This is a genomic window from Thauera sp. ZXT1-4 (genome assembly GCF_052598215.2).
In genome coordinates, this window is sequence record NZ_JBQWSN020000004.1 from 1 (window position 1) to 56,986 (window position 56,986).

At 67.8% G+C, this 56,986-nt stretch carries 51 protein-coding genes (1 of these 51 cut by a window edge); 25 read left to right on the plus strand and 26 right to left on the minus strand.

The features are described from left to right. Positions 1–156 precede the first annotated feature (156 nt). From dnaB to rpsF, 5 genes are all read right to left on the minus strand, one after another. The gene (gene dnaB, locus ACUH78_RS04625; RefSeq protein ID WP_418364615.1) at positions 157–1,557 is read right to left on the minus strand and encodes a replicative DNA helicase; all 1,401 of its coding nucleotides are present in this window, start codon (positions 1,555–1,557) and stop codon (positions 157–159) included. Positions 1,558–1,677: 120 nt separating this feature from the next. Then, positions 1,678–2,127: a 50S ribosomal protein L9 gene (gene rplI, locus ACUH78_RS04630; RefSeq protein WP_418364614.1), complete on the minus strand. Its 450-nt coding sequence runs from the start codon at positions 2,125–2,127 to the stop codon at positions 1,678–1,680. Positions 2,128–2,142: 15 nt separating this feature from the next. Continuing rightward, complete coding sequence (gene rpsR / locus ACUH78_RS04635) at positions 2,143–2,418, minus strand: 30S ribosomal protein S18 (protein WP_002933051.1); 276 nt, start codon at positions 2,416–2,418, stop codon at positions 2,143–2,145. 2 nt (positions 2,419–2,420) lie between these two features. Continuing rightward, the gene (priB, locus tag ACUH78_RS04640; RefSeq protein ID WP_418364613.1) at positions 2,421–2,693 is read right to left on the minus strand and encodes a primosomal replication protein N; all 273 of its coding nucleotides are present in this window, start codon (positions 2,691–2,693) and stop codon (positions 2,421–2,423) included. Positions 2,694–2,736: 43 nt separating this feature from the next. After that, positions 2,737–3,123 carry a 30S ribosomal protein S6 gene (rpsF, locus tag ACUH78_RS04645; RefSeq protein ID WP_418364612.1) on the minus strand — a complete coding sequence of 129 codons (387 nt, stop codon included), beginning with the start codon at positions 3,121–3,123 and terminating at the stop codon, positions 2,737–2,739. 260 nt (positions 3,124–3,383) lie between these two features. Here rpsF and ACUH78_RS04650 point away from each other — a divergent pair, with 260 nt between their 5' ends. Continuing rightward, on the plus strand, positions 3,384–3,752 hold the full coding sequence (locus ACUH78_RS04650) for a hypothetical protein (protein ID WP_418364611.1): 369 nt from the start codon (positions 3,384–3,386) through the stop codon (positions 3,750–3,752). A gap of 100 nt (positions 3,753–3,852) precedes the next feature. On the opposite strand, the gene hrpA is transcribed toward ACUH78_RS04650, so the two are convergent. Beyond that, positions 3,853–8,145, minus strand: a complete 4,293-nt coding sequence (gene hrpA / locus ACUH78_RS04655) for an ATP-dependent RNA helicase HrpA (protein WP_445332828.1) — start codon at positions 8,143–8,145, stop codon at positions 3,853–3,855. A 113-nt stretch (positions 8,146–8,258) separates the two neighbouring features. Between hrpA and ACUH78_RS04660 the strand changes: the two genes are divergently transcribed. The 11 genes from ACUH78_RS04660 to mgtE all read left to right on the plus strand — a co-directional run bounded on the left by ACUH78_RS04660 (position 8,259) and on the right by mgtE (position 18,416). Further along, entirely contained in the window at positions 8,259–8,774 is a 516-nt protein-coding gene (locus ACUH78_RS04660; RefSeq protein WP_445332829.1) for a DUF2478 domain-containing protein, read from the plus strand. Between the two features lie 3 nt (positions 8,775–8,777). Beyond that, positions 8,778–9,032, plus strand: coding sequence for a YkgJ family cysteine cluster protein (locus ACUH78_RS04665; RefSeq protein ID WP_445332830.1), 255 nt, complete (start codon positions 8,778–8,780; stop codon positions 9,030–9,032). Positions 9,033–9,136: 104 nt separating this feature from the next. Beyond that, on the plus strand, positions 9,137–9,961 hold the full coding sequence (locus ACUH78_RS04670) for an undecaprenyl-diphosphate phosphatase (RefSeq protein WP_418364607.1): 825 nt from the start codon (positions 9,137–9,139) through the stop codon (positions 9,959–9,961). 14 nt (positions 9,962–9,975) lie between these two features. Then, on the plus strand, positions 9,976–10,548 hold the full coding sequence (locus ACUH78_RS04675; protein ID WP_445332831.1) for a YqiA/YcfP family alpha/beta fold hydrolase: 573 nt from the start codon (positions 9,976–9,978) through the stop codon (positions 10,546–10,548). Between the two features lie 16 nt (positions 10,549–10,564). Further along, positions 10,565–11,464, plus strand: coding sequence for a class I SAM-dependent methyltransferase (locus ACUH78_RS04680; protein ID WP_445332832.1), 900 nt, complete (start codon positions 10,565–10,567; stop codon positions 11,462–11,464). 93 nt (positions 11,465–11,557) lie between these two features. Further along, positions 11,558–12,436, plus strand: coding sequence for an EamA family transporter RarD (rarD, locus tag ACUH78_RS04685; protein WP_445332975.1), 879 nt, complete (start codon positions 11,558–11,560; stop codon positions 12,434–12,436). Between the two features lie 33 nt (positions 12,437–12,469). Next, positions 12,470–14,377, plus strand: coding sequence for a ribonuclease catalytic domain-containing protein (locus ACUH78_RS04690; RefSeq protein WP_445332833.1), 1,908 nt, complete (start codon positions 12,470–12,472; stop codon positions 14,375–14,377). A 7-nt stretch (positions 14,378–14,384) separates the two neighbouring features. After that, positions 14,385–15,302 (plus strand): energy transducer TonB, encoded by a 918-nt coding sequence (locus ACUH78_RS04695; protein ID WP_435751344.1) that lies wholly within the window; start codon positions 14,385–14,387, stop codon positions 15,300–15,302. Positions 15,303–15,312: 10 nt separating this feature from the next. Continuing rightward, positions 15,313–16,146, plus strand: a complete 834-nt coding sequence (gene aroE, locus ACUH78_RS04700; protein WP_445332834.1) for a shikimate dehydrogenase — start codon at positions 15,313–15,315, stop codon at positions 16,144–16,146. A 30-nt stretch (positions 16,147–16,176) separates the two neighbouring features. Further along, positions 16,177–16,869, plus strand: a complete 693-nt coding sequence (gene mtgA / locus ACUH78_RS04705) for a monofunctional biosynthetic peptidoglycan transglycosylase (RefSeq protein ID WP_445332835.1) — start codon at positions 16,177–16,179, stop codon at positions 16,867–16,869. Positions 16,870–16,973: 104 nt separating this feature from the next. Next, a complete protein-coding gene (gene mgtE / locus ACUH78_RS04710; protein WP_418364601.1) occupies positions 16,974–18,416 on the plus strand; it encodes a magnesium transporter in 1,443 nt (480 codons plus the stop codon). 46 nt (positions 18,417–18,462) lie between these two features. On the opposite strand, the gene hemL is transcribed toward mgtE, so the two are convergent. From hemL to thiD, 3 genes are all read right to left on the minus strand, one after another. Next, on the minus strand, positions 18,463–19,746 hold the full coding sequence (gene hemL / locus ACUH78_RS04715; protein WP_418364600.1) for a glutamate-1-semialdehyde 2,1-aminomutase: 1,284 nt from the start codon (positions 19,744–19,746) through the stop codon (positions 18,463–18,465). A gap of 161 nt (positions 19,747–19,907) precedes the next feature. After that, positions 19,908–20,549 (minus strand): thiamine phosphate synthase, encoded by a 642-nt coding sequence (gene thiE / locus ACUH78_RS04720; protein ID WP_418364599.1) that lies wholly within the window; start codon positions 20,547–20,549, stop codon positions 19,908–19,910. Next, the gene (gene thiD / locus ACUH78_RS04725; RefSeq protein WP_418364598.1) at positions 20,542–21,378 is read right to left on the minus strand and encodes a bifunctional hydroxymethylpyrimidine kinase/phosphomethylpyrimidine kinase; all 837 of its coding nucleotides are present in this window, start codon (positions 21,376–21,378) and stop codon (positions 20,542–20,544) included. Before thiD ends, thiE begins: the two co-directional genes overlap by 8 nt. A gap of 149 nt (positions 21,379–21,527) precedes the next feature. Between thiD and ACUH78_RS04730 the strand changes: the two genes are divergently transcribed. From ACUH78_RS04730 to ACUH78_RS04755, 6 genes are read left to right on the plus strand one after another with little or no spacing between them, the layout of a single operon-like run. Further along, on the plus strand, positions 21,528–21,680 hold the full coding sequence (locus tag ACUH78_RS04730) for a rubredoxin (protein ID WP_418364629.1): 153 nt from the start codon (positions 21,528–21,530) through the stop codon (positions 21,678–21,680). A gap of 56 nt (positions 21,681–21,736) precedes the next feature. Continuing rightward, the gene (pilG, locus tag ACUH78_RS04735; protein ID WP_418364597.1) at positions 21,737–22,123 is read left to right on the plus strand and encodes a twitching motility response regulator PilG; all 387 of its coding nucleotides are present in this window, start codon (positions 21,737–21,739) and stop codon (positions 22,121–22,123) included. 19 nt (positions 22,124–22,142) lie between these two features. Continuing rightward, complete coding sequence (locus ACUH78_RS04740; protein WP_418364596.1) at positions 22,143–22,508, plus strand: response regulator; 366 nt, start codon at positions 22,143–22,145, stop codon at positions 22,506–22,508. Positions 22,509–22,513: 5 nt separating this feature from the next. Continuing rightward, positions 22,514–23,020: a chemotaxis protein CheW gene (locus tag ACUH78_RS04745; protein WP_418364595.1), complete on the plus strand. Its 507-nt coding sequence runs from the start codon at positions 22,514–22,516 to the stop codon at positions 23,018–23,020. Positions 23,021–23,067: 47 nt separating this feature from the next. Beyond that, on the plus strand, positions 23,068–25,179 hold the full coding sequence (locus tag ACUH78_RS04750; protein WP_418364594.1) for a methyl-accepting chemotaxis protein: 2,112 nt from the start codon (positions 23,068–23,070) through the stop codon (positions 25,177–25,179). Between the two features lie 23 nt (positions 25,180–25,202). After that, positions 25,203–30,986 carry a hybrid sensor histidine kinase/response regulator gene (locus tag ACUH78_RS04755; RefSeq protein WP_445332836.1) on the plus strand — a complete coding sequence of 1,928 codons (5,784 nt, stop codon included), beginning with the start codon at positions 25,203–25,205 and terminating at the stop codon, positions 30,984–30,986. Positions 30,987–31,069: 83 nt separating this feature from the next. Here ACUH78_RS04755 and ACUH78_RS04760 read toward each other — a convergent pair whose 3' ends face one another. The 10 genes from ACUH78_RS04760 to ACUH78_RS04805 all read right to left on the minus strand — a co-directional run bounded on the left by ACUH78_RS04760 (position 31,070) and on the right by ACUH78_RS04805 (position 41,578). Continuing rightward, entirely contained in the window at positions 31,070–32,233 is a 1,164-nt protein-coding gene (locus ACUH78_RS04760) for a THUMP domain-containing class I SAM-dependent RNA methyltransferase (protein ID WP_445332837.1), read from the minus strand. 218 nt (positions 32,234–32,451) lie between these two features. Next, positions 32,452–33,474 carry a formate dehydrogenase subunit gamma gene (locus tag ACUH78_RS04765; protein WP_445332838.1) on the minus strand — a complete coding sequence of 341 codons (1,023 nt, stop codon included), beginning with the start codon at positions 33,472–33,474 and terminating at the stop codon, positions 32,452–32,454. A 10-nt stretch (positions 33,475–33,484) separates the two neighbouring features. Continuing rightward, positions 33,485–33,721, minus strand: a complete 237-nt coding sequence (locus ACUH78_RS04770; protein WP_435751351.1) for a hypothetical protein — start codon at positions 33,719–33,721, stop codon at positions 33,485–33,487. Then, positions 33,718–34,344: a formate dehydrogenase FDH3 subunit beta gene (gene fdh3B / locus ACUH78_RS04775; RefSeq protein ID WP_445332839.1), complete on the minus strand. Its 627-nt coding sequence runs from the start codon at positions 34,342–34,344 to the stop codon at positions 33,718–33,720. Before fdh3B ends, ACUH78_RS04770 begins: the two co-directional genes overlap by 4 nt. 18 nt (positions 34,345–34,362) lie before the next feature. Beyond that, positions 34,363–37,275 (minus strand): formate dehydrogenase subunit alpha, encoded by a 2,913-nt coding sequence (locus tag ACUH78_RS04780; RefSeq protein WP_445332840.1) that lies wholly within the window; start codon positions 37,273–37,275, stop codon positions 34,363–34,365. Between the two features lie 13 nt (positions 37,276–37,288). Then, complete coding sequence (locus ACUH78_RS04785) at positions 37,289–37,495, minus strand: twin-arginine translocation signal domain-containing protein (RefSeq protein ID WP_445332841.1); 207 nt, start codon at positions 37,493–37,495, stop codon at positions 37,289–37,291. A gap of 68 nt (positions 37,496–37,563) precedes the next feature. After that, positions 37,564–38,211 (minus strand): TorD/DmsD family molecular chaperone, encoded by a 648-nt coding sequence (locus tag ACUH78_RS04790; protein WP_445332842.1) that lies wholly within the window; start codon positions 38,209–38,211, stop codon positions 37,564–37,566. A gap of 10 nt (positions 38,212–38,221) precedes the next feature. Further along, on the minus strand, positions 38,222–40,330 hold the full coding sequence (locus ACUH78_RS04795; protein WP_435751355.1) for a 4Fe-4S binding protein: 2,109 nt from the start codon (positions 40,328–40,330) through the stop codon (positions 38,222–38,224). Between the two features lie 127 nt (positions 40,331–40,457). Next, positions 40,458–41,114, minus strand: a complete 657-nt coding sequence (locus ACUH78_RS04800) for a DUF3306 domain-containing protein (protein ID WP_445332843.1) — start codon at positions 41,112–41,114, stop codon at positions 40,458–40,460. Further along, positions 41,111–41,578 (minus strand): DUF3305 domain-containing protein, encoded by a 468-nt coding sequence (locus ACUH78_RS04805; protein ID WP_445332844.1) that lies wholly within the window; start codon positions 41,576–41,578, stop codon positions 41,111–41,113. The genes ACUH78_RS04800 and ACUH78_RS04805 overlap by 4 nt, the downstream gene beginning before the upstream one ends. A 152-nt stretch (positions 41,579–41,730) precedes the next feature. Here ACUH78_RS04805 and ACUH78_RS04810 point away from each other — a divergent pair, with 152 nt between their 5' ends. From ACUH78_RS04810 to ACUH78_RS04820, 3 genes are all read left to right on the plus strand, one after another. After that, positions 41,731–42,558 (plus strand): formate dehydrogenase accessory sulfurtransferase FdhD, encoded by an 828-nt coding sequence (locus ACUH78_RS04810; protein ID WP_445332845.1) that lies wholly within the window; start codon positions 41,731–41,733, stop codon positions 42,556–42,558. 67 nt (positions 42,559–42,625) lie between these two features. Continuing rightward, positions 42,626–43,267: a molybdenum cofactor guanylyltransferase MobA gene (mobA, locus tag ACUH78_RS04815; protein WP_445332846.1), complete on the plus strand. Its 642-nt coding sequence runs from the start codon at positions 42,626–42,628 to the stop codon at positions 43,265–43,267. Between the two features lie 16 nt (positions 43,268–43,283). Beyond that, positions 43,284–44,216 carry a substrate-binding domain-containing protein gene (locus tag ACUH78_RS04820; protein WP_445332847.1) on the plus strand — a complete coding sequence of 311 codons (933 nt, stop codon included), beginning with the start codon at positions 43,284–43,286 and terminating at the stop codon, positions 44,214–44,216. Here the strand turns inward: ACUH78_RS04820 and mobB are convergent. The 5 genes from mobB to ACUH78_RS04845 are packed head-to-tail and all read right to left on the minus strand — an operon-like array spanning position 44,200 to position 49,643. Then, positions 44,200–44,700, minus strand: a complete 501-nt coding sequence (gene mobB / locus ACUH78_RS04825) for a molybdopterin-guanine dinucleotide biosynthesis protein B (protein WP_435751359.1) — start codon at positions 44,698–44,700, stop codon at positions 44,200–44,202. The two genes, ACUH78_RS04820 and mobB, sit on opposite strands and share 17 nt — an antisense overlap. After that, positions 44,697–46,772 carry a sensor histidine kinase gene (locus ACUH78_RS04830; protein WP_445332848.1) on the minus strand — a complete coding sequence of 692 codons (2,076 nt, stop codon included), beginning with the start codon at positions 46,770–46,772 and terminating at the stop codon, positions 44,697–44,699. The genes mobB and ACUH78_RS04830 overlap by 4 nt, the downstream gene beginning before the upstream one ends. Positions 46,773–46,814: 42 nt before the next feature. Continuing rightward, positions 46,815–48,260, minus strand: a complete 1,446-nt coding sequence (locus ACUH78_RS04835; protein ID WP_445332849.1) for a sigma-54-dependent transcriptional regulator — start codon at positions 48,258–48,260, stop codon at positions 46,815–46,817. A gap of 59 nt (positions 48,261–48,319) precedes the next feature. After that, positions 48,320–48,730: a CopD family protein gene (locus ACUH78_RS04840; protein WP_445332850.1), complete on the minus strand. Its 411-nt coding sequence runs from the start codon at positions 48,728–48,730 to the stop codon at positions 48,320–48,322. A 4-nt stretch (positions 48,731–48,734) separates the two neighbouring features. After that, positions 48,735–49,643: an NAD-dependent epimerase/dehydratase family protein gene (locus ACUH78_RS04845; RefSeq protein WP_445332851.1), complete on the minus strand. Its 909-nt coding sequence runs from the start codon at positions 49,641–49,643 to the stop codon at positions 48,735–48,737. A 21-nt stretch (positions 49,644–49,664) separates the two neighbouring features. Here ACUH78_RS04845 and ACUH78_RS04850 point away from each other — a divergent pair, with 21 nt between their 5' ends. The 4 genes from ACUH78_RS04850 to ACUH78_RS04865 all read left to right on the plus strand — a co-directional run bounded on the left by ACUH78_RS04850 (position 49,665) and on the right by ACUH78_RS04865 (position 56,185). After that, complete coding sequence (locus ACUH78_RS04850; protein ID WP_418364575.1) at positions 49,665–50,675, plus strand: CDP-6-deoxy-delta-3,4-glucoseen reductase; 1,011 nt, start codon at positions 49,665–49,667, stop codon at positions 50,673–50,675. 15 nt (positions 50,676–50,690) lie between these two features. Beyond that, positions 50,691–51,827, plus strand: a complete 1,137-nt coding sequence (locus ACUH78_RS04855; protein ID WP_445332852.1) for an EAL and HDOD domain-containing protein — start codon at positions 50,691–50,693, stop codon at positions 51,825–51,827. A gap of 125 nt (positions 51,828–51,952) precedes the next feature. Further along, positions 51,953–53,914: an ATP-binding protein gene (locus ACUH78_RS04860; protein WP_445332853.1), complete on the plus strand. Its 1,962-nt coding sequence runs from the start codon at positions 51,953–51,955 to the stop codon at positions 53,912–53,914. Positions 53,915–53,965: 51 nt separating this feature from the next. Further along, positions 53,966–56,185 carry an EAL domain-containing response regulator gene (locus tag ACUH78_RS04865; RefSeq protein WP_445332854.1) on the plus strand — a complete coding sequence of 740 codons (2,220 nt, stop codon included), beginning with the start codon at positions 53,966–53,968 and terminating at the stop codon, positions 56,183–56,185. Positions 56,186–56,272: 87 nt separating this feature from the next. Here the strand turns inward: ACUH78_RS04865 and ACUH78_RS04870 are convergent, their stop codons facing one another. Beyond that, the gene (locus ACUH78_RS04870) at positions 56,273–56,581 is read right to left on the minus strand and encodes a c-type cytochrome (RefSeq protein ID WP_445332855.1); all 309 of its coding nucleotides are present in this window, start codon (positions 56,579–56,581) and stop codon (positions 56,273–56,275) included. Between the two features lie 130 nt (positions 56,582–56,711). After that, positions 56,712–56,986: the end of an NADPH-dependent 7-cyano-7-deazaguanine reductase QueF gene (queF, locus tag ACUH78_RS04875; protein WP_445332856.1), read on the minus strand. The gene runs 571 nt beyond the window's last position; the window shows 275 of its 846 coding nt (coding positions 572–846); its start codon lies off the right edge, out of view; the stop codon is at positions 56,712–56,714.

A 56,986-nucleotide genomic window follows, 5' to 3' on the forward strand; every position in this document is an offset into this window, starting at 1 on the left:
AACCGCTGCAGCGCTGAAGAGGTGCGCATTATAGACCCAGCAGAAACAACGTCAACACAAATCCGCAATCTAAAAACTTATGAGCGAATAAGAGAGCCAGCCAACCGAGGGCGGCACATCAAGGCCACGCTCTTAAGCTCCGCTCGCACGGCAGTGTCAGTACATCCCAGGAGCGGCGGCGTAGTTCTCGAAGCGCGTATTCTCGCCGATGAAAGTCAGACGTACCGTCCCGGTCGGACCGTTACGGTGCTTGCCGATGATCAGCTCGGCCGTCCCTTTGTCCGGCGAATCGGGGTTATATACCTCATCGCGATAGATGAACATGATGATGTCGGCATCCTGTTCAATAGCTCCGGATTCGCGCAGATCGGACATCACCGGGCGTTTGTTGGGCCGTTGCTCGAGACTTCTGTTGAGCTGCGAGAGCGCCATGATCGGCACGTTGAGCTCTTTTGCGAGCGACTTCACCGAGCGCGAGATTTCGGAAAGCTCTGATGCGCGGTTGTCACCCTCGCGCGTACCACTCATCAGCTGCAGGTAGTCGATCACGATCAGGCCAAGCTTTCCGCACTGGCGCGCAAGGCGGCGAGCTCGGGCACGCAGGTCGATCGGGTTCAGGCCGGGCGTCTCGTCGATGTAAAGAGGGGCATCGTAGAGCTTTCCCATGGCCATCGTCAGGCGCTGCCAGTCGTCGTCGGTGAGCCGGCCGCTGCGGATCTTCTGCATGTCGATGCGACCGACGGAGGAGATAAAGCGCGTCGCAAGCTGCGTGCCGGGCATTTCCATCGAGAAGATCGCCACCGGCAAGCGTTGCTCGATTGCGATGTGCTCGGCTAGGTTGAGCGCAAAGGTGGTCTTGCCCATTGCGGGCCGGCCGGCAACGATGATCATGTCCGAGGGCTGCAAACCGGAGGTCTTGTCATCCAGATCAACCAAACCGGTCGGCACGCCGGTGACCTCCGAGGGATTGTCCCGATCGTAGAGTTCCTGCACGCGATCGACCACCTGCTTCAGGATAGGCTGGATCGACACAAAACCGCTCGCGTGGCGGGCCCCCGCCTCGGCAATCTCGAACACCTTGGCCTCTGCTTCGTCCAGCAGCGCCTTGGCGTCCTTTCCCGAGGGGCTCAAAGCACTCGCGGCAATCTCGTCCCCGACCGCAACGAGTTTGCGCAGGATCGCGCGCTCGCGGACGATCTCGGCATAGCGGCGAATGTTGGCTGCAGACGGCGTGTTGTTTGCAATCTCGGCCAGATATGCGAGACCGCCAGCCTGCTCCGCCTCGCCATTCTTTTCCAGCGACTCGAACACCGTGACCACATCGGCCGGCCGCCCCTGGTCGATCAGCCGGGTGATGTGGCGATAGATGCGGCGATGGTCGTCGCGATAGAAGTCAGCCTCATTGACCAGATCGGCGATGCGCTCCCACGCCTGATTGTCGAGCAGCACACCACCGATCAGCGACTGTTCGGCCTCAAGCGAATGCGGTGGCAGCTTGATCTGCGCAAGCTGCGGATCGCTCGGAAAATCGGAAAAACGGGAGGGAGCAGAACTCATCTGAAACACCATCTGGGCCGGATCGCCACATTGTAGCGACCGACCGCGCCGCGAACGGCGACCCTGAAAACAAAAAGGGCTGCACATTGCAGCCCTTTCTACATGCTCTCGCGGACGAGATTACTGCTCTGCCACCACCGCGACGGTGATGTTGGCCAGCACGTCGGCGTGCAGCGACACTTCCAACTGGGTCTCGCCAACCTGCTTGAGCGGCCCTTCCGGCATGCGGATGGCGGCACGATCGATGTCGAAACCCTTGGCAGCCAGCGCCTCGGCGACGTCAGCATTGCCGACCGAGCCGAACAGACGGCCGTCCATGCCGGCCTTGCGGGCGACTTCCACACTGACGCCTTCCAGCTTGCCGGCCAATTCCTGGGCAGCCGCGAGCTTTTCGGCCTGCACGCGCTCAAGTTCGGCACGACGCGCCTCGAACTCGGCCAGGTTGGCCTCGTTCGCGCGCTTTGCCTTGCCCTGCGGGATCAGGTAGTTGCGGGCGTAGCCGTCCTTGACCTTGACGACGTCACCTAGAGCACCGAGGTTCACGACCTTCTCGAGAAGAATGATCTGCATGTTTCCGTTCTCCTCTTACTGGTGCAGGTCGGTGTAGGGCATCAGAGCCAGGAAGCGGGCGCGCTTGACGGCAACCGACAGCTGACGCTGGTAACCCGCCTTGGTACCGGTGATGCGTGCCGGCATGATCTTGGCGTTCTCGGTGATGAAGTCCTTGAGGATATCGACGTCCTTGTAGTCGACTTCTTCGATCTTCTCCGCGGTAAAGCGGCAGAACTTGCGACGCTTGAACAGACCACGACCGCCGCGGTCGTCCTTCTTCTTGAACTTGGATTTGGGCTTGAAGGCCATTTTCAGTTTCCTTCGAGAAATTCGATTGTTGTCAGGTGCAGAACCGGGGTTCGGCTGCGCAGGCTCTTTGCGGCGAGGAATCCGGTGATACGCATTGCGCCTCCCGGAGTTGCCGCAGCCAGCACCGCCGCCAGATCGCCCAGCGCCACTGCCTGAAGCTCTACCGAAACTTCACGGGTCAGACCCGCTTCAACTTGTTTCGATTCGTGCGCCAACATACAACTGGCGACCGGCACTCCGGCAGGGGTTCGACGCAGCGGCAGCACTTCGGCCACGCGCGCATCGAGGCGCAGCTCGTTTAGACCCGGTTCAGGCAACTCAGGCGGCAGCGGCTTCGCTGTCGGCCGGCTTGGCGTCGTCGGAGCCGATATTCATCGAGCGCGACTTCTCTTCCTTCATCATCGGCGAAGGCGTGGTGACAGCCTTCTTCATCTTGATGGTGAGGTGACGCAGCACAGCGTCGTTGAACTTGAAGGCGTGCTCGAGCTCGGCCAGCGTCTCGCCGTCGCACTCGATGTTCATCAGCACGTAGTGGGCCTTGTGCACCTTCTGGATCGGGTATGCCATCTGGCGGCGCCCCCAGTCTTCCAGGCGGTGAACCTGACCGTTGCGGCTGGTCACGATGGACTTGTAGCGATCGACCATCGCCGGAACCTGTTCGGACTGGTCCGGGTGGACGATGAATACGATTTCGTAGTGTCGCATGCAGACTCCTTGCGGTTATTGATGCAGCCCCCCGGCATGCGAATCCGGTGGGGCAAGGGAAAGCCCGGCAGTCTAACAAGTTCTTCTTGAAAATCAAAGCGCCGTCGAGTTCAGCCACGGGGGCGCCCCGACCGGCCCGGCGCCGTCCAAGGCACAAGCCTGCTTACACTCTGCTCACGCCGCTGACGCGCCGGCCGGCCTAGCATCTTTGTCGACGGGGCGCCGCCCTGCCACAAGTCAGAACACGAACGAGGCAGAACATGAAGACCACACTCGGCAGCACGCTGCTTGCCTTACTGATCAGCGCCGGCCTGCTCGGCGCGGCCACCGCAGCCGAAGCACGCGATGACCGTCGCGGCGAGCGCCACGTGCGGCATCACACGCATCACCCCATGCACGGCGACAGGCATTACGACAAACGACCGCCACGCCATGCCGCGCGCGCCAGGGACGATCGCCACGGGTATCGCGAGCGGGTGGTGATACATCACGTGCCGCCGCGCGCGCCACGACACACGGTGATTCACCACCACTATTACCAGCCTGCCTACCGCAGTTACGGCTACAGCAACTCGCCCGCACTGGTGATCGGCGTGGACATCCCGCCCCTGGTAATCCCCCTGCGCTGACGGCTGCAGCCCAGAAGGCCCACAGCCCACCCCGGCGAGACTGCTCTGCCCAAACACCACCGGGGTGAGCGCATCGCCTGCGGGCACGGGCAAGAGGCCTTCAGCGTGGCCGGCTGTCCCAGATCTTCTGCAGGCGCTTGACCGACACCGGCATCGGCGTCCTCAGTTCCTGCGCGTACAGTCCCACGCGCAGTTCCTCCAGCAACCAGCGGAATTCCTCCAGCGCGGGATCCTCGACGCCGGCCCGCCGGCGCGCGAGGCGCTCGCGCTCCCAGATCTGGGCGAGTTGCTTCCATTCGGCCATGAGTTGCGCATCGCGCGTCGGATTGTTGCGGAGTTTGTCGAGCCGCACCGAGGCACCCTTGAGGTAGCGCGGGAAGTGCGCCAGCTTGTCCCACGCGAAGGCGACGAGGAAATCCTTCGGCAGCAGCGCACCGAGCTGCCCCTGGAGGTCGGCCACCACCTCAGGGAAGGTCTTCAAGCCGGACAGCCGCTTCTGCAGTGCCGCATGCTCGATCAGCAGTTGGCCAGCCAGGCGCATGAACTCCTGCGCGACCAGGCTCACCCGCGACTTGGCCTCGGCGCAGCGCTTCGCGAACGCATCGGCGCCGGTCGGCAATGGCTCGAGCAGGCAGCAGCGGTTCAGCGTCGCCTCGACCAGACACGCCTTCAGCTCGGCCTCGGTGCCGAAGCTCATGTACTGCAGCGCGAGCTCGCGCAGGCCGGGCAGGCGCTCGACCGCGCGCACCTGGTCCTTGAGGTTGAGCGCGAACAGGCGCGCGAGGCCGCGGCGGTGCACCCGCGTCGCCTCCTCGGGCGTGTCGTAAGGGCGTAGCGAAACGCTGTCGCCATCGTCGTGCAGCGCCGGGAAGCCGATCACCTCGCGGCCGGCGACGCGCACCTCGAGCAGCTCGGGCAGGGCGCCGAAGGTCCAGGCGGTGAAGCCGGACAGCGCCTGCGCCGGCATCTCGGCCGCTGCGGCGCCGCGCCCCGGGGCGTCGCCCGCCGCCTTGCCACTCCCCTTGCGCCCGGGCTGAGCAGCACCCGCGCCACGCCCCGTCCCGCTCGCGACCTCGGCACGGCCCACCCCCCCGACACCCGCCGCCGACAGCGCGCCCGCAAGCGCGCCGCCGATCTTCGCAGCCGAGAAGCGCGCCGCCACCTGCTCGCGGAAGCGTGCGCGCAACTCCATCAGGTTGCGCGACTGACCCATCACTCGGCCGTGCTCGTCGACCACGCGGAAGTTCATGAAGCAATGCGGCTTGAGGTTCTCCGCACGGAAGCTCTCCAGCGGCAGCTTCAACTGCACGCGCTCCTCGACGAAGCGCTGCAGCATCTTCAGCAGCGGCTCGTCCGTGTCGAACTCACCGCCCTCGAACGCCGCCATGAACGCCGCCGCGCTCTCGGCCACAGGCTGCAGACGGTGGCGGTGCTTCTGTGGCACGGTCTTCATCAGCGCCGCGACCTTCTCCTCCAGCAGCCCCGGCACCAGCCACTCGCAACGATTGGCGGGGATCTGGTTGAGCATGGCCAGCGGCACCGCGAGCGTCACGCCATCGTCGGCCTCGCCGGGCTGGTGCAGGTAGGTGAGCTTCAGCTTCTGCCCCAGCACCTCCAGCGCGGGCGGGAAGCGGTCGGTGGTGACACCCTCGGCCTCGTGGCGCATCAACTGCTCGCGCGACAGGTGCAGCAGCTTCGGCTCGGTCTTCTCCGCCGGCTTGCGCCAGACCTCCAGGCCGGCGACGTCACACACGTCCGCGGGGAGCTTGCTGTCGTAGAAGGCCTCGATCAGCACCTCGTCCACCAGCACGTCAGGGCGGCGCGATTTGTGCTCGAGGCGCTCGATCTCCGCCACCAGGCGCTGGTTGTGGGCGAGGAAGGCCATCGCGCGTGCCGGCCCCTCGGCGATCTCGCCCTGCACCAGGCCCTCGCGGATGAAGAGCTCGCGGCACAGCGCGGGGTCAATGTCGCGGTAGGCCACGCCGCGGCGCGGGTAGATCACCAGCCCATACAGCGTCCCGCGCTCCCAGGCGCGCACCGCACCGGAAGACTTCGACCAGTGCGGCTCGAACACCTGACGCTTGATCAGGTGGCCGCCGACCTCCTCCACCCACTCCGGCTCGATGCGCGCAATGCAGCGCCCAAACAGGCGCGAGGTCTCGACCTGCTCCGCGGCCATGATCCACTTGCCGGCCTTCTTCGCCAGCGACGAGCCAGGATGCGGCCAGAACTTGATGCCACGCGCGCCGAGGTAAGAACCGGCCTGCGGGCCCTTGCTTGCGTGCTCTCCATCGTCCGCCTTGCAGCCGATGTTGCCGAGCAGGCCAGCGAGCAGCGCCTTGTGGATCGCCTCGTAGTTCGCCGGCTGCGCGTTCTCCTTCCAGCCGTGCTCGGCGCACAGCGTATGCAGCTGGCTGAACACGTCGCGCCACTCGCGCATGCGCATGTAGTTGAGGAAGTGTTTCTTGCACCAGGCTTTCTGCTTGCTGGACGACTCATGGCGTTGCACCTCGTCCCAGGCCTTCCACAGGTGCCAGTACCACAGGAACTCGGACTTCTGGTCCTGCTCGCCGCCGCGGAACTTCGCGTGCGCTTGGTCGGCCGCGCCCGGGCTGTCCTGCGGCCGCTCGCGCGGGTCCTGCACCGACAGCGCGGCGGCGATCACCAGCAGTTCGGCGAGCGCGCCGCGGTCGCGCGCGGCGAGGATCATGCGGCCGATGCGCGGGTCGAGCGGCAGCTTCGCCAGTTCAATGCCGGTCGGCGTCAGCCTGCGCTCGTCGTCGTCAGTGACGGCGCCGAGCTCGGCGAGCAGCGCGTAGCCATCGCCGATCAGGCGCGAACCGGGCGCGTCGATGAAGGGGAAGTCCTCCACCGCGCCCAGCTTCAGGGCCTTCATGCGCAGGATCACGCCGGCGAGCGACGAGCGCAGGATCTCGGGGTCGGTGTGCGGCTGACGACGGTTGAAGTCGTCCTCGTCGTAGAGGCGGATGCAGATGCCGTCCATGACCCGACCGCAACGCCCGGCGCGCTGTTGCGCGGCCGACTGGGCGATCTTCTCGACCTGCAGCTGCTCGACCTTGTTGCGCGGCGAGTAGCGCTTGATGCGCGCCAGCCCCGTGTCGACCACGTAGCGGATGCCGGGCACGGTCAGCGAGGTCTCGGCGACGTTGGTCGAAAGCACCACCCGGCGCCCGTTGGAGGCCGAGAACACGCGTGCCTGCTCCTGCGCCGACTGGCGCGCGAACAGCGGCAGGATCTCGGTGCCGGGGAGGTGATGGGCCTTCCTCAGCGCCTCGGCGGCCTCGCGGATCTCGCGCTCGCCGGGCAGGAAGACCAGCACGTCGCCCGGGCCGCAGCGCTGCGCCTCGTCAACCGCTTCGACCAGCGCGTCCATGAGATCGCGGCTCCTGTCCCTGCCACCCGCCCTGGATTTGTCGCCCTCCTTCCCGCCTTTCGCGGCCGCGCGCGCCGCGGCCGCCGGGTCGATGTCCTCGCTCTCCACCGGCCGGTAGCGCATCTCGATCGGATACAGGCGGCCGGAGACCTCGATCACCGGCGCCGGCTTGCCCGCGGCGTCGGCGAAATGCTTCGCGAAGCGATCGGCATCGAGCGTCGCCGAGGTCACCACCACCTTCAGGTCTGGCCGGCGCGGCAGCAGGGTCTTGAGGTAGCCGAGCAGGAAGTCGATGTTGAGGCTGCGCTCGTGCGCCTCGTCGATGATCAGGGTGTCGTAGGCGGCGAGCAGCGGGTCGGTCTGGGTCTCGGCGAGCAGGATGCCGTCGGTCATCAGCTTGACGTGGCTACGCTCGCTGGTCTTGTCGGTGAAGCGAATCTTGTAGCCGACGACCTCGCCGAGCGCGCTCTTCAACTCCTGCGCGATGCGGCTCGCGGTGGCGCGCGCGGCCAGCCGGCGCGGCTGGGTGTGGCCGATGAGGCCGGCGACGCCGCGCCCGAGCGTCATCGCGATCTTGGGCAGCTGGGTGGTCTTGCCCGAGCCGGTCTCGCCGCAGACGATGATGACCTGGTGGGCGGCGAGCGCGGCGGCGATCTCGTCGCGCCGCGCCGATACCGGCAGCTCGGGCGGGAAGTCCGGGACGGGCAGCGCCGCGCGACGAGCGAGCAGCGCGGCGCGCGAGCGGGCAAGGAGCGCATCGAAGTCTGCCTGCAGGCGAGCCCCTCGCGCGTCCATCCGACTCCGCCCATGCATCACCTCGTCCCTGGCCGACCGGCTCTCCGGCGTAGCTTCTGCACCGCTGCGCGTTGGGGACGCGGGTTGCGCGACACGTGCCAGATCGCGCGCCATGCGGCGCAGGCGCGGGCGATCGACGCTCAGGCAGTCGTCAAAAATCGGCAATTCGGTCGGACGGCGCGCGCCCTTGTGTTCAGCCCTCATGGATCCACTTCGGGTTCTTCAGGCCGCGCATTATCTCCTGCATCTTCGCCATGTTGGCGTTGCAGTGCGACAATGGCGCCCATTGCCGAACGCCCCGCCCGCAGAGTCCGACCATGCCCGCCCACGCCATCGCTGCCGTCGTCTATAAGCCCACCGACAACATCGAGACCCTGCTGGCCCACGCAGCGCGTGCCCTCGCCAAGCGTGGCGTCCGCCTCGGCGGCGTGCTCCAGCACGACATCGCCACCGTGATCGAGGACCCCTGCGCGATGCAGCTCGAGAACCTCGAGACCGGCGAGAGCATCCCGCTGTCGCAGGAACTCGGCCGCGGCTCGATCTCCTGTCGGGTCGACCCGGACGCGCTCGCACGCGGCTCGATGGCAGTGCGCGGCGCGCTCGCGCGTGGCGTCGATCTGGTGATCATCAACAAGTTCGGCGCCCAGGAGGTGGCCGGCGCCGGCCTGCGCGACGAGATGGCCGAGGCCGTGCTCGCCGGCGTACCCCTGCTCACCGCGGTGGGGGAACGCTTCCTCGCCGAGTGGAAGGACTTCACCGGCGGCGAGGGCATGCTGCTCGACCCCACGCTCGACGCCATCCTGGCCTGGTGGTCAGCGCCACACGCGGGCTGAGCCATGCACTGCCGCCCCGACTGCGCCGCCTGCTGCATCGCCCCCTCGATCTCCTCGCCGATCCCGGGCATGCCGCTGGGCAAGCCGGCCGGCGTACGCTGCATCCAGCTCGACCACCTGGAGCGCTGCAGGATTTTCGACGACCCGCGCCGGCCGGCAGTGTGCGCAAGCCTGCAGCCGTCGGCGGAGATGTGCGGCAACGAACGGAAACACGCGCTGCGCTACCTCACCCGGCTCGAAGCGCTGACCGCGTCCTGACCGTACCCTGAGCGTGACCTGCGCACCCACCCGGCATCGTCCCCGTGGCGCAACATGCCGGGGGCTATAATCCCGCCTCCCTCCGCTTCCCGCTCCCGCGCCGCATGGACCTCTCCCTCCTCCTCGTCGCACTCGTCCTCGGCATCGTCGAAGGCCTGACCGAATTCCTGCCGGTCTCCTCGACCGGCCACCTGATCATCTTGGGCGATCTGCTCGGCTACAACGACGACACCAGCAAGGTGTTCAAGATCGTCATCCAGCTCGCTGCCATCCTGGCGGTGTGCTGGGACTACCGCGAGCGCCTGATCAAGGTCGCCACCGGACTGCCCACCGAGCGCAGTGCGCAGCGCTTCGTGTGGATGCTGTTCATCGGATTCCTGCCTGCGGCCGTGCTCGGGCTGATGTTCCACTCCACGATCAAGGGTCTGCTGTTCAACCCGATCACGGTGGCGACCGCGCTGGTGGTCGGCGGCCTGATCATCCTCTACGTCGAAAAGCGTGCTTATCACCCGCGCATCAACGAGGTCGACGAGATGCGCTGGACCGACGCGCTCAAGGTCGGCTTCGCGCAGGCGCTGGCGATGATTCCAGGCACCTCGCGCTCGGGCGCCACCATCATGGGCGGACTGATCTTCGGCCTGTCGCGCAAGACGGCGGCGGAGTTCTCCTTCTTCCTGGCGATCCCGACCATGTTCGCCGCAACCGCCTACGACCTGTACAAGAATTGGGCACTGCTGCGGATTGAAGACCTGCCGGTGTTCGCGGTCGGCTTCGTCGCCTCCTTCGTCGCCGCAATGTGGGCGGTGAAGAGCTTCATCCAGTTCATCTCCAACCACACCTTCATCGTCTTCGCCTGGTACCGTATCGCCTTCGGTCTCTTCGTGCTCGCGACCTGGTACTTCGGCTGGGTCGAATGGTCCGAGCCTTGATCGAGGCACGCACGATGATCATCTACCTGCACGGCTTCCGCTCCGCGCCCGCGTCAATCAAGGCGCAGGCGCTCAAGGCCCGCATGGCGGCACGTGGCCTCGCCGACCACTTCTGGTGCGAGCAACTGCCAGTGTCGCCGCGCGCCGCGATCGCGCTCGCCGAAAGCGCGATCGCACGCGCGCGTGCCGCCGGGATCGAGCCTGCCGTTGTCGGCAGCTCCCTCGGCGGCTACTACGCCACCTGGCTCGCACAGCAACACGCGCTGCGCGCGGTGCTGGTAAACCCCGCAGTCGTCGCGCCGCTGTCGCTCGACGCCTTCGTCGGCACGCAGACCAACCTGTATACCGGCGAATCCTTCGCGTTCACCCGCACGCACATCGACGAACTGCGCGCCTTCGAAGTCCCCGCAATCACCCACCCCGAGCGCTACTGGCTGCTGGTCGAGACCGGCGACGAAGTGCTCGACTACCGTCACGCAGTGCAGAAATACGCCGATGTGCGGCAAACCGTGCTCGAGGGGGGCGATCACGGCTTCTCGCGCTGGGGCGATTTCCTCGACGACGTAATCGACTTCACCTGCCCCTGACGCGACAATATCCACGATGAACGCGCACGATCCTTCCCGCAGCACGCCGGCCGCAGGCGCGACCGCCACTTCCGGCTTCGATCCGCGCCGCTTCAAGGCCATGGAGCGTGCCGGATTCAACCGCATTGCCGCGCGCTACGCGGAAGGCGCCCATCTGCGCGCCGGCCTCGCTGCCGCGCTGCTGGATGCCGCGGCCCTCGCGCCAGGGCTGCGCGTGCTCGACCTGGCCAGCGGGCCGGGCCTGCTCGCACGCGATGCAGGCTTGCGCGTCGCGCCCGGCGGCGTCGTGCTCGCCACCGACATCGCGGAAGGCATGCTGGCCGAGGGTGCACGCCGCTGCGGCGAGCACGCAGATGCGCCGTGCTTCGCTGCCGCCGACGCTGAACACCTGTGTCTGGCCGACGCCAGCATGGACCGCGTACTCGCTGGCCTCGCGCTGTTCATCTTTCCCCACCCGGCGCGCGCCCTGGCAGAGATGCGCCGCGTGCTCGTCCCAGGTGGCCGGATCGCACTGTCGGTGTGGGGCCCGCGCGAGACGGTGCCGCTGATCCACCGCGCGCAGGACACCATCGCCCGCCTGCTGCCCCCGCCCAAAGTCGCACGCCCCTCGGTATTCCGTTACGGCGAGGCCGGCGTGCTGGAGCAGGCACTTGAGACGGCCGGCTTCGTCGACATTGAACTTCGTCCCTGCGAATTCAGCTGCCACTTCGAGCATGCCGAAGCCTATTGGCAGGCCTTCCTCGACCTCGCGGGCGGAGCGGCCGAAGCGCTCGGGCGGCTGCCACAGGCCATGCAGGACGCGCTGCAGGCGGCGGTCGCGGATGAGCTTGCGGGTCACTGCTGCGACGACGGTCGCGGCGGCTACCTGCTGCCAGCGCGCACGCTGATCGCCACTGCGCGCCGTCCGAAAGCCTGAGGCGCCCCCCACCCATCGAACACTGCAGCGCCCCAGGTGACCGCTTCTACCGCCCCCTCGCCCTGCAGCGCCGATTCGCAGGCGCGCAACGGCATGCGCGCCGCGCTGACGGCCTTCTGCATCTGGGGATTGGCGCCGCTGTATTTCCGCGCCATCGGAACGGTACCGCCCTTCGAGATCGTCGCGCACCGGGTGCTGTGGTCGGCGATTCTCCTCGCCGGGCTGATCGCGCTGCTGCCCTTCACCGGCGGCTTCGCGCGCGTGCGCAGCGTGCTCGTGCAGCCGCGCCTCCTCGGCCTGCTCGCGTTCACCGCCCTCCTCACTGGCAGCAACTGGCTGGTCTTCATCTGGGCCATCGATGCCGGAAGGCTGCTCGAAGCCAGCCTCGGCTACTTCATCAACCCGCTCGTCAGCGTAGCCCTGGGCGCACTCTTCCTCCGCGAGCGGCTGCGCCCGCTGCAGGCCGCTGCGGTCGCCATAGCGTGCGCAGGCGTGGGATGGCGGGTGTGGCAGCTGGACAGCCTGCCCTGGATCGCGCTCTTTCTCGCCGGGACCTTCGGCCTTTACGGTCTGCTGCGCAAGCGCGCCCCGGTCGAGGCCGCCAGCGGGCTCTTCATCGAGACCCTGCTCGTCGCACCGCTCGCGCTCGCGTGGCTGGTCTGGGTCGGGCAACAGGGCGGCCTCAGCTTCGGCAGCGGCGCCCGCACCGACTGGCTGCTGCCGCTCACGGGCGTCATCACCGCGGTCCCGCTGATGCTGTTCGCAGTGGGTGCGCGCCGGCTGCCCCTGGCCACGGTAGGCTTCCTCCAATACCTCGCGCCCAGCCTCAACTTCCTGGTTGCGGTGCTCGTGTTCCGCGAGCCGCTCGACGCCACCCAGTTGGTGGGCTTCGCGCTGATCTGGTGCGCGCTCGCGGTGTATTCCTTCGATCTACTGCGTGCCGCACGCCGGCCTGCGCCCCGAATCCAGTAAACTAGCGCGCTTGAATTCTTCAGGCAGATGCCGATGTTCGTGCTGTATGAAGAGGACGGTGCATTCAAGGCCGGCACCATCCTCGCTGATAACGAAGCCACCCTGCAGGTCGAAAACACGCACGGCAAGCGGGTCAAGCTCAAACGCGCCAACGTGCTGCTCGAGTTCCGCGAGCCGGCGCCGGCCGAGTTGCTCACGCGCGCCGACACGGACGCCGAGGCGCTCGACGTCGAATTCCTGTGGGAGGTGTGCGGCGACGACGAGTTCGCGTTTGCCGACTTCGCTGCCGAATACCAAGGACGTACACCAAGCGCGGTGGAGTCGGCAGCGGTGCTGCTGCGCCTGCATTCGGCCCCGATCTGGTTCCATCGCAAGGGCAAGGGGCGCTTCCGCAAGGCGCCCGCCGACATCCTGCAGGCCGCACTGGCCGGGCTGGAGAAGAAGCGCCAGCAGGCCGCAGCGATCGAGCACATGCGCGCCGAGCTCGTCGCCGGCCGCCTGCCGCCCGAGCTCGCCGCACTGCTGCCGCAAGCCCTCTACCGCCCCGACCGCAACCGCCCCGAGATCAAGGCCCTGGAAGCCGCCTGCGTCGACAGCGGGCTGTCGGCCGCACGCCTGTTGCTCGGCTGCGGTGCGCTCGCGTCCAGCCACGACTTCCACTACAACCGCTTCCTGTTCCAGCACTTCCCCGAGGGTACGGCCTTCCCCGTCGTCGAGCCGGCCGCGCTGCCACAGGCCTTGCCGCGCGCGGAGGTCGCCGCATTCTCGATCGACGACGCCTCCACTACCGAGATCGATGACGCCTTCTCGGTGACGCCACGCGCCGAAGGCGGCTGGCGCATCGGCATTCACATCGCGGCACCGGCGCTGGGCTTTGCGCGCGGCTCGGGGCTGGACGCGGTCGCCCGCCGGCGCCTGTCCACCGTGTATATGCCTGGCAGCAAGATCACCATGCTGCCGGACGAGGTGGTGCAGACCTTCACCCTCGCCGAAGGCCGTGACTGCCCGGCGGTATCGCTATACCTCGACGTTACCCCGGGGCTGGCCATCGTCGGCGAGGAAAGCCGGGTCGAGGCCGTGCCGATCGTCGCCAACCTGCGCCACCACGACATCGAGCCCGTGTTCAACGACGAGACGGTGCATGCTGGCTTGCCCGACTTCCAGTGGAAGCAGGAGCTGTCCCTGCTGTGGGACCTAGCCACCGTGCTCGAGGCCGGACGCGGCAAGGCCGGCGGCAACGAGGACCGCATTGATTTCGGCTTCAGCGTGGACTGGAACGTAGACACCGCCGACGGCCCCGGCCATGTGAGCATCAGCCGGCGCCTGCGCGGCTCGCCGATGGACAAGCTGGTGGCCGAGCTGATGATCTACGCCAACATGACCTGGGGCAAGCTGCTCGACGCCTCGGGCATCCCCGGCCTGTACCGCGCCCAAGGTGGCGGCAAGGTGCGCATGACCACGGTCGCCGCGCCGCACGAAGGCCTGGGGGTCGATTGCTACGCCTGGTCGAGCTCGCCGCTACGCCGCTATGTGGATCTGGTGAACCAGTGGCAGATCATCTCGGTGCTGCAGGGCACACCGCCCGCATTCGCCCCCAAGTCGGCCGAGTTGATGGCCGCGATGCGCGACTTCGAGCTCACCTACGCCGAATACGCGGAATTTCAGCGCGGCATGGAACGCTACTGGTGCCTGCGCTGGCTGCGCCAGCACGGCCGCGGCGAGGTCGAGGCCACCGTGCTGCGCGAGAACGTGGTGCGCCTGACCGAGATCCCGCTCGTGTTCCGCATGCCCTCGCTGCCGCTGCAGATTCCCGGCAGCCGGGTCAAGCTCTTCATCGAGCGCACCGACCTGCTCGACGTCGAGGTCGAGGCGCGCTTCGTGCAGACGCTCGCCGAACCCGACCCGGAAGCCGGGACCGAAACCGGCTTCGGTTTCCTTTGAACCCGTGATGAACGCGAAGCGGCCCGCCCCCGCCCTCGCTCCGGTTTCTGCAACCGCCCGGCAGTTGCGGAACTTCGGCGGGCCGCTGCTGCTGGCAGCCTTCGCGATCTCGGCAGTGGTGCATGGTCTGCTTCTACTGATCCAGTTCCGCATGCCGGAAAGCAAGCCGACGAGAGACAAGGGGCTGGAGGTGGTGCTGGTCAACACCCGCCACGCCAAGGCACCGGACCAAGCGGACGTGCTGGCGCAGGCGAACGTGGACGGCGGCGGCAACACCGAGCAGGACGCCCGCCCCTCAACGCCCCTGCCGCCGCAGCCCGAGCGCCAAGACGGCGATGCGCTGGTCGATGCACGGCGCCGTGCACCCGAGCCGGTGCGCGAGCAAAAGCAGGTGATCACCCGCGACAAGGCGCCGGCCGCGATCGCTGCCGCACCGAAGAAAGCCGAGCAACCCCCGCCCCGCCCCGAACCACAACCTCAGCTCAGTGGCCTGGACCTGCTCGACAGCGCCGCCGCGGTCGCACGCCTCGAAGCCCAGATCGACCGCGACCTCCAAGAGCTGGCCAAGCGTCCGCGCAAGAAGTTCATCGGCGCGCGCGCCAAGGAATACCGTTTTGCCCAGTACGTCGAGGACTGGCGTCAGAAGGTCGAACGGGTCGGCACGCTGAACTACCCCGAGGCAGCGCGCGGCAGGCTCTACGGCAGCCTGCTGCTGTCGGTTTCGATTCGCGCCGATGGCACGGTGGACAAGGTCTCGGTGCAGCGCAGTTCCGGGCACACGCTGCTCGACGAGGCCGCGGTGCGCATCGTCAGAATGGCCGCGCCCTACGCCCCCTTCCCCCCCGACATCCGCAAGGAATTCGACATCATCGAGATCACGCGCACCTGGACCTTCACCAACACCGACCAGGTACGCGCAAACTGAGCCCGAGCCCATGGACCGTTACGCCGTCATCGGCAACCCCATCGCCCATAGCAAATCGCCACAGATCCACACCGCCTTCGCCCGCCAGACCGGCCAGGCACTCCAGTACGAGGCCCTGCTCGCACCGCTGGATGGCTTTACCCGGACGGTCGAGGATTTTCGCGCCGCGGGCGGGCGCGGCGCGAACGTGACCGTTCCCTTCAAACTCGAGGCCTTCGCACTATCAACGCGGCGCACCCCACGTGCGCGGGCCGCCGGTGCGGTCAACACCCTCTCCTTCGACGGTGACGAGGTGCTGGGCGACAACACCGACGGCGCTGGTCTGGTGCGCGACCTCCTCATCAACCTCGGCCACACCGTCGCCGGCCGCCGCGTACTGCTGCTCGGCGCGGGCGGCGCGACCCGCGGCGCGATCCTGCCCCTGCTGCACGCCGGCCCGGCCGAGCTACGCATCGCCAATCGCAGCGCGGACAAGGCCGAGGCACTCGCCGCAGACTTCGCCGCTGAAGCGGGAAAGGCCAGACTCGAAGGCGGAAGCTTCGCCGCGCTCGCGGATAGAAAGTTCGATCTCGTCATCAACGCCACCTCGGCAAGCCTCGCGGGTGAACGCCTGCCGCTGCCGCGGGGCCTCTACGCTGAAGGCGCCCTCGCCTACGACATGATGTACGGCCGCAGCCACACACCCTTCATGTGTGCTGCGCTTGCCGACGGCGCGGCACGCGTGGCCGACGGGCTGGGCATGCTGGTCGAGCAGGCCGCGGAGAGCTTCGCGCTGTGGCGCGGCGTTCGGCCGGACACCGCGCCGGTGCGCGCAGCACTGCGCCAGCAGATCGATGCCGGCTGACGCGGGCGGCACAGACCCACGGTGAGCGGCATGCAAGGCCTCCTGCGCGGGGCTGTCCGCGGCCTGGCCATCGCCCTGCTGCTTCTGCTGTTCTGGCAGGCGGTGCTGCTCACCCAGGTCGTGTGGTGGAGCCGTTTCGACCCCGGCAGCACCAGCTTCATGCGCCAACGCCTGGCCGAACTGCGCAAGACCGACCCCAAGGCCGAACTGCGCCAGCGCTGGGTCGCCTACGAGAACATCTCGGTGCACCTCAAGCGTGCCGTCGTGGCCGCAGAGGACGACCGTTTCCTGGACCACCGCGGCTTCGACTGGGAGGGCATCCAGCGCGCGCTCGAGCGCAATGCCGAACGTGGCCGCCTCGCAGCGGGTGGCTCCACGATCAGCCAGCAGCTGGCGAAGAACCTGTTCCTGTCCTCCTCCCGCTCCTGGCTGCGCAAGGGGCAGGAGGCAGTGCTCACGTTGATGATCGAGACGACCTGGGAGAAGCGGCGAATCCTCGAGGTGTACCTGAACGTGGCGGAGTGGGGAAACGGGGTGTTCGGCGCCGAAGCCGCTGCGCGCCACTACTATGGCCGTCCCGCCTCCAGCCTGGGCCCGGCCGAAGCCGCCCGACTCGCGGTGATGCTGCCGAACCCGCGCCGCTACGAAAACGAGTTCGGCCCCCGCCTTGCGGCGCATGCGGCACGGGTGCAGCGGCGAATGATCCATTCGCAGGTGCCCTGAGCCGGCAGACGGTTTTTTTTCGCACTGCAACAGAATCGGGGTCGCGACGCGCTGCACGAGCCCGTAGAATTCGCGCATCGCGCTCGACACACGCCATTCCAGCGATGACCGAATCCGAAGAACTCCACCCCGACGACGTCCAGCACCACCTGAAAGAGGTGCAGGATCTGCTCGCCCGCCAGAGGGTGGTGGAGGATCTCGTCCATCGACAGGACATGCCGCGCCACGCGCTGGTCGAAACCCTCGTGCACAAGCAGCACGAGGCCAGCCTGCGCGCGAAGCTCGACAGCCTGCACCCGGCGGACATCGCCTACATCCTGGAGTCCTTGCCGCGCGAGGAACGCCTCTACGTCTGGGATCTGGTCAAGGCCGAACGCGATGGCGAGATCCTGCTCGAGGTTTCGGACGCAGTGCGCGAGTCGCTGATCGAGACCATGGATCCGCAGGAGCTCAAGGCGGCGGCCGAATCGCTCGACGCCGACGAGCTCGCCGACCTGGCGCCGGATCTGCCGCCCGAGGTCATCGAAGACGTATTTCAGTCGCTCGACACCGAGGGGCGCGAGCAGCTACGCGCCGCGATGTCCTACCCGGAGGACTCGGTCGGCGCGCTGATGGACTTCGACATGGTGACGGTGCGCGACGACGTCACCCTGGAAGTGGTGTTGCGCTATCTGCGCCGCTTCGATGAGCTACCCGACCACACCGACAAGCTCTTCGTGGTCGACCGCGAGGACCATCTGGAAGGCATCCTGACCCTGGAGACGCTGCTGATCAGCGACCCGGAGAAGACCGTAGCCGAAGTGATGCGTTCGGAAACGGTGATCAGCTTCACCCCCGACGACGAGGCCGACGACGCGGCGCAGGCCTTCGAACGATACGACCTGGTCTCGGCGCCGGTGGTCGACAACGACAAGCGCGTGATCGGCCGGCTGACCGTGGCCGACGTGGTCGACTTCATCCGCGAGGAATCCGAAGCGGAAATCCTGTCCCAGGCCGGTCTACGCGAGGAGGAGGACATCTTCGCCTCTGTTTGGAGCTCGGTGAAGAACCGCTGGGCCTGGCTGGCGATCAACCTGGTCACCGCTTTCGTGGCCTCGCGGGTGATCGGGCTGTTCGAGGACTCGATCGAGAAGCTGGTGGCATTGGCTGCGCTGATGCCGATCGTCGCCGGTATCGGCGGCAACTCGGGCAACCAGACGGTGACGATGATCGTGCGTGCAATCGCAATGGGGCAGGTGGAGCAATCGGCGATGACGCGGCTGCTGCGCAAGGAGCTGGGCGTGGCGCTGATCAACGGCATCGTCTGGGGTAGCCTGCTCGGCGTGCTGGCGTGGTGGCTGTACGGCAACGTGGAGCTCGGGATGGTGATGACGGGGGCGATGACGCTGAACCTGCTGCTCGCGGCCTGCGCCGGCGTGCTGATCCCGATGCTGCGTCAGCGTCTCGGCGCCGACCCGGCACTCGGCGGCTCGGTGATGATCACCGCGCTCACCGATTCCGGTGGCTTCTTCATTTTCCTGGGACTGGCAACGCTGTTCCTGCTTTGATGGGCCAGGCACGCGCTAACGGCATGCCGCTCGGGATCGTGCCCCCTCAGCCCAGCTTCGCAAACACCTCGCGCGCCACCGCCACCGTCGCGTCGATTTCCGCCTCGCCGTGCGCGGCCGACACGAAGCCGGCCTCGAAGGCCGAGGGCGCGAAGTAGTGGCCGGCGTCCAACATGGCATGGAAGAAGCGGTTGAAACCCTCCTTGTCCGAGGCCATCACGTCTGAAAACGAGGCCGGCACCTTGTCGGCGAAATAGACGCCGAACATGCCACCAACCGAATCCGCACTGAAGGTGACACCCGCATCCTGCGCCGCGGCGGACAACCCGCTCACCAGACGCCGGGCACCTGCAGCCAGGCCTTCGTAGAACCCCGGCTCACGCGTCAGCTTCAGCGACACCATACCCGCCGCCACCGCCACCGGGCTGCCCGACAGCGTGCCGGCCTGGTACACCGCGCCCAGCGGGGCGATCTTCTCCATGATGTCGCGGCGGCCGCCGAAGGCACCCACCGGCATGCCGCCACCGATCACCTTGCCCAGCGTGGTCAGGTCGGGCGTGATGCCGTACAGCCCGGCTACGCCCTGGGGGCCGACACGGAAGCCCGTCATCACCTCGTCGAAGATCAGCACCGCGCCGTATTCGGTGCAGATGCGGCGCAGGCCTTCGAGGAAACCGGGCGCAGGCTTGATCAGGTTCATGTTGCCGGCCACCGGCTCGACGATGATCGCGGCGATCTCGTTGCCGCGGGCCTTGAACACGTCCTCGACCTGCTGCAGGTCGTTGTAGTCGAGCACGATGGTGTGCTTGGCGAAATCGGCAGGCACGCCGCCCGAGGACGGGTTGCCGAAGGTCAGCAGGCCGGAGCCGGCCTTGACCAGCAGGCTGTCGGCGTGGCCGTGGTAGCAGCCCTCGAACTTGACGATCGCGTCACGGCCGGTAAAGCCGCGAGCGAGGCGGATTGCGCTCATGGTCGCCTCGGTGCCGGAGCTGACCAGGCGCACCATCTCCACCGACGGCAAAAGCGAACAGATCAGCTCGGCCATCTCGACCTCGCTCTCGGTGGGCGCGCCGAAGGACAGGCCCTTCAGCGCGGCCTCGCGCACCGCCTCGACGATGGCCGGGTGGGCGTGGCCGGCGATGGCCGGGCCCCAGGAGCCGACGTAGTCGATGTATTCCTTGCCGTCTGCATCCCACACCCGGGCGCCTTCGGCGCGCGCGAGGAAGCGCGGCGTGCCGCCCACCGAGCGGAAGGCGCGCACCGGCGAATTGACGCCGCCCGGAATGGTCTGCTGGGCGCGCTGGAAGAGGGTCTCGTTACGGCTGGTCATGGCGTTTCGTTCCTGTGCTGCATGCGAAAGGCAGCATTGTCGCGCCACTGACTGGGCCGGTCCACCGCACAGGTCAAGAATCGCCTCCGCTCCGGGGCTTGGGCCGGCACCCGGCGCACACGCGCCCCCCTGTGCAACCAGGGCCGGGGCCCTTCCACCGTTCAGAACAAGCTGCGATACGCGGCGGCCCGCGCCGCGGGATCCCCCGCCCCGAACAGGTCGCCCACCACCGCAAGCAGATCGGCACCCGCTGCCAGGACCTGCCCCGCGTTGGCAAGGGTGATGCCACCGATGGCCGCCACCGGCAGGCCAAGTTCCCGCTTCGCGCGCGTGATCATTGCGAAGGGCGCAGGTGGTGCGTTCGGCTTGGTCATCGACGGAAACATCGCACCGAAGGCGATGTAGTCGGCGCCGATCTCGGCGCCCTCGGTCGCACGCGACCAGTCGGAATAACAGGTCAGACCAAGAATACGCTGCGTGCCAAGCGCCTTGCGCGCCTGCCCAGGCGAGCCATCGTCGCGACCGAGATGGGCGCCGTCCGCACCGACCTCGAGCGCCAGCGCCAGGTCGTCGTTGATGATGAAGGGCACCGCGGCCGTGCGACACAGGCGCTGCAGCGCGCAGGCCTGCTCCCTGCGCAAGGCTGCACTGGCGGTCTTGTTGCGATACTGCAGCAGGGCCGGCCGCCCCGCCAGCACCGCTTCGGCGAGCGCCAGCAGGCGGACGGTATCGGTCACGTCCGGGGTGACCGCATAGAGCCCGCGAAGCACCTGGCCGACTGGGCTGCGCAGCGCTTCAGACATCTTCCGCGCCTTTGCCCCGCGCCCAGAAGAAGCGGTCCGGAAGCGCACGCCCCATGCCGGGACGGTACGCGTGTCGCAGCGTCTGCTGGGTGAACTCCTGTGCCTCACGCACCGCCTCGGGCAGATCCATGCCGTGCGCCATCGCGGCAACCACCGCCGCGGCCAGCGTGCTGCCGGCGCCAAGGAAGCTGCCCTGCAGCCGTGGCCAGGCATCGGTGCGAATCACCCCCTCATGGCCGAACAGGGTGTCGAGCACCTGCGGCCCGTGCTCGCTGCCGCCGGTGAGGAGGACGTACTCGACCCCTCCACCAAGCACGCGCGCGAGCGCTTCATCCACATCGGGAGCATTTTCACTCCCCTCCCCTTCATCGTCGGCAGCGCTTTCGTGCGGCAACGCATCGACGCCGGCAAGACGGCACAGGGCGTGACGATCCGCCACCAGCAGGGTCGTCTGGGGCAGGATCAGGTCCGACAGCGCCGCAACGATCTCCTCGCCCGGCTCGCCCATCTGCATCGCAGCCTGCAGTCCGGGCTCGACGACCAGCGGCACTTCGGGGTAGTCGGACAGAATCTCCGCGATCACCGCCACGTTCTCGACGCTGCCGCAGAAGCCGAGCTTGAATGCGGCCACCGGCACATCCTCGAGCACAGTGCGCGCCTGCATCACCAGTAACTCGGGCTCGGTCGGCCACACCTCTTCAACGCCGCGCGTATCGCGCACCAGCGCCGCGGTATGCACCGGCAAGGGGTGACAGCCCATGCTCGACAAGGTCAGCATGTCGGCGGCAAGGCCGCTGCCGCCGGTCGGATCTCCTGCGGACAGGCACATCACGCACGGCGGCGTATCAGGAATCGCAATTGGCATGAGCGAGAACTACGCCACGTTTGCACCACAGAGGATGCGTTAAGATTCCGCGAATTCTAACGCCAAGCCTTAAGCTGCGCAGACTCATGGACGATACTTCATACCGCACCTGGATGTGCCGGATCTGCGGCTTCATCTACGACGAAGCCGCAGGCTTGCCAGACGAAGGCATCGCACCCGGCACGCGCTGGGAAGACATTCCGCCCAACTGGACCTGTCCGGAGTGCCACGCCGGCAAGGGTGACTTCGAGATGGTCGAGATCTGAGTGGCGCCACGAAGCCGTGGCCCCGCACCTGAAGAACGAAGGGGAGACGACAGAGCATGAACATTGCCGGGCTGAAGGTGATGGTCATCGACGACAGCAACACGATCCGGCGCAGCGCCGAGATCTTCCTCACCCAGGCGGGCTGTGAGGTGCTGCTGGCCGAGGACGGGTTCGACGCGCTTGCGAAGATCACCGACCACCATCCGGACGTCATTTTCGTAGACATCATGATGCCGCGCCTCGACGGCTATCAGACCTGCGCGCTGATCAAGAAGAACCCGCGCCTGTCCTCGACCCCCGTGATCATGCTTTCTTCCCGTGACGGCCTGTTCGACCGTGCGCGTGGGCGTATGGTCGGGTCGGACGAATACCTCACGAAGCCCTTCACCAAGGACAGCCTGCTCAAGGCAGTCTCCGCCCACGCCACGCAACGCAACCACTGAACAGGACAGGATCACGAAGATGCCGATTCACAGGATTCTCGTCGTCGACGACTCGCCCACCGAGCGCCTCGCCATGCAGGAAGTGCTCGTGAAGAACGGTTACGAAGTGCTGACCGCCCAGAGCGGAGAAGAAGCCATCGCGCGCAGTCAGGCCGACCACCCCGACCTCATCCTCATGGACGTGGTCATGCCCGGCATGAACGGCTACCAGGCCACGCGCACGATCTCGCGCCACGACACGACGCGTGACATCCCCATCATCATGTGCACCACCAAGGGCGAAGAAACCGACAAGATCTGGGGCATGCGCCAGGGCGCACTGGCCTATCTGGTCAAGCCGGTCGACCATCAGGATCTGCTCGCCCGCATCCGGGCCATGGGCTAAGCGCCATGGGCCGCAGCAGCCTGCGAGAATTCCAGGAACGGCTGGCACGTCGGCTCGCCGAAGCGGGCACCACCGGGCGTCGCGGCCTGCTCGGGTTTGCCTGTGGAAGCGAGCACTGGCTGATCGACCTGGCCGAAGCGGGGGAGATCCTTCCTCCGCCGGGCCTGTCTGCCGTTCCCCTTACCCACCCTTGGTACCGTGGGCTGGCCAACGTACGCGGCACGCTGTTCGGCGTAGTCGATTTCGCCCTCTTCAACGGTCAGCCGGCCACCCCCGCCGGGGGCAGCGCACGCCTGCTCCTGATTGGCGCCCGCCACGGCGTGAACGCCGCCCTGCTGGTGGGCGCCTCGACCGGGCTGCGTGCGCATGAAGACTTCGAGGCCGAAACCGAAGCCGATGCACGCCCCTGGGTGAGGCGCCGCCTGCGCGACCTCCAGGGTCGCGTCTGGCTCGAACTCGACCCCGTGCGCCTGCTCTCGCAACCTGCCTTCCTCGACGCCGGCCTCGAATGACGAGCCCGCCGATTTCCGCCCAAAACGACTGAATTCGAGCTTCCATCATGGCACTGAACCTGTTCACCAAGAAGAATGCGGCCCCCGGCAGCACCGAGGAGAGCACGATTCTCGAAACCGGCGCCCCGCGGCGCACGCCAGCCTCCGATACCAAGCCGGTTCCGGAGCGCTCGGGAAGCGACCTTCGCGGCCTCGGCATGATGCTCGCTGCGCTGGTCATCGCCACGATCGGCCTGCTCGTCTACCAGGGTCGGACCTCCTCGCTCAACACGCTGCAGGTGAGCGCCTCCAGCGAACTGCAGACCTTGTCCCAGCAGTTGGCCCGCTCCGCGCAGATGGTCCGCTTCGGAGACGCGGGATCGATCGCCGAACTGAACAGCACCCGCACCCGCTTCGCCAGTCTGCTGCAGACCCTGGACGAAGGCGGCACCTACGGTGACGCCATCCTGCCTCCGGTTCCGGAGACGGTACGCCCGCAACTGGAGCAGCTCGGGGCGGTCTGGAGCAAGACTTCCAGCGCAACCGCGCAACTCGCCAATCAGGCCGATATCTTCGTGGCCGTCGCAGCCGCGGTGCAGACCATCAACGGCGAAAGCGCAGCGCTCTTCGACGCAAGCGAGGACATGCTGCGACAAGCGATCGCCGACGCGTCCGACACCGGCCTCCTGTCCGCAGCCACTGCCCTCTCGATGCAGGCCCAGCGCGCGGCCGGGCACGCCAACACCTTACTGCTGGCCGAGGAAGCCACACCTGAAGCAGCCGCCGCACTTGGCGCGGCCGGCGACCGCATGCGGGAGCAACTGGAGCAGCTCAAGCGCAGGGCCGCAGGCACCCGCCTCACCAGTGCCGCCCAGGAGCTCGAGATCGTCGCAGGCCCGACGCTGACCGCGATCAACAGCATCGTCGCCGGCACCCACCCCCTGCTGCAGGCACGGGAAGCCGCGCGCGGGATCGCGAGCGACGCTGCGCCGCTGCTCGCCGGCAGCGCATCGCTCACAGACGCGCTGACCCGCATCTCGAGCGGCTTCGGGCCACTGCACGTCGGCGCCCTGCTGACCGCCGCCCTGTCGGTATTCCTGCTGATCCTGATGATCCGAAGCTACGCCAGCGACCTCGCCGCCCGCCGCGCAGCAACCGAGGTTGAGCGCCAGAAGGCTGAGAACGAACGCAACCTCTCGCAGCAGGCCATCCTGCGCCTGATGAACGAGATGGGCGACCTCGCCGACGGCGACCTTACAATGCGCGCGACCGTGTCGGAAGACATCACGGGCGCCATCGCCGACTCGGTGAACTACACCATCGAAGAGCTCGCGGTTCTCGTGCGGCGAATCAACGACGCGGCTTCGCGCGTGACCAATGCGACCGAATCCGCACGCAACACCTCCAACGAGCTGCTCGACGCGACCGAGCGGCAGTCGCGCGAGATCGAAGAGGCGGGCACGACCACCGAGCGCATGGCCCAGTCGATGACGGAATCCTCCGAGCGTGCCCTGCAGTCCGCGGCAGTGGCCCGCCGCTCACTGGACGTCGCGCGCAAGGGCGCGGACGCGGTGGCGAACACCATCCGCGGCATGAACGACATCCGCACCCAGATCCAGGAGACGGCGAAGCGGATCAAGCGCCTCGGCGAATCCTCGCAGGAGATCGGCGAGATCGTGGAGCTGATCTCCGACATTACCGAGCAGACCAACGTGCTGGCGCTGAACGCCGCCATCCAGGCCGCCTCGGCGGGTGAGGCCGGCCGCGGCTTCACCGTCGTTGCGGAAGAAGTGCAGCGCCTGGCCGAACGCTCCGCAGAGGCGACCAAGCAGATCGCAGCGATCGTGAAGACGATTCAGACCGACACCCAGGACGCAGTGGTCGCAATGGAAAATGCGACCCAGGACGTGGTCGAAGGGGCGCAGCTGTCCGACGCCGCAGGCCAGGCGCTGGCCGAGATCGACGCGGTGAGCACCGACACCGCCCGCCTCATCGAGCAAATCTCTGCCGACATCCAGACCCAGGCCGCGACCGCCAGCCGGGTGGCCGAAACCATGAAGGACATCCTGGCAGTCACCGAGCAGACCTCGCTCGGTACCCGTGAGACGGCGGTGTCGATCGAGCAGCTCGCCGAGCTCGCGGTCGAGCTGAAAGGTTCGGTTTCGGGCTTCAAGGTCTGAGCACCCCGCCAGGAAGATCAAGCATGACAAACGCCACCGAGCCCGACCTGGGCGCGCTGACCTGGGTCAAGGGCGAAATCGATGCCGCGCTCGCGCGTGCGCGGGAAGCGCTGGAGCAAGGCGCCGACGCCGACGGCACCGCCGGCCTGCAGTTTGCCCAGACTCACCTGCACCAGGTTCGTGGCGCGCTCGCGATCGTTGGCCTGGACGGTCTGACCCAGTTCGCCGACGCCACAGAGAAACTGCTCTCGTCCATGGCACATGGCGAGGCAGGCGCACCTGCAGCGCAGCGCGAACTCGTGCGGCGCGCACTTGCGATGATCGGCAACTACCTTGATGAACTCGCTCACGGCGCGCCAGACCAGCCGCTCCGCCTTGGCGAGACCTATCTCGAGCTCGTCGCAGCGTCTGGCCAGACCGCAGCAGGTCCGGTGGACCTTTTCTATCCGGATCTTTCCCGCCGCCCCCCGGCCTTGGTCGCCTCTTCTACAGCCTCCGCTACTCCCTCAGCCAGCGACGACGCCGGCAGCGCACTGCGCAACGCGCGCAGCCGCTTCGAGCGCGGCCTGCTCGACTGGTTGCGCAAAGGCAACGCGGGCGAAGGCGCGCGCACCATGCGCGAGGCGATCGCCGAGGTCGCCAGGCTGCAGCAAGGCGCACCCGCGCACGCGCTGTGGTGGATCAGCCTGGCGTTCTACGACGCCCTGATCGCAGACGACCTGCAGCCCGAACCCGCAGTCAAGCGCCTGTGCACCCAGATCGACGCCCAGTTCCGTCGCCTGCTCACCGGCACCGCGTCGCAGCCCGATCGACTGCTCAGGGAGCTCCTCTACGAGATCGCCCACTGCCCGGCAGTGACGCCGCATCAACGCGCCGTCCGCAGCTTCTACGGCCTTGAAGCACTGCTGCCAACCGCCGGCGTGCAGGTGAGCGGAACGCCGACTGCTCCGCTGCTCGACGCGCTGGGCCGGCACCTCGCCGCCGCCCGCCTGCATTGGGATGCGTTCTGTGCGGGGACGGCCGTCGACCTGCAGCATTTCGAGCATGCGCTCGTGGAGATGGGACCTTCCGCTGCAACGTTCTCGCGCCCGGGCGTCGAGCGCTTGATCGGCGCGCTTGCTGGTTTCGCTCACTGGCTGCGCCGAGACCCCTTGCAGTTGCCCCAGGCAGCCGCGATGGAAGTCGCCACCGCGCTGCTCACGCTCGAAACCGCACTCACACCGCGCCCCGCGGAGCCCGGCTTCACGGCCCGCGCCGACGCGCTGGCCGAGCGCCTCGCTGCACTTCAGCGCGGCGAGACCCTGGGCGAGGATGAAGGCGGCGACAGCTTTCGCGCCGCAAGCCAGGCACAGGAAAAGGCCGCCATCGAGCAACTCGTCAAGGAGATGCGCAGCAGCTTGGCGCAGGTCGAGCAGACCCTGGACGACTTCTTCCGAGATCAGGCCAAGCGCGATCCGCTCGAGAAGTTGCATCACCCGCTGCAGCAGATCATTGGCGCGCTCAGCGTGCTGGGCGAAACGGAAGCGCTGGCCATCGTGCGCGACGCGGCGACGAGGATCGCCAGCCTCACGCGCGAAGATGCCAGCCCCGAGGACGGCAAGCTCGAAGCGCTCGCCGAGCGGCTGTCCGCCTTCGGCTTCTATCTGGACGCCCTGCCCCGCGGCGGCGCCAACATCCACGCCCTGTTGGCGCACGGTGTACCTGGAGCGCCTCACTCAGCCCCCACTGAATCTGCCCAGCCGTACGAACCCGAGGACGAAGCCGGCGCACCGGTACAGATGCCGGTAGCGGAGGCGGAAACCCCGGCAGCAGCGATCGACGAGGCCCTCAACGACGAACTTGCCCGGGCGCAGCAACTGCTCAACGAGCCGCAGGCTGCGCTCACACTGGCCCCCCTTGCGAAGCCGGCCGCCCCACCGACGGTCGAAGCCGAACCGCCTGCAGCGGCGCCTGCGACAACCGAGCCTGCTGGAGAGGAGCAGGCGCCGATCGATGAGGAACTGCTGGGCATCTTCATCGAAGAAGCGCACGAGGTGCTGGCAACGCAAAGCGAGCAGCTCGAGCTGCTACGCACCGCGCCGGGAGACAGGGAGGCCCTGGTCACGATCCGCCGCAGCTTCCACACCCTCAAGGGCAGCGGGCGCATGGTTGGGCTCACTGCGTTGGGCGAGGTGGCATGGGCGGTGGAGCAGACGCTCAACCGCTGGCTGCAGCTCGAATGGCCGGTGACCCCTGCGCTGCTGCACTTCATCGACGACGGTCGCGAAGTGTTCTCGCGCTGGGTAGCGCTGCTCGAAACCCGGGACATGAGCCCAGTCGAGGCAAGCGCCCTGATCACCGATGCCGAGCGCTTGCGCAACGCCGAGCAAGCGCCCGTCCTTCCAGCGCAGGATCAGCCACCGGCCGAGCCGGAAGTGCTCGAACCCGCGCTTCCCGAAATCCCGCCGCCCGAGCCCGAGGCGAGCAAACCGGAACCGGCCGCCGAAGCCGAGATGGTGCTCGAGAGCGCAGCCTTCCTCATCGACGCCGAGCTCGGCGAACTTCCCCCGCTCGGGCCGGAGGAGACTGCGGAAGCGCCCCATGCACCGGCACCGGCACCGGACAACGAAACGCCGGAGGCCGCAGCATTTTCGATCGAGGACTTCCCGGCTCCCGACCTTTCCTGGGACGAGGAAGACCACCTGCTCGAGCCGCTGGAGATCGACCTGCTGCCCGAACCGATTGAAGCCGAGTTGCCCCCCGAAGCGGCCACTGCCTCCGCGGAGCTTCCTGAATTCGAGCGCGCAGAACCTGAGGCGGCAGACGCCCTGGATGAGGAGACGGCGACCGCCCCCACCCTCGAGGCGGTCGACATCCCCCCCACCGAAACGGCCGAACAGCCGGCGGTGGTACGCATCGGCGACGTCGAGATCTCCGCCGCACTGCACGAACTCTATTGCTCGGAAGCGGTGCAGCACCTCGACACGCTCGCCAGCGAGCTCCTGGCCCTGCAGGCCGGCGCCCACAGGCCGCCTTCCGCCGCGAGCATCCGTGCAGTGCACACCTTCACCGGAATCTCGGGCACGACACGGCTCGACGCCCCCCACAAACTCGGGCGCGCGCTGGAGCGCGCACTCGAGCGGCTGGCCGAGGGCGGGCGCGTGCCCGACGCCGAAGAGCTCGCGCTGTTCGAAGACGCGCAGGCCGCCATGCGCGCCATGCTCGCCGAAACCTGCGCCGGGCAAGCACCGCAGGCCACACCCACGCTCGTGAGTGCACTCGATTCGGCCGCACGGATGCTGGAGCCCCCTGCGCCCACCGAGGCAGAACCGGCGATGAAGGCCGAGCCGGCGGCTCAGAGCGCGTTGGCGGTCGAGGACGAAGGCGAGATCGAGTCCGCACTCGACGTCGAGCTCAAACCTGCGGCCGGGGTGGAGCCACCCAGCGAGGTCGCGACCGAGCCCCTCCGAAGCGAGCCCGCCCCGTCGGAAATTCCGACGTCCCCGGTGCGCACGGAATCCGCCGCGCGGGAAGCGGCCGAACAGCTCCCGCCCGTCCGCGACGACCTCGACGCCGACCTGTTGCCGATCTTCCTTGAGGAAGCCGGCGAAGTCCTGGGGCAGTTGCACGACACCCTGCGCAATTGGCGCAATGCCCCGCATGCCGATAGCGAAGCACCGAAGGTGCTCGCGCGCCTGCTGCATTCGCTAAAGGGCAGCGCGCGCATGGCGGGGGCAATGAGCCTCGGCACGCAGCTGCACCAGCTCGAATCCCGGCTTGAGGACGGCCTTGCAGCACGCGAGTCCATCGCCAGCCTGGTGGACGCACTCGCTCACGGCCTGGATCAGTCCGAGCAAACGATCGGCGCACTCACCCTGGGTGACCAGGCTGCCGAGGTGCCCGGCGAGGCCGCCGGGGCCGAAGGTGCAGCACGCGCGCCCACCGCGGCCGACGAAGGAACGCCTCAGGGCGAAGCCACTCCCGACGCCGAAGTGCTGAGCAGCCCGACCCTGCGCGTGCGCACGGAGTTGATCGACCGCTTCGTCAACCAGTCGGGCGAGATCGGGGTCGCACGCAGCCGGATCGACGGCGAGCTGCGTACGCTGCGCCGCTCGCTGCTGGACCTCACCGAGAACGTCATCCGCCTGCGCAACCAGCTACGCGAAGTGGAGATCCAGGCCGACGTGCAGATGCAGTCGCGCATCGCACAGTCGGGGGCGGAGCATGGCGACTTCGACCCGCTCGAGCTCGACCGCTACACCCGCTTGCAAGAACTGACGCGGATGATGGCCGAGAGCGTCAACGACGTGACCACGGTGCAGCAAAACCTGCTGCTGAACCTGGACGGCGCCGAGCTTGCCCTCAACAGCCAGGCACGTCTGGCCCGCGATCTCCAGCAAGGTCTGATGCAGGTGCGGATGCTGCCCTTCGAAAGCCTCGCGAGCCGCCTCTACCGGGTGGTGCGGCAGAGTGCTCGCGACCTCGGCAAGCGCGCAAACCTGGACCTGAGGGGCGGCCGCATCTCGGTCGACCGCAGTGTGCTGGAACAGATCGCCGCGCCGCTCGAGCACCTGCTGCGCAATGCGCTCGCCCACGGCATCGAAACGCCCTCGGCACGTCATGCCGCGGGCAAGCCCGAAACCGGCGACATCATTGTGAACGTACGCCAGGAAGGCAACGAGATCGCCATCGACGTCTCCGATGATGGCGCCGGCCTCGATCTCGAGCGCATCGCGGCCCGCGGCCGCGAACGCGGTCTGCTGGGCGAGCACGAGCAGGCCGACGAACGACGCCTCACCAACCTGATCTTCCTTTCGGGCTTCAGCACCGCGAGCGAACTGTCCGCAGTGTCGGGGCGCGGCGTCGGCATGGACGTGGTCAAGGCGCAGGCCGCCGCGATCGGCGGGCGGGTGAGCGTCGCCTCCACACGCGGTGCGGGCACGCGCTTCACGATCCACATCCCGCTCACGCTCGCGGTCACCCGCGCGTTGCTGGTGCAGTCCGGCGGACGCACCTGGGCCATTCCGTCCAGCCTCGTCGCCCAGGCGATGGAACTCAAGCCCGCCCCGCTGCGCACGCTGCAGGAGCAGCACGGCTACGCGTGGCAGGGCGAGCACTTCCCCTATCGCTATCTGCCGCGCCTGCTCGGCGACCGCGACGCGCGCCCGCTCGAACAGCGCTACAACTGGGTGCTGCTGCTGCGCGCCGGTGCGCAGCGGCTTGCCCTGCATGTGGATGGATTGCGCGGCAACCAGGACATTGTCGTCAAGAATGCGGGGCCGCAGCTCACCCGGGTGGTCGGCATGTCCGGCGCCACGGTACTCGGCGATGGTGAGGTCGTGATCATCCTGAACCCGGTCGCGCTCGCCAGCCGAGGGCTCGGCGAGCAGGAGATCGACAGCATCCATCTGCCGCCCGAGTCCGAAGCCCCGCCACCGCTGCATCTGCCCACGGTGATGGTGGTCGACGATTCGCTGACCGTGCGCAAGATCACCGGGCGCCTGCTCGAGCGCGAGGGCTATCGCGTAATCACCGCGAAGGACGGCGTGGACGCGCTGGAGCAACTCATCGACACGCTGCCCGACGTCGTGCTCTCGGACATCGAGATGCCGCGCATGGACGGCTTCGATCTGGTGCGCAACATCCGCGCCGACAAGCGTCTGCAGCACCTCCCGGTGATCATGATCACCTCCCGTCTGGCCGAGAAGCACCGTCGCTACGCAGAAGAGATCGGCGCCAACCACTACCTCGGCAAGCCCTACCAGGAAGAGGAACTGCTCGCGCTGGTGGCGGGATACATCACGGGTCAAACCCAAGCCCCGGCCTGATATCCGCCCCGCGGCCCCTGCCCGCGCGGGGGCCGCGCGTGCGGACCCCGCCCCCTCCGGGCCGGGCCCACAGCCACGCTTGATCAGGCCTCGTCGCGTGCCGGGCGCTCGCGGTTGCTGCCACTCACCATGCGGTACTCATACAGCCGGCATTCAAGCGCACCGTTGAACAGGGGCGTGCGCCGACTGGCCTTGAGGCCAATGAGCTTGGGCAGCGCGGTGTCCGCGCTGAAAAAATAGCAGCGCCAGCCGCCCCAGCGCCGTTTGAGCGCATCACCCAGGCGCGGATAGAAGGCCGCAAGCGCCTCCGCCTCGCCCAGGCGCACGCCATAGGGCGGGTTCGCCACCATCACACCGGACTGCGCGGGCGGCTCTCGCTCGAGCAGATCGGCGCGCGAAAGGCTCACACAATCCGCCAGCCCGGCGGATTCGAGGTTCACCCGGCTCCGCCGCACCCATTCGGCGACGATGTCGGAACCGTGGATGGGCAACGCGCGCACTGGCTTGCGCCGTGACTCTGCCGCTCGCCGCAGCGCCGCCCAGGCCGCGCGATCGTGAATGCGCAGGCGCTCGAAGGCGAACCCGCGTCCCAGCCCGGGAGCGACATCGAGGGCCATCTGCGCCGCCTCGATGAGGAAGGTACCGCTCCCGCACATCGGGTCGATGAGCGTCTCTCCCGGCTGCCACCCCGAGAGCCGCAGGATGCCCGCAGCGAGGTTCTCCTTCAGCGGCGCTTCGACTGCAGCCGGTTTGTAGCCGCGCTTGTAGAGCGGCTCGCCGGAGGTGTCGACATAGAGCGTCGAAGTGTCGGCAGTCAGGAACAGGTGGATGCGCACGGCCGGGTTCGCGGTGTCCACGCTCGGCCGGCGTCCGGCCACGGTCCTGAAGTGGTCGCAGACCGCATCCTTGATCCGCAGCGTGACGAACTCGAGGCTCTTGAGCGGGGATTTCTGCGCAGTGACGTAGATCCGGATCGTGTCGTCGGGCGTGAACCACTTCGCCCAGGTCACGCTGTACGCAAGCTTGTAGAGATCGACTTCCGCGCGATAGCGCCCCTGGGCCACCCGCCACAGCACCCGGGTCGCAAGCCGGCTCTCCAGATTCGCGCGCTGGCAGGCGACCCAGTCGCCCTGCCAGCTCACCCCACCATGGACCGCCTTCGCCTCGCGCGCCCCCAGGCCCGTCAGCTCCTCCACGAGCAGCGCCTCGAGCCCACGCGGGCAGGGAGAGAAGAAGGTTTCAGCCATGAGGTGCTCCGCGCGCGTTCAAAGCCGGCATTCTACCCGCACGAATCATGGAGATTGCGGCATGTGCCCCGAAGCAGCCGCACAACGCGCATGACACGGGCACGGGCACGGGCAGCGAGAAACGCGCAAAACGGGGCCCCACGCAGCACATGCCACGCGGGGCCGAATGGCCCGGGCTGCAGGGAGGCGTCGCCCGGGCGGGGAGAGAAAACCGGCGTTCAGGGGTGCCCGGACTTGCCCGCCTTGATGTCGTGATACCACTGCTCATGGTGCTCGCGCGCCCAGGTCTCGTCGACGTAGCCGGTCTTCATCGACTCGTAGGCGCCTTCCGCGCCCAGGGTGCCCATGTAGATGTGGCCGAAGGCCAGGCCCAGCATCAGGATTGCACCAATGGCATGCACGATGTTCGCGGTCTGCATATCAGCCCGCGTCCAGTCGCCCAGGTTCGGGAAGTCCATGACCAGCCCGGAGACCGCCACGGTGAAGCCGAGGATCGTGACCCCGAACCAGAACCAGGTCTTCTCGCCAAAGTTGAAGCGCCCCGAGGGCACGTGGCTGCCGTCGAGCAAGCCGCCGGCGCGGCGGATCCACACCGCGTCGATCGGCCGCCACACGTTGTCGCGCAGGAAAGCGAAGAACATCAGCAGCACGAACACCGCGAACAGCGGGCCGACGTAGTTGTGCACCAGCTTGCCGGCGTTGAGCAGCAGGCCCAACCCGCCGTGGCCGATGAGCGGCAGCAGCACATGCTTGCCGAACAGGATCGCCACCCCGGTGACGGCGAGCAGCAGGAAGCTGATTGCCGTGCCCCAGTGCACGAAGCGCTCGAAGCCCGAGAAGCGCAGCATCTTGCGCCCGGTCTTCTGCCCGTGCAGCTTCAGCGTGCCCTTGACCAGCCAGAACAGCAGGATGGCCGAAGGCACGAGGATGAGGAGCCAGCCGCCGTACAGCGTGACCGGGCCGTTGCGCAGCTGGCGCCAGGTGTTGCCTTCGCTCTGGATCAGCACGCCGGCCTCGGGGCCGCGCACGGTGGTGAAGTGCTCCTCGCCGGAGCGCACCGCGCGCCACACCGGTGCGTTGTTGAGCGGCCGCTCGACCTGGCGCTGGGCCTGGTCCGCGGCGCTGCTGCCGGGCGGCGGTTCGGCCGCGCGCAACGGCAGCGCCGTCGCCCACAGCATGAGCGCGAGCAACAGCACGGCCAGCCAGCCGCCGTGTCGCACCCGCATCGATGGTGTCGTCATGGCGCTCTCCTCACTGGATGCGGTTGTACTCGTTCTGGCCGCGGGCGCGCTCCTTGAGCGCCTTCTCCCAGGCCGCACGGTCGCCCTTGAACTCGCCGCCGTCCCAGGGACGGGCGTCGGTCTTGCCGCGGTACTGGCCCTGCTCGTACACGGTGACCTGCGGCACCTCGCTGCACGCCGACAGACCGAGCAGCGCGACGCCGGCGAGCGCCGCGAGCGAGATCGACTTCAGTTTGCGCGCGCTCATGACTGGCCCTCCCGCTTGCGTTCCTGCTTCTGCTGGCCGCCGCCGTAGGCGGCATCCCAGCCCCACACCTCGGCGCCGGTGCCGCGGCGCAGCACGCGCTCGCGGAAGATGTTGGCCACCACGTCGGCGTCGCCGGCGATCAGCGCCTTGGTCGAGCACATCTCGGCGCACAGCGGCAGCTTGCCCTGGGCGAGGCGGTTGGAGCCGTACTTCTCGTACTCGGCCGCCGAGTTGGTCTCTTCCGGGCCGCCGGCGCAGAAGGTGCATTTGTCCATCTTGCCGCGCGCGCCGAAGGCCGCCGGGCCGTTAGGGAACTGCGGCGCGCCAAACGGACAGGCGTAGAAGCAGTAGCCGCAGCCGATGCACTTGTCCTTGTCGTGCAGCACCACGCCGTCTTCGGTCTTGTAGAAGCAGTCGGTCGGGCACACCGCCATGCACGGCGCGTCCGAGCAGTGCATGCAGGCCACCGAGATCGAGCGCTCGCCCGGCACGCCGTCGTTCATCGTCACCACCCGGCGGCGGTTCACGCCCCAGGGCACCTCGTGCTCGTTCTTGCACGCGGTGACGCAGCCGTTGCATTCGATGCAGCGCTCGGCGTCACAGAGAAATTTCATGCGTCCCATCTTTTATTCTCCTCGCCCTCAGGCCTTGCTCACGCGGCACAGGGTGGTCTTGGTTTCCTGCATCATGGTCACCGAGTCGTAGCCGTAGGTGGTGGCGGTGTTGACCGCCTCGCCACGCACGACCGGCGCCGCACCCTCGGGGTAGAACTCGAGCATGTCCTTGCCCTGCCACCAGCCGGAGAAGTGGAAGGGCAGGAACACTGTGCCCGGCGCCACGCGCTGGGTGACCTGGGCGCGCACCTTGAGCTTCGCCTTGGTGGGCGACTCGACCCAGATGTACTCGCCGTTGCGGAAGCCCGCGTCGTTGGCGTCCTTCGGGTTCACCTCGGCGAACATCTCCTGCTGCAGCTCGGCCAGCCAGGGGTTGGAGCGGGTCTCCTCGCCGCCACCCTCGTACTCGACCAGACGGCCGGAGGTCATCACCAGCGGGTAGTCCTTCGAGATGTCCTTCACCTTCTCCTGCATCGACTTGTACAAGGTGGGCAGGCGCCAGAACTTCATCTTGTCGTCGTGGGTCGGGTACTTGGCGACCAGGTCCGGGCGCGGCGAGTAGATCGGCTCGCGGTGCTGCGGCACGGGGTCGGGGAAGTTCCACACCACCGCGCGCGCCTTGGCGTTGCCGAAGGGGTGGCAGCCGTGGTTCTTCATCGTGACGCGGATGATGCCGCCCGAGGGGTCGGTCTTCCAGTTCTTGCCCTCGGCCGCGGCCTTCTCGGCCTCGGTGAGCTCGTCCCACCAGCCCAGCTTCTTCAGCAGCACGTGGTCGAACTCGGGGTAGCCCATCTGCAGGTCGGCGCCCTTGGAGGCCGAGCCCTCGCCGGCGAGCAGCGACACGCCGTCCTTCTCAACGCCGAAGTTGGCGCGGAAGTTGCCGCCGCCGTCCATGACGTGCTTGGAGGTGTCGTAGAGGTTGGGCGTGCCCGGGTGCTTCATCTCGGGCGTGCCGTAGCACGGCCACGGCAGGCCGAAGTACTCGCCGTCGCAGGGGCCGCCCACCGCCTTCAGCGTCTTCACGTCGAAGGTATGCATGTTCTTCATGTGCAGCTTGAGGCGCTCGGGCGACTGGCCGGTGTAGCCGATGGTCCAGGTGCCGCGGTTGATCTCGCGCAGCGTGTCCTCCATGCTCGGCTCGTCCCAGCCCTGGGCGTCCTTCTCGAGCTTGATGTTCTTGACGAACTCGTCGGCCCAGCCGAACTTCTTGGCGAAGGCGTACATGATGGTGTGGTCGGGCTTGGACTCGAACAGCGGCTCGATGACCTTCTCGCGCCACTGGATCGAGCGGTTCGACGCGGTGGCCGATCCGACGGTCTCGAACTGGGTGCAGGCCGGCAGCAGGTACACGCCCTCCTTCCTCACCATCGCCGCCATCGCCGCGGTCGCCGACGGGTAGGGGTCGATCACCACCAGGGTGTCGAGCGCCTTCATCGCCTCGACCATCTCGGCGCCGCGCGTCTGCGAGTTGGGCGCGTGGCCCCAGTACACCACCGCGCGCAGGTTGCCCGCAGGCTGGTCGATGAGCTCCTTGTTCTCGAGCACGCCGTCGATCCAGCGCGACACCGTGATGCCGGACTTCTCCATCAGCTCCTGCGAGACGTAGCGGCTCTTGACCCACTCGTAGTCCACGCCCCACACGTTGCACCAGTGCTTCCACGAACCGGTGGCCAGCCCGTAGTAGCCGGGCAGCGAGTCGGGGTTGGGCCCGATGTCGGTCGCGCCCTGCACGTTGTCGTGGCCACGGAAGATGTTGGCGCCGCCACCCGACTTGCCGATGTTGCCGAGCGCAAGCTGCAGGATGCAGGAGGCGCGCACCATCGCGTTGCCGATCGAGTGCTGGGTCTGGCCCATGCACCAGACGATGGTGGAGGGCCGGTTCTCGGCCATGGTGCGCGCGGCCAGCAGCATCTGGTCCTCGGGCACGCCGCAGGCCTCTTCCACCTGGTCCGGCGTCCACTTGGCGAGCACCTCCTCGCGGATCTTGTCCATGCCGAAGACGCGGTCGTCGATGTACTGCTTGTCTTCCCAGCCGTTCTGGAAGATGTGGTACAGCAGGCCGAACAGGAAGGGCACGTCGGTGCCGGAGCGGATGCGGATGTACTGGTTGGCCTTGGCCGCGGTGCGGGTGAAGCGCGGATCCACCACGATCATCTTCGCGCCGTTTTCCTTGGCGTGCAGGATGTGCAGCAGCGACACCGGGTGCGCCTCGGCCGCGTTCGAGCCGATGAACAGCATCGCCTTGGCGTTCTGCATGTCGTTGTAGGAGTTCGTCATCGCGCCGTACCCCCAGGTATTCGCCACGCCCGCCACGGTGGTGGAGTGGCAGATGCGCGCCTGGTGGTCGCAGTTGTTGGTGCCCCAGAAGGAGACGAACTTGCGCAGCAGGTAGGACTGCTCGTTGTTGTGCTTGGAGGAGCCGATCCAGTACACCGCGTCGGGGCCGGATTCCTCGCGGATCTTGAGCAAGCGGTCGCCGACTTCGTTCAGCGCCTGCTCCCAGGAGATCTTCTGGTACTTGCCGTCGACCAGCTTCATCGGGTACTTCAGGCGGTATTCGCCGTGGCCGTGCTCGCGCAGGGCCGCGCCCTTGGCGCAGTGCGCGCCGAGGTTGATCGGCGAGTCGAACACCGGCTCCTGGTGCACCCAGACGCCGTTGCGCACGATGGCGTCGCTGGCACAGCCGACCGAACAGTGGGTGCACACGGTGCGGCGCACTTCGGCCTTGCCCTCGGCGCGCGACACGCCCGCGGGCGCGGCGGCCTCGGCGGCGCCGATGAAGTTGTAGGGCAGCTGGGTGGCGAGCGCCCCCGCACCCACACCCAGGCCCGAGCGCTTCAGGAAGGCGCGGCGGTCCATGGTCTGGCCGAGCTGGCGCGCGGCGGCGCCGCGCAGGCGACGCGCGCCGGTGGCGGCGGTCGCGGATTTCTTCGTCAACATCCTCGCGTCCTCCTCAGATCCGCGTCGTGCGGTAGTAATTGCGCATGTGCTCGCTCACGCCCTGGTCTGCGGCCTCGCGGCGCGCGTCCTCCACCACCTGGGCGGTGACCGGCGTGGCTTGCGCGGCGGTCGCCGCCAGCGCGGCGGCGCCCGCTGCACCGCCGGCACCGATCGCGGCCATAAAGTTGCGGCGCGACAGCTTGGTTTTTTCGTCCTTCATCCTCGCTCTCCCCTCTATGCGCCGGAGCGGCTCGTGCCGGCCCGGCCTCGTTTCCATGGCAGCCGCGCTCAGCGCGCTTCCGCCTCCAGCATGTCGAACGCCTCGCGCTCGATGTCCATGAAGGCCGCCAGCAGGCCGCCGACCTTCGCGTAGAAATCCGCCCCCGGCGCCGCCGCCAGCGCACCGGCGAACTGCGCATACCAGGGTGCGAGATGGCGACCGAAGAAGCGCCGCTGGCGTTCCAGCCCCGCGGCGTCCGGCCCGGTCAGCACCAGGTGGCGCATGACCTCGGCAAGCGCGGCGATGTGGTCCTCGGTCTCGGTGACGCCCGCCCGACGGCCCAGGCCGAGTTCGGCGAGTTCGTCGCGCAGTTCGGCGAGCGGCTCTTCCTGCAGGAAGCCGGTGAGGTACCAGGAGCCATTGCACATGACCTCGGGCTTGCCGACGGCCACGAAGAGCGCATCGAACTCATCGGCCACCGCCTGCGCCGGCATCGCTTGCGCCGCGGTGCCGAGGGCGGCCCAGGCGCGCGGCAACTCGCCGCCTTCGCCGCCGAGCGTGCGCCCGGTCTGCGTGAGTGCGACCAGCAGCGCGGCATCGGGCGGGGCGTGGAACAGGCGGGCGAGCAGCGCGTAGTGCTCGGCACGCGCGCGGTCCTCGTCCGACCAGGTCGGCTGCGGCTGGAGGGCAAATGTGGAGGTCGCGGTGTCGTTCATTCGGAGTCGTTCATTCAGTGAGGTCCCAGGCCTTCACGGCCGGCCCGGCCTTCATCATGTCGATCACCCGGCAGTCGGCGCACATGCGCAGGCGCGCGCGCTCGGCCTCGCCGGCGAACATCGAGTGTCCGGAAAGGCGGGCGATCATGGATTCGATCAGCGGCGCGGCGCCCATGGCCTTGCCGCAGGCGGTGCAGTGGAAGATGTCGGCCTCGCGCAGGGCGCGGGCCTTGCGTGCGTCCTCACCGAGCAGCAGGCGCGGCGCCAGCGTGATCGCGGACTCCGGACAGGAGGCCTCGCACAGGCCGCACTGCAGGCAGTTCTTCTCGACGAACTCGAGGCGATAGGCGTCGCTCGCCGCGCGCAGCGCGCCGGCCGGGCAGGCACCCGTACAGGACATGCACAGCGTACAGGCATCGGACACGACCACCTGGCCGAAGGGCGCGCCAGCCTTGAGCGCGATCGCCGCGGGCAGGCCGGCGGGCGTGTGTGCCGCCGGAGCCTGCGCGACCAAGTGGCGCAGCGCGAAATCCAGCGTCTCGCGTTTCTTCAGCAGCAACTGGAAGCGCGCGGGCTCGGCGACACCGGTGGCGGGCACCCAGCCGTAGAGCGCTGCCTCGAGCACCTGCCAGTCGTCGGCGTCGGCCTCGATCACGCGCAGGTGTTCTCCGCGGTAGCCGAGCGCAGTAAGAATGGTCTGCCCGTGCCCTGCCTGCGCCTGCAGCGGCGCGGCGTCGTGGCTGCCGGCGGCGAGCACCGCCACCTGACAGGCGCCGAGCGCGAGGCTGCCGAGCATCAGGTCCAGCCCAACCGCGTCAACGCTCCACACCTCGATCGGGATCACCCGCGCCGGCAGGCCGCGGCCGCGGCGGGCCAGGCGCGCGATGGCCGCGGTGCCGGCCTCGGCGGAGTGGAACAGCAGGCAGGCGTCGCTGCCGCCGGCGCGCGCGTACTCGGCGAGCAGCGTCTTCACGCGCTGGCCGAGCTCGGGCACGCGCGGATACTGGAAGGAGAGCGCGCCCGAGGGGCACACCGTGCTGCAGGTGCCGCAGCCCTTGCAGAGCCAGGGGTCGACCGCGATCACGTCGCCCTGGCTGCGGATCGCTTCGGTGGAGCAGGCTTCGATGCAGTTCGTGCAGCCGGTCTTCTTCGCCCGGCTGTGGGCGCACAGGCCGGCCTCGAAGGCGACGTAGCGCGGCTTCTCGAACTCGCCCACGAACTCCCCCAGCGCCTGCACCGCGAGCGCCTGCTCGAAGGGGTCGCGTCCCGGGGCGGCGTAGCCGTCGGGCAGCTCGACGCGGCGCAGCAGCGGCTCTACCGAGAGGTCGAGCACGAGGTCGAAGCGCTCGCGGCGTGCGGTGTCGACGCGCGCGAAGTCGATCGCGCCGATCTCACCACAGGCGGCGACGCAGGCGCGGTGGCTGCGACAAGCGTCGGCGTCGACCTGCAGATCCCAGCCGATCGCGCCCTCGGGACAGGCCTTCACGCAGGCGTTGCAGCGCACGCACAGCTCGAGGTCGATCGGGTTGTCCTGCGTCCATTCCAGCGCGAAGGCGCCCAAATGACCGGAAAGCGCCACCGGCCTGCCCGTCCACACCGGATACGTGTTGACCGCCGGCAGCTCGGCATCCTTCGTGCGCGCAGTGATCAGCACAGCCGGCTCGAAGCTGCCCGCCAGGCGCTCCGCCCAGCCCAGCGCCGCCCCCGCCTCACCGATGATCAGCAGGCTGCGCCCGGCCGACATCTGCACCGCCGCCACCGGCTCAGGATCGGCCAGCGTGGTCGCGGCGGCGATCAGCGCGGCGAGCTTGGGCGTCGCAGCGGCGGATTCGGCCGACCAGCCGGCGTTTTCGCGCAAGTTGAAAAAGCGGATGCGCTCGCCGGCGCCGGATTCCTCTGCAAGCTCGGCGAACAGCGCAGCCTCTTGCGTACAGCCGACATGCACCGTGCGGGCGCCGCCGAGGGACGCCTCGAGCACCGGCAGTTCGCTGCCGCACAAGGACCGATGGCAATGCACCGCTGCGCCTGCAGCGTCGGCCAACCGCCCGGGGTCGAGCGTGAAGCTTCGGTTGCAGTCGCAGAGATGAACGCGGGCAGTCGTATCGTGGCGGTCGGGCATGTTCAGTTCCTTCTATCGCCTAAGCAAAGCAGTTCATAGGCCAGGAGCGAACGGAGCAGACGCCTCGCAACACCGGAAAATACCGCAGCAAATCCGATCGCCCTGGAAAAAAGCGACAAACTGTCGCTCAGGGTGCGATTTGTCGCGGAGCCCGCCCTGTTTGATCCAGCGCACCCTCCTCTGCGCCCCCCTCCGCCTCTGCGCCCTCCTGTCGTCCGCCCGCCTCCACTGCGCGGCCTTCCGCCCCCGCGGTCTCCTCAGCGGGTGCAGCCGCGTCCGCGTGAGTGGCCGAATCGTCAGGGCCTTGCGCCACGCTCGCCTGCGGGGGCGCATCGTTTTCGGCCTCATTCGCCCTGAGCCATTCACGCGCGTGGCGCAGCTTGGCCAGCGCCTCGGGCGGGATTGGATCCGGTTGTGAATAGTCGTCGATGTAGATGTCCAGCCCGTCCATACGGTTGAAGTGCGGATCGGAAAACAGCTTGTGCAGCGCCTTGCGGCGCAGGGCCTCGCCCACCTCCTGCTTGAGGAAGGCGCTGAAGTCAGAGGATAGTGACAGGCTCTCCACGGGCGGCAGGGGCTCCTCGGCACCGGCGGCAGCGTGTGCATCGTCGTCGCCCCCAGCCCGCGCCGCAGCGGGCACCTCCTGAATGCCGGACAGGACGCTATCGCTCTCCACCGTCGCAGATGCGGGTGCGGCCTCGAGTTCGGGGGCCGGGCCCGGTGCGCGCTGCAAGCTCGCGGCGAGCTTGCGCCGTGACCAGCGCGAGAGGAAACTGCCGCTCACGTCCGCCTCCGGTCCAGCCCGAGCGGATCATTGCGCTTGACCTTCTTCTTTGGCTCGGGCTTGTAGTGCGTATTGACGAAGTCCCCTGCCCAGTCAGCAATCTCGCGCGGCATCGCCACCCCATCGACCTGTTCGCCCGAATCCAGCCAGCGCGCCGCCTCACCGTAGCTCACCGTCACCGCGGTCGGGCGCGCGAGGTCTTCCTCCATGCGCCACTGGATGAAGACCTTGGGAATGGGCGCTGTGATGTTGGCGAAATAGTTCTCCGCCTCGTCCCGAAACAGCTCCAGCGCGAGCGCGCCGAAGCGCCACTGGCAACGATCGGCCTCATCGACGATCCTGGAGGGCGCGGGATCGACATCGTCGAAGGCGGGCACCACACCGACCGCCTCCCAGGCGGCGTCGACCCAGGGATTGTTCAGGCGGCGGCGCTCCATGATCACCGCAATCGGAAATTTTTTCATCGTGCCGTCCCGTACGGTTCGAACCTATGTGGTCTATAGCATACGTGCCGGCCTGCCAGCGCGCGACCGTGGGAAACCCCAGCCGCGGGAGGGCCATGGGAGACCGGGCTTGCGGCTACAATCGGGCGGGTTCGCTTATCCGAGTTGCAGTGATGCCCCCTCCCCGCCGCCCGCAGCTGAGCCAGGCCAGCCGTCCGCTGACCATCGAGATCCCGGCCATCAACGAGCTCGGCGCGGTCGTGCCGACCCCGATCGCAGGCGAACACCCCCTGACGCTCTATGTCGACAAACGCGAGATCGTCACCCTGATGACGCTGGGCGCAGCGCCCGAGGCGCTGACCATCGGCTGGCTGCGCAACCAGCGCCTGGTGCGCAGCCTGGACGAGATCGCCGCCGTACAGGTGGATTGGGACGTGGAAGCGGTCGCGGTGACCACGCGCAACGGGCTGGAGGATGCCGACCGCAGACTCGGCAGCCGAACCGTCACCACGGGTTGCGGCCAAGGCACGGTGTTCGGCGGCCTGATGGACGAGATCGACCAGATCCGCCTGCCCCACGACCGCCAGCTCAAGCAGTCTACGCTGTACGCCCTGATGGACGCGGTGCGCCATCACGAGTCGATCTACAAGCAGGCCGGTGCAGTGCATGGCTGCGCACTCGCGCAGGCCACGCCGGAGGGCTGCAGCATCCTGATGTTCTTCGAGGACGTCGGCCGGCACAATGCAGTCGATGCGATCGCGGGCCAGATGTGGCTGGACGGCCTGGACGGCGCCGACAAAATCTTCTACACCACCGGCCGCCTGACCTCGGAGATGGTGATCAAGACCGCCCAGATGGGCATCCCCTTCCTGGTCTCGCGCTCCGGCCTCACGCACATGGGCTGGCAGATCGCAACCCGGATCGGCCTCACCATGATCGGCCGCGCCCAGGGCAAGCACTACCTGCTGTTCACCGGCGAGGACCGTTTCGAGCGTAACTGAAGCCGGCCTCGCGGCCCTTTGCCTGCACGGGCGTAGGGGAAGACCTGATCACGACACACTGCCAGCCATGAACGACGCCACGCATTCCCATTCTTCCAACCCATCCCCCGCCGACCGCCGCATCACCGGCGTGCTGCTCGCCGGCGGCCAGGGCAGCCGCATGGGCGGCGTCGACAAGGGCCTGGTCGAGCTCGCCGGACGGCCGATGGCTGCGCATGCGCTCGAGCGCCTGGCACCCCAGGTCGACGAGCTGATCATCAACGCCAATCAGAACCCTGTCGCCTGGCAGGCCTTCGGCTACCCCGTGTTCGGGGACGACATCGACGGCTTCGCCGGCCCGCTCGCCGGGCTGCATGCGGCACTGATGCGCGCACACCATCCCTTCGTGGTCACGGCGCCCTGCGACTCGCCCTTCCTGCCCGCGGATCTGGTCGAGCGCCTCGCCACAGCCCTGCACGCCGCCGGCGCCCAGCTCGCGGTGGCGAAGACCTTCGACCAGCCGCATCCTGTGTTCTGCCTGTGCAGGCGGGACCTCGCCGGACACCTCGGTGCCTTCCTCGCCTCTGGCGGGCGCAAGATCGACCGCTGGTACGGCAGCCTGAACATCGTCGAGGTGCCCTTCGACGACGAGGAAGCGGCCTTCCGCAACATCAACACCCGCGCCGAACTCGAGGCGGCAGCGGGCGCGTTGCACACGCCGGACAGCTGAGCATGCGCCCCCCGCGATGAGCAAGGCCCCGCTTTCCACCCCTACGCTGCCCGACACCGGGGCGCTGCAGAGCCCGTGCCTCACCGCGCGTGAGGCCGCGGCTTTCCTGCACCTGAACGAGAAGAAGCTCTACGCGCTGGCCAACAGTCGCGAGATCCCTGCAGCACGGGTGGGCGGCAAGTGGCTGTTCCCGCGCGCGATGCTGGAAGAGTGGCTGCTCGAGCAGGCCCACGGCGGCGCGCTCACCGACCGGCTGCTGATCACCGGCAGCGACGACCCGCTGCTTTCGGCCACCGTGGCCGCGCTCGCACCTGCGCTCGGCAGCGATGCCTTCATCGCCTACAGCCCGACCGGCACCCTGGCCGGGCTCGAGTTGCTGGCCCGCCGGCGCGCCAGCGTCTGCGCACTGCACTGGGGCGGGGTGGAGCACAGTGCCCAGCAGCACGCCACGCTGCTACGCCGCTTCGCCCCCCATCGCCAGTGGGCGCTGGTGCGCCTGGGGCTGCGGGAGCAAGGCGTGATCCTGCGCCGCGGACTGGCGGTGGACGGCATCGGCACATTGGCCGCCTTCGACTACCGCTGGGCGATGCGCCAGACCGGCGCCGGCTCTGCACACTTCCTCGAGTCGGCGCTCGCCAGTCGCGGGTTTTCTGTGGCGGACTGCAGCGCGGTCGCCACCGCCCACACCGAGCGCGAAGCTGCAGCGCTGGTCGCGCGCGAGGACGCCGACTGCGCACCCGGCACCCGCGGCGCGGCGGCCGAGTTCGGCCTGGGCTTCCTTCCCCTCGGCTGGGAGGCCTTCGATCTGGCGCTGCCGCGCGAGGTGGTGTTCCGCCACCTGTTCCAGAACCTGCTCTCCGCCTTCGGCGGCCCGGCTGCTCGCGCGCTGGCAGATCGGCTCGGAGGCTACGACCTCACCCCGCTGGGCCAGGTCATCGGACTGGACTGAACACCCGGGCGGCGATGAAGTCCGCCACCGCATGCGGATCGTTGATGTCGAGCTGAGGCAGCGCGGTGTCGAGCGGCGCGTCGGTCGCCACCGCAACGATGTCCGGGTCGTTCAGGTGCAGCAAAGGCGCCGCGATGACCGTACGACGCACCTCGATCTTCGGGATCCGCGCGCGCTTGAAACCCTCGACCAGCACGAGATCACACGGCCCCAGATGGGCGAGCAGCTCATCCAGCGTCGCTTCGGGGGCGCCGCGAAGTTCCCGCGTCAGCGACCAGCGCTGCCCGGAACTGACCATGACCTCGCGGCAACCGGCCTGACGGTGGCGCCAGGAGTCCTTGCCCGCGTGATCGATGTCGAAGCTGTGGTGCGCGTGCTTGACCAGGGATACCGCGAGTCCGCGCGCGCTCAACACGCCGATGACCTGCTCGACCAGGGTCGTCTTGCCGCTGCCGGACCAGCCGGCGAAGCCGATGACTTTCATGTTGCATCCGTTTTCGTATGCGCCGTGTTTACACGAGCGTCGGCGAGGCCGGCTTCAATACGATATTCCGGCTCGGCGAGCAAGCTCACCGTGAAGCACGTTCCCTCGCCGGGCCGGCTGTCGACCTCGATACGGCCGCCGTAGCGCTCCACCAGGGTGTGGCTGATGGAGAGCCCCAGGCCGGTGCCCTGGCGCTTCTTGGTGGTGAAGAAGGGGTCGAAGATGCGCGCCATGTCCTCGGCACGGATGCCACTGCCGGTGTCGCGCACCCGGATGAGAGCGCCGCGTGCATCGGCATCCGCATCGCGGTCGACCGTGGACAGGGTCAGCGTCCCGCCGTCCGGCATGGCCTGCACCGCATTGACGATCAGGTTGATCAGCACCTGCTGCAGCTCCTGCAGGTTGATCTGCACGTTGACCGTCGCCGCAAGGTTCTGCACGACCCTGACCTCCGAGCGCGCCAGATGCTGGCGGGTCAGCAACAGGCAGTCGGCGAGCGCGGCATTTACGTCCACGTCCTCCACGTAGCCGGCGAACTCCCCCGGGCGCGCGAACTGCAGCAGCTTGGTCACGATCAGCCGGATGCGGCCCACCTGCTCGTGGATCAGGCGGATCTCGTTGCTCACCGGTTGCGCCGCCGGGCCGAGCTCCTCGCGCAGCAGGTCGAGATTGCCCTGGATCACCGCAGCCGGGTTGCTGATCTCGTGCGCGACGCCCGCGGTGAGTTCGCCGATCGCAGCGAGTTTCTCGCTCATCACCAGGCGATGCTGGGCGGCACGCAGTTCCTCGTTGGCCGTAGCAAGATCCGCCGTGCGTTCGGCCACCTTGCGGTCGAGCGATGCGTTCAGCGCCTGCAGCTCGTCCCGGCGCGCGGCCTGCTCGTCGAGCAGATGGTCGAAAGCGTTGGCCAGACGCCCCAGCTCGTCACGGCTGGCGACATCACTCACGCGCGCACGCTCATCGCCCGCGTCGATCCGACCGATGGTGGCGTGCATGCGCTCGATCGGGCGGAAGATGCTGCGTGCCCAACGCAGCGTCAGCAGCGCACCCACGATCGAGACCGCAAGCGAGAGCGCGGCGACGATCAGCAGCGCCATCTGCTTCGCGGCACGGAAGGGGGCCTCGAGAAAGCCCACATAGAGCATGCCCACGCGCTCGCCGCGGCTGTCGAGCACCGGCTCGTAGGCGGACACGTACCAGTCGTTCACCACGAAGGCGGTCTCCAGCCAGGTCTGTCCGCGGTCGAGCACATGGGTGCGAACTTCGTCCGAAGCACGCGTACCGAGCGCCCGCGCGCCCTCGAACAGGCGCACATTGGTGGCGATGCGCACATCATCCACGAACAGCGTGGCCGTTCCCTCGCTACCTTGCGGAAGCGTTCCTTCGCGATAGACGATGGCGTTGAGCGTGTCGATGAAGCCGAGATTGCCATTGAGCAGCACCCCACCTTCGAGCACGCCGGCCAGGGCGCCCGTTTCATCGTGCACCGGCGCTGCGGCATGCACGAGCAGCCCGCGCGTTTCCGCCGCGCGCGGATCGGGACGGGCACGCTCGGTCGACACCAGCGCAAGCCGCGCGCGTTCGGCAAGCAGCGGTGAGATCGCCGCGAGGGCCTCGGGCGCAAGCCGCTCGATCACGCTGCCACCTGCGCCAAGCATCGCCCGCTGCACCATCGGCCACTGCCCACGCTCCGGCATGGAAGACAGGCCGGAGGACGAAACCAGCACCCGCCCGGAGGCGTCGAGCAGGTTCAGGAAGTCCAGGCCCTGGCGCGCCTTGCTCGCCGCCAGGAGAGCCTGCAGCGCCGCTGGGTCGCGCTGCGCCCGGGCGAGTGCCTGCGAGGCCGCGAGCGCCTGCACGTCTCGTCCGGCGCCTTCGATCACGCGCTCGAAGTAGCCATGCGCCGTCGCGAGGTCGCTGCCCACGCGCGACACCATCAGGCGGTGGTAATACGCCTCGCCCCAATACCAGATCAGCCCCATGACGATGGGAAAGCCGAGCATCAGTGGGGCGAGCACCAGGCACAGCAGCTTGGCGCGTACCGAACTGCGCAAGCGCTCAAGCCCACCCATCCGCCCCGCCCCCCGAGACGTTGCGCATTGTCCGTGCAGCGCTCATGCCCGGCGGCCGGCCGGCACGGCGGCCGGCGGTTCCTCCGCTGCCCATTCGGCGAACTTGCGCTCCAGCGTCTTGCGCGACACCCCCAGCCGGCGCGCTGCCTCGGTCTTGTTGCCCTCGCAATCCGCGGTGACGCGCTCGATGTGACGGCGCTCGATCTCGGCGAGGGTCAGCGCCAACTCACCCGGCGCGGGCACCTGGCGTGGGCAGGGTACGCCCAGCGGCTCGGGCGGAAAACAGCCCAGGATCATTGAACGCTCGACATGGTTGCGCAATTCACGCACGTTGCCGGGCCATGCGTAGGCACAGAGCCGGGTCACGACCTCATGCGTGAGTGGCAAGGGCGCCACGCCAAGCTGGCCGGAGAGCTGCTGCATGAAATGCACGACCAGCTCCGGGATGTCTTCCGCGCGTGCACGCAAGGGTGGCAGCACGATATCCACCACCGCAAGCCGGTAGTACAGGTCCTGACGGAAGCGCCCGGCCTGCACCTCTGCGGCGAGGTCGCGGTTACAGGCGGCAACGATGCGCACATCGACCGGCACCTCGCGCTCGGACCCCACCGGCCGCAGCCGGCGCTCCTCCAGCACACGCAACAGGCGGGTCTGCATGGCGAGGGGGAGTTCGCTGATCTCATCAAGGAAGAGCGTGCCGCCATGGGCGTAGTAGAACAGGCCGTTGCGGCTCTCGGTGGCGCCGGTGAATGCGCCCTTGACGTGGCCGAAGAGCTCGCTCTCGATCAGCTCGGAGGCGATCGCGGCGCAGTTCAGCGGCACGAAGGGGCGCTGCGCCCGCGGGCTGCTCTGGTGCAGGGCGCGCGCCACGACTTCCTTGCCGGTGCCGGATTCACCCTGCAGCAGCACGGTACTCGGCATCTGCCCGACGCGGCGCACCATCGCGCGCAGCTGGGCCATGGCCGGCGAGCGCCCGACGAGGCCGAGCGGATCATCGCCACCGCGGGCGCCAGCCAGCTCGCGCCGCAGCACGAAGTTCTCACGGCTCAGACGTGCGCGTTCGAAGCAGCGTTTGATGGAATTCAGGATCTGGTCGACGCGGAAGGGCTTGAGGATGAAGTCCGACGCCCCGCCGCGCAGAGCGTCGATCGCCGTTTCCATGTCGGCGAAGGCGGTGACCAGGATCACGTCGCCGGTATAGCCATGCTCGCGCAACTCGTGCAGCCATTCGATGCCCGACTTGCCCGGCAGGGCGATGTCGAGGACGAGCAGGTCGAAGTGCAACCGCGCCATCAGCGCCGCCGCATGCTCGGCATCCGCGGCCGACTGCACCATGCCGCAGCGCCGCGCGAGCGTACGCTCGAGGAAGTTGCGCATGCCCTCCTCGTCATCGACGACAAGCACCGAGTGCGCCTGCCAGTTGTACTCGGCCAGGTCCACGGTCGTTCCGCCCTCGGTGCACTGCCTGCCCTGTCTCGACTCCGGCATCTCGCCTCCTCCCCGTCCGCCATGCGCGATACTGCCCGGATCACCCATGCGCCGCATGCTCAGAACGGCTTGAGAACGACCAGGAACACGACGACGAACAACACCAGCACCGGAATCTCGTTGAACACGCGATACCAGACATGGCTGCGCTGGTTGCGCCCCTCGGCGAAGGCGCGCATCAGCCTGCCGCAATACAGATGGTAGGCGATCAGCAACACGACCAGCAGCGTCTTCACATGCAGCCATCCGCCCGAGAAGCCGTAGCCGAACCACAGCCACAGCCCGAGCGCGACCGCGAGGATGCCGAGCGGAGTCATGAACCGGTAGAGCTTCATCTCCATCAGCGCAAGGCGCTCACGGGTGGCCGTATCCTCGGCCATGGCGTGGTTGACGAACAACCGCGGCAGGTAGAACAGGCCGGCGAACCAGCTCACGACGAAAATGATGTGCAAGGCCTTCAGGGTCAGCATCTGCTCAGGGCTCCGGTTGTGAATGGGTCGAAGCGCCGGCGCGGCCGGCGAGTGCGGCTCGCAGGCCGTCGGCAATGGTCGGATAGGCGAAGCGCACGCGAAGTTCGCGCTTGATGCGCCGATTGTCCAGCCGGCGCGATTCGCTCATGAACGACAGCGTAAGCGGCGACAGGCGGGAAGCGATCGCGGCCCGGCTCAGGCGCTCCGGCCGAGGCAGGTCGAACGCATCAGCCACGGCATCGAAATACGCCCCCATCCTGAGGCCGGAGTCGTCGCTGGCGTTGTACACCCGTCCGGCCGGGGCACGCAGCAGCGCGATACAGGCGAGGCGGGCGAGATCCTCGGCATGGATGTGGTTGGTATGCACGTCCTCTTCGGCAGCCAGCACCGGATCGCCACGACGCAGGCGCTCGAGCGGCAGGCGGTCACCCGCGTAGATCCCGGGGGCACGCAGGATTGCGACCCGCACTCCGCAGCGGCGGCCGAAGCGGCGCAGGCGCGCTTCGGCATCGACCCTACGCCGCGCACGCGCCGTCGTGGCACGGAGCGGACGCGTCTCGGAAACCTGCTCACCGCCACAGTCTCCGTAAACCCCTGTCGTGCTTATGTATACCACCCCCTGTGGTAGACTTTTGCCACCTCCGAGTGCGGCCAGCAGACGCTTCGTCCGCGGGTCTCCCTCGCCGCTCGCGGGCGGGGGGGCAAAATGCAGAATGGCATCGGCCAGACCCGCGAGCCGACGCAAGCTGCTACGGTCGTCGAGGTCGCCGATCAGCGGCAGCGCGCCGGCCGCGCGCAGTGCCGCGGCGGCCTCGGGCTGGCGCACCAGGGCGTACACGCGAAAACGCCGCGTCAACCACGGGAGCGCACGCTGCGCGACATCGCCGCTGCCCACGATAAGAATTCGTTTCATTTGCTGATTATCTCACGCACCATGACCCACCGGATTTCACTTCGCCCCGGCGATCACAGCTTCGACGCCACCGACGACCAAACCGTGCTCGACGCAGCGCTCGCCGCGGGACTGATGCTGCCACACAGTTGCCGCGATGGCGCCTGCGGCGCCTGCAAGGGCAAGGTGCTCGAGGGCCGGGTCGACTACGGCCTCCACGCCGAGGGCGCGTTGACCGCTGCCGAGCGCGCCGAAGGCCACGCGCTATTCTGCTGCGCGAAACCGCTCACCGATCTGGTCATCCAGGCGCGCAACGTCACGCGCGCCGGTGACATCCCGGTCAGGAAGATGCCTGCGCGGGTACAGAAGCTCGAGCGCCTGGCCGACGACGTCATGCGCGTGGACCTGAAACTGCCCGCGAGCGAGCAGTTCCAGTTCCGTGCCGGACAATACATCGACATCCTGCTCGCAGACGGTCAGCGGCGCAGCTTCTCCATCGCGAACGCACCGCACGATGCGGCCCATCTCGAGCTGCACATCCGTCGCATCGAAGGCGGCCGCTTCACCGGGCACGTGTTCGAATCCATGAAGGAGAAGGAGATCCTGCGCTTCGAAGGCCCGCACGGTAACTTCTGGCTGCGCGAGGATTCCGACCGGCCAATCGTGATGATCGCGGGCGGAACCGGCTTCGCCCCGATCAAGGGCCTCGTCGAGCACGCGATCCACATTGGCCTCACCCGCCCGATCACGCTCTACTGGGGCTCACGTACCCGGGGCGGCCTGTACATGGATGCGCTCGCACGCGGTTGGGAAGCAGCCCTGCCGGGCCTGCGCTACGTGCCGGTGCTCTCCGATGAAGTCTGGGACGGCCGCCAGGGCCTGGTGCATCAGGCGGTACTGGACGATTTCACCGACCTGTCGGGCCACGAGGTCTATGCTTGCGGCGCACCTGTGATGGTCGATGCGGCGCACAGCAGTCTCTGCGCGGAACGCGGCTTGCCCGAAGAAGCCTTCTTCGCCGACGCATTCACGTTTGCCCAGCCCACGAACTGACGCCCGGAGCGCCCCATGAGCCAGACCACCCTGCTGACACGCGAGCCGGTCGTCAACAAGAACCGCGCCATTACCGCCAACCGCCTGATCGCTCATGGTCCCAACATCGCAGCGGTCGTCGAGACGCTGGCCACCCTCAGCGATGCCTGGCCGACGCATCACCCGGTCTTCCTCAGCCTCGGCCGGCTGGTGCCAACACCCGAGTTGATGGATTGGACGATTCCCGACAACACCGCAATCGAGATCCCCGCGCAGACCCTCGCCCACCCGCAAACACAGGCGCTGATGGCCCGCCTGCAGGAAACCGGCGTAGGCATGTGCCTGACCTGGTTCCAGGCTGGCGTGGCGCTGCCTGCCGGCGCCGACTGGCGCTTCGTTCTGATGGACGTGCGCCGCGCACCCAGTCCGGGCGGCTCGCCCGGACTCAGCCTGGCCTGGGGCCTGCCCGATATCGAAGGCTTCCACAAGGCGATCGGCGCCGGTTACGACGGTGCCTCCGGCTGGTTCTTCCTCCATGGCAATCCACCCGCAAAGAGCCTCACCCCGGGCCATGCGCAGATCGTGCGGCTACTCAACCTGGTACGCAACAACGCGGAAATCCGCGACATCGAGGCAGTGCTGAAACAGGACGTGGCGCTGTCCTACAAGCTACTGCGCTACATCAACTCCGCCGGCTTCGGCCTGATGTGCGAGATCCAGTCCTTCCGCCACGCAGTCAGCATCCTGGGCTACGACGCGCTCAACAAGTGGCTGTCGCTGCTGCTGGTGACGGCCAGCCGCGATCCGAGTGCCCCCGCGCTGATGCAGACCGCGATCGCGCGCGGTCGCTTGATGGAAGAGATCGGCGTGAGCTTCTTCGATGCGGGAGAGCGCGACAACCTGTTCATCACCGGCGCCTTCTCCCTGCTGCACGTCCTGCTCGGCACCTCGATGCAAGCTTTGCTGGACGAAATGAACCTGCCACCGAACGTCAGTGAAGCGTTGCTGTACGACCGGGGGGAGTTCGCGCCCTTCCTGCGCCTCGCCCAGTCCTGCGAGAGCTTCGATGCGAAGAATCTGAGCGCAGCGGTCGACGACCTGCATCTGTCCCCCGAGCAGATCAACCGGGCGCAGCTCGTGGCCCTGGCCTTCGCCGACAGCCTGCACGCCTGATCGCCTGCAGTGGCGGGCGATCAGGTGGCGGGCGCGGGCACTTCGTGTCGAGTGCCACTTTCGTCACGGAAATGCGCGTGGTCGGTCACTAGAATGCAACGGATATCCAACTGTCCGTGCACCCGATGCAGCTGACCCAATTCTCCGCCTTCGAACTGCAGCCGCTGCCGGATGGTGCATCGACCATCCTGCGCCTGCTGGCCGCGCAGGCGCCGAACTGGCCCGAGATTGCACTGGTCGCCGCGCGGGACCCGGCCTTGTGCCTTGCGCTGCTGCTCGCCGACCCACTGTGCGCGGGCGAGCTTCAGGAGGGGCTCAACAGCGCGCTGCGGAAGCGACTGGAGCGCACCGGGGCCGATCTGCTGCGCGCCTGGCTGCTGGGACTGGGGCACCTGGGCGAAGAAGCCGACGATACGCCTGACAATTCCCTGCTGCGCGCCGAATGCGCACTGCACCTGGCAATCGAAACCGGCTACCCGCGCACGGACGAGGCCTACCTCGCCGGATTGTGGCGCGGACTGACCGGGTCCGAGCGGTGGCGTACAGGCCAGCGCCCGAGCCTGCCCGCACTGATTCACGATTGCGGCCTGCCGCCCACACTCGCGGACGCTCTTGAAGTGCGGGGACTGCTCGACGAACAGATTGCCGCCGCACACCCCCTGATCGCCCTGATCGCCGCTGCCGAGCGCCTCGTCGCCCAGGACTGGCAGGATCAGGCCGCACAGGTTGCACGCCTGACCGGCCTGGAGTCCGCGAGCGTGATGAGCCTGCGCACCGACGTGGGCTACATCGTTTCGGGCCATGCAGCCTATCCGCCCGCACCTCCCACCGCAGGCCGCCCCAGCGCTGCGCAGGCGCGGCCACGTCTGATCGATGACCCGTACCGCAGCGCCGGCATGCTCGGCCTGCTCACCGCGGCCTTCGTAGACCTGGACGCTGCCACAGTCCGCGAGCGTCTGAACATCGCCTGCCCGCTTTTTGGCCTGCGTGTAGCCCCCGTGCTCCTTGGCTGTGACGACCGGGGCGTCCTGCACCCACTTCTGACACCCCCCGACGGCAGCCCCGAGGCCCTGATCGGCGAGCTCGGGCTGCGCCTGGACGACGCCGCGAGCTGCATCGCACTTTCCGCCCGCAGTGGGCAGCCGGCTGAATTCACCACGCAGACACAAAGCCCGGGGCGCAGCGTCATCGACTGGCAGATTGCCCGCTGGCTGGGCCACCCGGGCTTCCAGGTGCTTCCGCTCGGCTCGGAGGAAGACCCCTCGGTGGCCCTGGTGCCAACGCTTGGCCGGCAGGCGCTCGACAGCGAAATGCGCTGGCGCTACGTCGCGCTGCTCGGGGCCGCCGCACGCGCGCTGCGCAGCCACCACCGCCACGCACGCGAGATCACCGAGCGCGAGAACGCGCTGCAGGCGCGCTTCCGGGACCACATGCGCAAACTGGCTCATGAAGCGAGCAATCCGCTCACGGTGCTCAAGAGCCGGCTCGGCATGCTGGCGCAAGAGCGCTCTGCCGACACACCGCTGCAGGACGAGCTCAGCCTGCTCAATGCCGAGCTCGACCGGATCGACAACCTCCTGCGCAATTCCGCAGACCTTCCCGCCCAGAGCCCGGAGTCGCGCGCCTGCCGCGTCCCCGAGCTGCTTCTCGACATGCGCACGCTATACGGCGAGCCGCTGTTCAGCAGCCGGGACATCCAGCTCGAACTGCGCGCCGCGCGTGACGTGCCACCCGCAGCCATCCCGCCTTCGGCGCTCAAGCAGGTCCTGCTCAACCTGTTCCGCAACGCCTCCGAGGCGCTCCAGCCAGGACAGCGCCTGATCGTCTCGGTGTTGCCGCTGGTCAATGTCGACGGACGCAACTGCCTCGAGATCCGCTTCGTGGACAATGGACCGGGTCTTCCGCCCGAACGCGCCCGCGATCCGCTTTCGCCGCGTCCAAGCGAAAAGGGCGGGACGCACCGCGGCGTAGGGCTAAGCATCGTGCGCGAGATCCTCGCGAAATGGGGCGCGACGCTGCTCTGCCGCAGCCAGCCCGGGACCGGAACGAGCTTCCAGGTGATGATCCCGCTGGAAGAAGTCGGCTGAGTGTTGCATCATGGGGACTGACAATCCCGCCCTCTCCTGATTCCTGGAGCCATGACACCGCCGACAGATCAAGCCGTCCAGGCCCGTACGGTTGACGAAAAGGCCGCCACCAGCGAATCCACGCGCATTCTCATCGTCGACGACGACCCCTCGCTCAGGAAGACTTTTCCCCACGTCCTCGCTAGGCCCGGCCGGGTTTTCGACGAATGCGGCAGCATCTCTGAAGCGATCGCCTGCCTCGAGCGCAAGCACTACGCGCTGATCCTGCTCGACTATCGCCTGCCTGACGCGAACGGCCTCGCCCTGCTGGAGTGGCTTTCCGACCACCAGCGCGACGAAGCCGTGGTCGTCATCACCGGCGAAGATGCGATCGACGCGGCCATTGGCGCCCTGCGCGGCGGCGCAGACGACTTCGTACGCAAGCCCTATCACGTCGCCCAACTCCAGCGCGCCGTCGACAGCGCGTTGCACAAGGGTACGCTCGAGCGCACCAATAAACTGATGAGCCAGCGCCTGAAGGCCTCGGAGCGCCTGCACCGCTACCTCGTCGAGAGTTCGCCCGACATCATCTTCACGCTCGACGGCGCCGGCCGCTTCACCTACCTCAACCCGCGCGTCAAGGCGCTGCTCGGTTACGAGCGCAATGCGCTGCTGCGCCGTCCCTTCACCACACTGGTGATGCCCGAGGACATCGACCGCATCGACAGCCTGCTCAGCAAGCCCAGCGCCCTGCCGGGGGAGAGCTTCCATGTGGAGCTCCGGTTGCGCCGCCATCGAGCCAACACCGCCGGCGCAGAGGGCGACAACGTCACAGTCTCGCTGACCGCCATCCCGATGATCACGCAGGAAGGCGAGCGCCGCGTGGTCGGCCTGTACGGTGTCGCGCGCGACATCTCCGAGCGCAAGCGGGCCGAGGAGATCATCTCCTTTCAAGCCTATCACGACCAGCTCACCCACCTTCCCAACCGCGTGCTTTTCAAGGACAGGCTGGAGCTGTCGATCGCTCAAGCGCAGCGCCGCACGGGCGCGCTGGCGGTGATGTTCGTGGATGTTGACCGATTCAAGCTCGTGAATGACACCTTCGGCCATGCCGAAGGCGACGCGCTGCTGCGCGCAATCGCCAGCCGGCTGACCGCGGCGCTGCGCCGTGGAGACACCCTCGCCCGCCTGGGTGGGGACGAGTTCACCATCCTGCTGCCGGACATCGCCCACCCCGAGGATGCGGAGACCATCGCGCGCAAGGTCATCGCTGCGCTCGACGAACCGATCACCTTGAGCCGGGGCGAGTTTCGTGCCACGGTGAGTGTCGGAATCGCGCTCTTCCCGCGCGACGGCAACACTTCGGAAGATCTGACCCGGCACGCCGACATCGCGATGTATCAGGTCAAGCGCTCCGGCAAGAACGGCTACCGCTTCTTCGACCCCGAACTGAACACCCGCCACCGCGACCGCATCGCGCTGGAGAACGACCTGCGCAGCGCGCTCGCACGCAACGAGCTCGAACTGCACTACCAGCCCCAGGTCAGCTTCACCGCCCGCCGCATCGTCGGCCTCGAAGCCCTGCTGCGCTGGAATCACCCCGCGCTGGGCCCGGTCTCGCCCGCCACTTTCGTCCAGGTCGCGGAGGAAGTGGGCCTCATCGGCGAGATCAGCACATGGGTGCTCGAAACCAGCTGCGCCCAGCTCGCGCGCTGGCAGAGCGAAGGCATTGCCGCACCGCAGATCTCGGTCAACCTTTCCGCCCACGACTTCCATCGCCACGACATCGTCGATGCCGTCTCCGCCTGCATCGGCCGGCACGGCGTCGAGCCAGGGAACATCGAGGTGGAGATCACCGAAAGCCTGATGATGGATGACGCCGCCGGCGTGGCTGCCAAGGTGCGCGCCCTGCGCGCCGCCGGCATCAGCGTCGCGATCGACGACTTCGGCACCGGCTACTCGGCGCTGGCCTACCTGCAGAAGTTCCCGGTCAACACAATCAAGATCGACCGCAGCTTCGTGCGCGACCTCGAAGGCCCGATGACCAACCCGATCATCTCCGCCATCAGCGGCATCGCGCGCGGCTTCGAGCTCGACCTGATCGCCGAAGGCGTGGAGAACCGGGAACAGGCCGAAGCCCTGCACGCACTGGGCTGCGACATCATGCAGGGCTACCTCTTTGCGCGCGCGGCGCCCGCCGAGCAGGTCGGCGAATGGCTGACGCGTCCGGAAGCCCTGTTCACGTCGCTGGAAGACCCCATCCTCGGTGCCCCCTGCGCCGAGCCGGGCTGAGCGGAACGGCGCCCATAGAAAAGGGCCGGCAGGCCGACCCTTTTTCCATTCGCAGCCACCGCCACGCGGCAGTGGCCCACACGACGCTTACTTCAGCGACAGAACCCACTCGACCAGCGCGTTCGCATCGGCGTCATTCACCTGCGGGTTGGGAGGCATCGGAACCTTGCCCCAGACGCCCACACCACCCTTCTTGACCTTGTCGGCGAGCATGGCCGCGGCGTCGGCCTGGCCGGCGTACTTCGCGGCGACTTCCTTGTAGGACGGGCCGACCAGCTTCTTGTCCACTGCGTGACAGGCCATGCAGTTCTTGGACTTGGCCAGCGCCTCGGAAGCGAACGCGGGCGAAGCGGAGAGGAGACCTGCAGCAACTGCAGCAGCAACCAGAGCCTTCATGTTCATTACCTCGTGTTGTTGGTGATTACGGGCCGATGTTAACCCAGGCTCCTGCGGCGCGCCATGGATCCAGATCAAATGCAATACCTTGTTGCGTATTTCCAGTCACCATCGCGGACACGACAGACGCTCATTGCCGCACCTCCATCACCTCATCGGCAGCCAGCGCCACGTGCGTCGCGCGGAAAGGGTTGATGTCCAGCCCGCCGCGCCGGGTATAGCGCGCCCATACCGCGAGCCGCACAGGCTTGCAGCGCGCGAGCAGGTCGCAGAACACGCGCTCCACACACTGCTCGTGAAACTCGTTGTGCGAACGGAAGGACACGATGTAGCGCAACAGCCCCTCACGCTCGATAGCCGGCCCGCGGTAGCGCACCACCAGCATGCCCCAGTCGGGCTGACCAG

Coding starts and splice junctions, on each gene's coding strand:
- dnaB (WP_418364615.1), bottom strand. CDS start 1,557: ATGAGTTCTGCTCCCTCCCGTTTTTCCGATTTTCCGAGCGATCCGCAG.
- rplI (WP_418364614.1), bottom strand. CDS start 2,127: ATGCAGATCATTCTTCTCGAGAAGGTCGTGAACCTCGGTGCTCTAGGT.
- rpsR (WP_002933051.1), bottom strand. CDS start 2,418: ATGGCCTTCAAGCCCAAATCCAAGTTCAAGAAGAAGGACGACCGCGGC.
- rpsF (WP_418364612.1), bottom strand. CDS start 3,123: ATGCGACACTACGAAATCGTATTCATCGTCCACCCGGACCAGTCCGAA.
- ACUH78_RS04650 (WP_418364611.1), top strand. CDS start 3,384: ATGAAGACCACACTCGGCAGCACGCTGCTTGCCTTACTGATCAGCGCC.
- hrpA (WP_445332828.1), bottom strand. CDS start 8,145: ATGAGGGCTGAACACAAGGGCGCGCGCCGTCCGACCGAATTGCCGATT.
- ACUH78_RS04660 (WP_445332829.1), top strand. CDS start 8,259: ATGCCCGCCCACGCCATCGCTGCCGTCGTCTATAAGCCCACCGACAAC.
- ACUH78_RS04665 (WP_445332830.1), top strand. CDS start 8,778: ATGCACTGCCGCCCCGACTGCGCCGCCTGCTGCATCGCCCCCTCGATC.
- ACUH78_RS04670 (WP_418364607.1), top strand. CDS start 9,137: ATGGACCTCTCCCTCCTCCTCGTCGCACTCGTCCTCGGCATCGTCGAA.
- ACUH78_RS04675 (WP_445332831.1), top strand. CDS start 9,976: ATGATCATCTACCTGCACGGCTTCCGCTCCGCGCCCGCGTCAATCAAG.
- ACUH78_RS04680 (WP_445332832.1), top strand. CDS start 10,565: ATGAACGCGCACGATCCTTCCCGCAGCACGCCGGCCGCAGGCGCGACC.
- rarD (WP_445332975.1), top strand. CDS start 11,558: ATGCGCGCCGCGCTGACGGCCTTCTGCATCTGGGGATTGGCGCCGCTG.
- ACUH78_RS04690 (WP_445332833.1), top strand. CDS start 12,470: ATGTTCGTGCTGTATGAAGAGGACGGTGCATTCAAGGCCGGCACCATC.
- ACUH78_RS04695 (WP_435751344.1), top strand. CDS start 14,385: ATGAACGCGAAGCGGCCCGCCCCCGCCCTCGCTCCGGTTTCTGCAACC.
- aroE (WP_445332834.1), top strand. CDS start 15,313: ATGGACCGTTACGCCGTCATCGGCAACCCCATCGCCCATAGCAAATCG.
- mtgA (WP_445332835.1), top strand. CDS start 16,177: ATGCAAGGCCTCCTGCGCGGGGCTGTCCGCGGCCTGGCCATCGCCCTG.
- mgtE (WP_418364601.1), top strand. CDS start 16,974: ATGACCGAATCCGAAGAACTCCACCCCGACGACGTCCAGCACCACCTG.
- hemL (WP_418364600.1), bottom strand. CDS start 19,746: ATGACCAGCCGTAACGAGACCCTCTTCCAGCGCGCCCAGCAGACCATT.
- thiE (WP_418364599.1), bottom strand. CDS start 20,549: ATGTCTGAAGCGCTGCGCAGCCCAGTCGGCCAGGTGCTTCGCGGGCTC.
- thiD (WP_418364598.1), bottom strand. CDS start 21,378: ATGTGCCTGTCCGCAGGAGATCCGACCGGCGGCAGCGGCCTTGCCGCC.
- ACUH78_RS04730 (WP_418364629.1), top strand. CDS start 21,528: ATGTGCCGGATCTGCGGCTTCATCTACGACGAAGCCGCAGGCTTGCCA.
- pilG (WP_418364597.1), top strand. CDS start 21,737: ATGAACATTGCCGGGCTGAAGGTGATGGTCATCGACGACAGCAACACG.
- ACUH78_RS04740 (WP_418364596.1), top strand. CDS start 22,143: ATGCCGATTCACAGGATTCTCGTCGTCGACGACTCGCCCACCGAGCGC.
- ACUH78_RS04745 (WP_418364595.1), top strand. CDS start 22,514: ATGGGCCGCAGCAGCCTGCGAGAATTCCAGGAACGGCTGGCACGTCGG.
- ACUH78_RS04750 (WP_418364594.1), top strand. CDS start 23,068: ATGGCACTGAACCTGTTCACCAAGAAGAATGCGGCCCCCGGCAGCACC.
- ACUH78_RS04755 (WP_445332836.1), top strand. CDS start 25,203: ATGACAAACGCCACCGAGCCCGACCTGGGCGCGCTGACCTGGGTCAAG.
- ACUH78_RS04760 (WP_445332837.1), bottom strand. CDS start 32,233: ATGGCTGAAACCTTCTTCTCTCCCTGCCCGCGTGGGCTCGAGGCGCTG.
- ACUH78_RS04765 (WP_445332838.1), bottom strand. CDS start 33,474: ATGACGACACCATCGATGCGGGTGCGACACGGCGGCTGGCTGGCCGTG.
- ACUH78_RS04770 (WP_435751351.1), bottom strand. CDS start 33,721: ATGAGCGCGCGCAAACTGAAGTCGATCTCGCTCGCGGCGCTCGCCGGC.
- fdh3B (WP_445332839.1), bottom strand. CDS start 34,344: ATGGGACGCATGAAATTTCTCTGTGACGCCGAGCGCTGCATCGAATGC.
- ACUH78_RS04780 (WP_445332840.1), bottom strand. CDS start 37,275: ATGTTGACGAAGAAATCCGCGACCGCCGCCACCGGCGCGCGTCGCCTG.
- ACUH78_RS04785 (WP_445332841.1), bottom strand. CDS start 37,495: ATGAAGGACGAAAAAACCAAGCTGTCGCGCCGCAACTTTATGGCCGCG.
- ACUH78_RS04790 (WP_445332842.1), bottom strand. CDS start 38,211: ATGAACGACACCGCGACCTCCACATTTGCCCTCCAGCCGCAGCCGACC.
- ACUH78_RS04795 (WP_435751355.1), bottom strand. CDS start 40,330: ATGCCCGACCGCCACGATACGACTGCCCGCGTTCATCTCTGCGACTGC.
- ACUH78_RS04805 (WP_445332844.1), bottom strand. CDS start 41,578: ATGAAAAAATTTCCGATTGCGGTGATCATGGAGCGCCGCCGCCTGAAC.
- ACUH78_RS04810 (WP_445332845.1), top strand. CDS start 41,731: ATGCCCCCTCCCCGCCGCCCGCAGCTGAGCCAGGCCAGCCGTCCGCTG.
- mobA (WP_445332846.1), top strand. CDS start 42,626: ATGAACGACGCCACGCATTCCCATTCTTCCAACCCATCCCCCGCCGAC.
- ACUH78_RS04820 (WP_445332847.1), top strand. CDS start 43,284: ATGAGCAAGGCCCCGCTTTCCACCCCTACGCTGCCCGACACCGGGGCG.
- mobB (WP_435751359.1), bottom strand. CDS start 44,700: ATGAAAGTCATCGGCTTCGCCGGCTGGTCCGGCAGCGGCAAGACGACC.
- ACUH78_RS04830 (WP_445332848.1), bottom strand. CDS start 46,772: ATGGGTGGGCTTGAGCGCTTGCGCAGTTCGGTACGCGCCAAGCTGCTG.
- ACUH78_RS04835 (WP_445332849.1), bottom strand. CDS start 48,260: ATGCCGGAGTCGAGACAGGGCAGGCAGTGCACCGAGGGCGGAACGACC.
- ACUH78_RS04840 (WP_445332850.1), bottom strand. CDS start 48,730: ATGCTGACCCTGAAGGCCTTGCACATCATTTTCGTCGTGAGCTGGTTC.
- ACUH78_RS04845 (WP_445332851.1), bottom strand. CDS start 49,643: ATGAAACGAATTCTTATCGTGGGCAGCGGCGATGTCGCGCAGCGTGCG.
- ACUH78_RS04850 (WP_418364575.1), top strand. CDS start 49,665: ATGACCCACCGGATTTCACTTCGCCCCGGCGATCACAGCTTCGACGCC.
- ACUH78_RS04855 (WP_445332852.1), top strand. CDS start 50,691: ATGAGCCAGACCACCCTGCTGACACGCGAGCCGGTCGTCAACAAGAAC.
- ACUH78_RS04860 (WP_445332853.1), top strand. CDS start 51,953: ATGCAGCTGACCCAATTCTCCGCCTTCGAACTGCAGCCGCTGCCGGAT.
- ACUH78_RS04865 (WP_445332854.1), top strand. CDS start 53,966: ATGACACCGCCGACAGATCAAGCCGTCCAGGCCCGTACGGTTGACGAA.
- ACUH78_RS04870 (WP_445332855.1), bottom strand. CDS start 56,581: ATGAAGGCTCTGGTTGCTGCTGCAGTTGCTGCAGGTCTCCTCTCCGCT.